Annotated in this window: 49 protein-coding genes and 1 tRNA gene; 35 read left to right on the top strand and 15 right to left on the bottom strand. The window is 65.4% G+C overall.

Features of this window, described 5'->3' with window-relative positions; genetic code table 11:
* Positions 1-99 precede the first annotated feature (99 nt).
* Both uvrD and RI841_RS00245 read left to right on the top strand, forming a co-directional pair.
* Positions 100-2,307 carry a DNA helicase II gene (gene uvrD, locus RI841_RS00240; protein ID WP_310703506.1) on the top strand — a complete coding sequence of 736 codons (2,208 nt, stop codon included), beginning with the start codon at positions 100-102 and terminating at the stop codon, positions 2,305-2,307.
* Positions 2,308-2,435: 128 nt separating this feature from the next.
* Positions 2,436-3,536, top strand: a complete 1,101-nt coding sequence (locus RI841_RS00245) for a TRAP transporter substrate-binding protein (protein WP_310703507.1) — start codon at positions 2,436-2,438, stop codon at positions 3,534-3,536.
* A gap of 88 nt (positions 3,537-3,624) precedes the next feature.
* Here RI841_RS00245 and RI841_RS00250 read toward each other — a convergent pair whose 3' ends face one another.
* A complete protein-coding gene (locus tag RI841_RS00250) occupies positions 3,625-4,032 on the bottom strand; it encodes an acyl-CoA thioesterase (RefSeq protein ID WP_310703508.1) in 408 nt (135 codons plus the stop codon).
* A gap of 139 nt (positions 4,033-4,171) precedes the next feature.
* On the opposite strand from RI841_RS00250, the gene RI841_RS00255 reads away from it, so the two are divergent.
* The 6 genes from RI841_RS00255 (at position 4,172) to cysZ (ending at position 10,390) form a co-directional block, all read left to right on the top strand.
* Positions 4,172-5,116, top strand: coding sequence for a phosphate ABC transporter substrate-binding protein (locus RI841_RS00255; protein WP_310703509.1), 945 nt, complete (start codon positions 4,172-4,174; stop codon positions 5,114-5,116).
* A 68-nt stretch (positions 5,117-5,184) separates the two neighbouring features.
* On the top strand, positions 5,185-6,408 hold the full coding sequence (locus RI841_RS00260) for an ABC transporter permease subunit (protein WP_310703510.1): 1,224 nt from the start codon (positions 5,185-5,187) through the stop codon (positions 6,406-6,408).
* Positions 6,405-7,952, top strand: a complete 1,548-nt coding sequence (gene pstA, locus RI841_RS00265) for a phosphate ABC transporter permease PstA (protein WP_310703511.1) — start codon at positions 6,405-6,407, stop codon at positions 7,950-7,952. Before RI841_RS00260 ends, pstA begins: the two co-directional genes overlap by 4 nt.
* Before the next feature lie 32 nt (positions 7,953-7,984).
* Positions 7,985-8,803: a phosphate ABC transporter ATP-binding protein PstB gene (gene pstB / locus RI841_RS00270; RefSeq protein WP_310703512.1), complete on the top strand. Its 819-nt coding sequence runs from the start codon at positions 7,985-7,987 to the stop codon at positions 8,801-8,803.
* A 24-nt stretch (positions 8,804-8,827) separates the two neighbouring features.
* Entirely contained in the window at positions 8,828-9,556 is a 729-nt protein-coding gene (phoU, locus tag RI841_RS00275; protein WP_310703513.1) for a phosphate signaling complex protein PhoU, read from the top strand.
* A gap of 84 nt (positions 9,557-9,640) precedes the next feature.
* Complete coding sequence (cysZ, locus tag RI841_RS00280) at positions 9,641-10,390, top strand: sulfate transporter CysZ (protein ID WP_310703514.1); 750 nt, start codon at positions 9,641-9,643, stop codon at positions 10,388-10,390.
* Here cysZ and phoR read toward each other — a convergent pair.
* From phoR to RI841_RS00300, 4 genes are all read right to left on the bottom strand, one after another.
* Positions 10,378-11,691, bottom strand: coding sequence for a phosphate regulon sensor histidine kinase PhoR (gene phoR / locus RI841_RS00285; protein WP_310703515.1), 1,314 nt, complete (start codon positions 11,689-11,691; stop codon positions 10,378-10,380). The genes cysZ and phoR overlap by 13 nt on opposite strands.
* 1 nt (position 11,692) lies before the next feature.
* Positions 11,693-12,382, bottom strand: coding sequence for a phosphate regulon transcriptional regulator PhoB (phoB, locus tag RI841_RS00290; RefSeq protein WP_310703516.1), 690 nt, complete (start codon positions 12,380-12,382; stop codon positions 11,693-11,695).
* Positions 12,383-12,469: 87 nt separating this feature from the next.
* Positions 12,470-13,366, bottom strand: coding sequence for a 4-hydroxybenzoate octaprenyltransferase (ubiA, locus tag RI841_RS00295; protein WP_310703517.1), 897 nt, complete (start codon positions 13,364-13,366; stop codon positions 12,470-12,472).
* A gap of 188 nt (positions 13,367-13,554) precedes the next feature.
* On the bottom strand, positions 13,555-14,031 hold the full coding sequence (locus tag RI841_RS00300; protein WP_405000887.1) for a chorismate--pyruvate lyase family protein: 477 nt from the start codon (positions 14,029-14,031) through the stop codon (positions 13,555-13,557).
* 138 nt (positions 14,032-14,169) lie between these two features.
* Here RI841_RS00300 and RI841_RS00305 point away from each other — a divergent pair, with 138 nt between their 5' ends.
* The 3 genes from RI841_RS00305 (at position 14,170) to RI841_RS00315 (ending at position 16,245) form a co-directional block, all read left to right on the top strand.
* Positions 14,170-15,330, top strand: a complete 1,161-nt coding sequence (locus RI841_RS00305) for an FAD-dependent oxidoreductase (RefSeq protein ID WP_310703519.1) — start codon at positions 14,170-14,172, stop codon at positions 15,328-15,330.
* 222 nt (positions 15,331-15,552) lie between these two features.
* Positions 15,553-15,828, top strand: a complete 276-nt coding sequence (locus RI841_RS00310; RefSeq protein ID WP_310703520.1) for an HU family DNA-binding protein — start codon at positions 15,553-15,555, stop codon at positions 15,826-15,828.
* Positions 15,829-15,888: 60 nt separating this feature from the next.
* A complete protein-coding gene (locus tag RI841_RS00315) occupies positions 15,889-16,245 on the top strand; it encodes a hypothetical protein (RefSeq protein ID WP_310703521.1) in 357 nt (118 codons plus the stop codon).
* Positions 16,246-16,362: 117 nt separating this feature from the next.
* On the opposite strand, the gene recG is transcribed toward RI841_RS00315, so the two are convergent.
* Both recG and RI841_RS00325 read right to left on the bottom strand, forming a co-directional pair.
* Complete coding sequence (gene recG / locus RI841_RS00320; protein WP_405000885.1) at positions 16,363-18,456, bottom strand: ATP-dependent DNA helicase RecG; 2,094 nt, start codon at positions 18,454-18,456, stop codon at positions 16,363-16,365.
* Complete coding sequence (locus RI841_RS00325; protein WP_310703522.1) at positions 18,453-19,373, bottom strand: LysR substrate-binding domain-containing protein; 921 nt, start codon at positions 19,371-19,373, stop codon at positions 18,453-18,455. The genes recG and RI841_RS00325 overlap by 4 nt, the downstream gene beginning before the upstream one ends.
* A 113-nt stretch (positions 19,374-19,486) precedes the next feature.
* Here RI841_RS00325 and RI841_RS00330 point away from each other — a divergent pair, with 113 nt between their 5' ends.
* A complete protein-coding gene (locus tag RI841_RS00330; protein WP_310703523.1) occupies positions 19,487-20,359 on the top strand; it encodes an SDR family oxidoreductase in 873 nt (290 codons plus the stop codon).
* A gap of 27 nt (positions 20,360-20,386) precedes the next feature.
* On the opposite strand, the gene thpR is transcribed toward RI841_RS00330, so the two are convergent.
* The 6 genes from thpR to RI841_RS00360 form a co-directional block, all read right to left on the bottom strand.
* Positions 20,387-20,896, bottom strand: coding sequence for an RNA 2',3'-cyclic phosphodiesterase (thpR, locus tag RI841_RS00335; protein ID WP_310703524.1), 510 nt, complete (start codon positions 20,894-20,896; stop codon positions 20,387-20,389).
* A gap of 9 nt (positions 20,897-20,905) precedes the next feature.
* Entirely contained in the window at positions 20,906-21,295 is a 390-nt protein-coding gene (locus RI841_RS00340) for a RidA family protein (RefSeq protein WP_310703525.1), read from the bottom strand.
* A gap of 81 nt (positions 21,296-21,376) precedes the next feature.
* Complete coding sequence (gene spoT / locus RI841_RS00345) at positions 21,377-23,512, bottom strand: bifunctional GTP diphosphokinase/guanosine-3',5'-bis pyrophosphate 3'-pyrophosphohydrolase (RefSeq protein ID WP_310703526.1); 2,136 nt, start codon at positions 23,510-23,512, stop codon at positions 21,377-21,379.
* A gap of 66 nt (positions 23,513-23,578) precedes the next feature.
* The gene (gene rpoZ / locus RI841_RS00350; RefSeq protein WP_310703527.1) at positions 23,579-23,842 is read right to left on the bottom strand and encodes a DNA-directed RNA polymerase subunit omega; all 264 of its coding nucleotides are present in this window, start codon (positions 23,840-23,842) and stop codon (positions 23,579-23,581) included.
* A gap of 176 nt (positions 23,843-24,018) precedes the next feature.
* Entirely contained in the window at positions 24,019-24,633 is a 615-nt protein-coding gene (gene gmk, locus RI841_RS00355) for a guanylate kinase (protein ID WP_310703528.1), read from the bottom strand.
* 92 nt (positions 24,634-24,725) lie between these two features.
* Positions 24,726-25,589 (bottom strand): YicC/YloC family endoribonuclease, encoded by an 864-nt coding sequence (locus RI841_RS00360; RefSeq protein WP_310703529.1) that lies wholly within the window; start codon positions 25,587-25,589, stop codon positions 24,726-24,728.
* Between the two features lie 128 nt (positions 25,590-25,717).
* Between RI841_RS00360 and rph the strand changes: the two genes are divergently transcribed.
* Positions 25,718-26,455 carry a ribonuclease PH gene (gene rph / locus RI841_RS00365; RefSeq protein ID WP_310703530.1) on the top strand — a complete coding sequence of 246 codons (738 nt, stop codon included), beginning with the start codon at positions 25,718-25,720 and terminating at the stop codon, positions 26,453-26,455.
* Positions 26,456-26,545: 90 nt separating this feature from the next.
* On the opposite strand, the gene RI841_RS00370 is transcribed toward rph, so the two are convergent.
* A complete protein-coding gene (locus RI841_RS00370; RefSeq protein ID WP_310703531.1) occupies positions 26,546-27,313 on the bottom strand; it encodes an exodeoxyribonuclease III in 768 nt (255 codons plus the stop codon).
* Between the two features lie 140 nt (positions 27,314-27,453).
* Here RI841_RS00370 and pyrE point away from each other — a divergent pair, with 140 nt between their 5' ends.
* The 3 genes from pyrE to rep all read left to right on the top strand — a co-directional run bounded on the left by pyrE (position 27,454) and on the right by rep (position 30,840).
* Positions 27,454-28,119, top strand: coding sequence for an orotate phosphoribosyltransferase (gene pyrE / locus RI841_RS00375; protein ID WP_310703553.1), 666 nt, complete (start codon positions 27,454-27,456; stop codon positions 28,117-28,119).
* 121 nt (positions 28,120-28,240) lie between these two features.
* The gene (trmL, locus tag RI841_RS00380; protein WP_310703532.1) at positions 28,241-28,774 is read left to right on the top strand and encodes a tRNA (uridine(34)/cytosine(34)/5-carboxymethylaminomethyluridine(34)-2'-O)-methyltransferase TrmL; all 534 of its coding nucleotides are present in this window, start codon (positions 28,241-28,243) and stop codon (positions 28,772-28,774) included.
* On the top strand, positions 28,774-30,840 hold the full coding sequence (rep, locus tag RI841_RS00385; protein ID WP_310703533.1) for a DNA helicase Rep: 2,067 nt from the start codon (positions 28,774-28,776) through the stop codon (positions 30,838-30,840). The genes trmL and rep overlap by 1 nt, the downstream gene beginning before the upstream one ends.
* Positions 30,841-30,935: 95 nt before the next feature.
* Here the strand turns inward: rep and RI841_RS00390 are convergent, their stop codons facing one another.
* The gene (locus RI841_RS00390; protein ID WP_310703534.1) at positions 30,936-31,775 is read right to left on the bottom strand and encodes a c-type cytochrome; all 840 of its coding nucleotides are present in this window, start codon (positions 31,773-31,775) and stop codon (positions 30,936-30,938) included.
* 242 nt (positions 31,776-32,017) lie between these two features.
* Between RI841_RS00390 and RI841_RS00395 the strand changes: the two genes are divergently transcribed.
* The 19 genes from RI841_RS00395 to RI841_RS00485 form a co-directional block, all read left to right on the top strand.
* Positions 32,018-32,094 (top strand) — tRNA-Arg (locus RI841_RS00395).
* A gap of 401 nt (positions 32,095-32,495) precedes the next feature.
* Positions 32,496-33,413: a LysR substrate-binding domain-containing protein gene (locus RI841_RS00400; protein ID WP_310703535.1), complete on the top strand. Its 918-nt coding sequence runs from the start codon at positions 32,496-32,498 to the stop codon at positions 33,411-33,413.
* 254 nt (positions 33,414-33,667) lie between these two features.
* Positions 33,668-34,660, top strand: coding sequence for an NAD(P)-dependent oxidoreductase (locus RI841_RS00405; RefSeq protein ID WP_310703536.1), 993 nt, complete (start codon positions 33,668-33,670; stop codon positions 34,658-34,660).
* Positions 34,661-34,791: 131 nt separating this feature from the next.
* Positions 34,792-36,213 (top strand): aldehyde dehydrogenase family protein, encoded by a 1,422-nt coding sequence (locus RI841_RS00410; protein WP_310703537.1) that lies wholly within the window; start codon positions 34,792-34,794, stop codon positions 36,211-36,213.
* Between the two features lie 370 nt (positions 36,214-36,583).
* Positions 36,584-36,883 carry a hypothetical protein gene (locus tag RI841_RS00415; protein WP_310703538.1) on the top strand — a complete coding sequence of 100 codons (300 nt, stop codon included), beginning with the start codon at positions 36,584-36,586 and terminating at the stop codon, positions 36,881-36,883.
* Between the two features lie 230 nt (positions 36,884-37,113).
* Entirely contained in the window at positions 37,114-37,941 is an 828-nt protein-coding gene (gene phnC, locus RI841_RS00420) for a phosphonate ABC transporter ATP-binding protein (protein ID WP_310703539.1), read from the top strand.
* Positions 37,942-37,981: 40 nt separating this feature from the next.
* Positions 37,982-39,007, top strand: coding sequence for a phosphonate ABC transporter substrate-binding protein (phnD, locus tag RI841_RS00425; RefSeq protein ID WP_310703540.1), 1,026 nt, complete (start codon positions 37,982-37,984; stop codon positions 39,005-39,007).
* Positions 39,008-39,061: 54 nt separating this feature from the next.
* Positions 39,062-39,853: a phosphonate ABC transporter, permease protein PhnE gene (gene phnE / locus RI841_RS00430; protein WP_310703541.1), complete on the top strand. Its 792-nt coding sequence runs from the start codon at positions 39,062-39,064 to the stop codon at positions 39,851-39,853.
* 24 nt (positions 39,854-39,877) lie between these two features.
* A complete protein-coding gene (gene phnF, locus RI841_RS00435) occupies positions 39,878-40,609 on the top strand; it encodes a phosphonate metabolism transcriptional regulator PhnF (RefSeq protein ID WP_310703542.1) in 732 nt (243 codons plus the stop codon).
* On the top strand, positions 40,606-41,052 hold the full coding sequence (phnG, locus tag RI841_RS00440; protein ID WP_310703543.1) for a phosphonate C-P lyase system protein PhnG: 447 nt from the start codon (positions 40,606-40,608) through the stop codon (positions 41,050-41,052). Before phnF ends, phnG begins: the two co-directional genes overlap by 4 nt.
* A 2-nt stretch (positions 41,053-41,054) precedes the next feature.
* Complete coding sequence (gene phnH, locus RI841_RS00445; RefSeq protein WP_310703544.1) at positions 41,055-41,675, top strand: phosphonate C-P lyase system protein PhnH; 621 nt, start codon at positions 41,055-41,057, stop codon at positions 41,673-41,675.
* The gene (locus RI841_RS00450) at positions 41,660-42,775 is read left to right on the top strand and encodes a carbon-phosphorus lyase complex subunit PhnI (RefSeq protein WP_310703545.1); all 1,116 of its coding nucleotides are present in this window, start codon (positions 41,660-41,662) and stop codon (positions 42,773-42,775) included. The genes phnH and RI841_RS00450 overlap by 16 nt, the downstream gene beginning before the upstream one ends.
* Positions 42,772-43,626: an alpha-D-ribose 1-methylphosphonate 5-phosphate C-P-lyase PhnJ gene (locus tag RI841_RS00455; RefSeq protein ID WP_310703546.1), complete on the top strand. Its 855-nt coding sequence runs from the start codon at positions 42,772-42,774 to the stop codon at positions 43,624-43,626. Before RI841_RS00450 ends, RI841_RS00455 begins: the two co-directional genes overlap by 4 nt.
* On the top strand, positions 43,623-44,411 hold the full coding sequence (phnK, locus tag RI841_RS00460) for a phosphonate C-P lyase system protein PhnK (RefSeq protein ID WP_310703547.1): 789 nt from the start codon (positions 43,623-43,625) through the stop codon (positions 44,409-44,411). Before RI841_RS00455 ends, phnK begins: the two co-directional genes overlap by 4 nt.
* A 13-nt stretch (positions 44,412-44,424) precedes the next feature.
* Complete coding sequence (gene phnL / locus RI841_RS00465; protein ID WP_310703548.1) at positions 44,425-45,171, top strand: phosphonate C-P lyase system protein PhnL; 747 nt, start codon at positions 44,425-44,427, stop codon at positions 45,169-45,171.
* A complete protein-coding gene (locus RI841_RS00470) occupies positions 45,171-46,319 on the top strand; it encodes an alpha-D-ribose 1-methylphosphonate 5-triphosphate diphosphatase (protein WP_310703549.1) in 1,149 nt (382 codons plus the stop codon). The genes phnL and RI841_RS00470 overlap by 1 nt, the downstream gene beginning before the upstream one ends.
* The gene (gene phnN, locus RI841_RS00475; RefSeq protein ID WP_310703550.1) at positions 46,319-46,861 is read left to right on the top strand and encodes a ribose 1,5-bisphosphokinase; all 543 of its coding nucleotides are present in this window, start codon (positions 46,319-46,321) and stop codon (positions 46,859-46,861) included. The genes RI841_RS00470 and phnN overlap by 1 nt, the downstream gene beginning before the upstream one ends.
* Positions 46,858-47,664, top strand: coding sequence for a phosphonate metabolism protein PhnP (gene phnP, locus RI841_RS00480; RefSeq protein WP_310703551.1), 807 nt, complete (start codon positions 46,858-46,860; stop codon positions 47,662-47,664). Before phnN ends, phnP begins: the two co-directional genes overlap by 4 nt.
* Positions 47,665-47,825: 161 nt before the next feature.
* Positions 47,826-48,295 (top strand): antibiotic acetyltransferase (locus tag RI841_RS00485; protein WP_405000886.1); only part of this gene is annotated, 470 nt, incomplete at its 3' end.

Consider the following 48,295-nt stretch of genomic DNA (forward strand, 5'->3'; position numbering starts at 1 on the left):
GCCCCTTGCCCCTTGCCCCTTGCCCCTTGCCCCTTGCCCCTTGCCCCTTGCCCCTATGCTAAGCTATCGGCCCATTTTCCGAGCAGCGATGCCTTCCCCATGGACGATGTCACGGCGATTCTCGACCACATGAACCCGGCCCAGCGCGAGGCCGTCAGCGCGCCCCAGGGCAACATGCTGGTGCTGGCCGGGGCCGGTTCCGGCAAGACCCGGGTGCTGGTACATCGCATCGCCTGGCTGATGCAGGCCGAGGGGCTGTCGCCCTATGCCGTGCTAGCCGTGACCTTCACCAACAAGGCGGCCCGCGAGATGCGCACCCGCCTGGAGGCGCTGCTGGGTATCTCCCTGCGCAATGTCTGGGTGGGGACCTTCCACTCTATCGCCCATCGCCTGCTGCGCACCCATTGGCAGGACGCCCGGCTGCCACAGCACTTCCAGATTATCGACAGCGATGACCAACTGAGGCTGGTCAAGCGGCTGCTCAAGGACCACCGCGTCGATGACGAGCGCTTTCCGCCGCGCCAGGTGCAGTCGTTCATCTCCGGCTGCAAGGAGGAGGGGCTGCGCCCCCACCAGGTCGATGCCCATGGTGATGCCTATCTGGCTCAGATGGTCGAGCTCTACGAGCGCTACCAGCTGACCTGCGAGCGTGGCGGACTGGTGGACTTCGGTGAGTTGCTGCTGCGTAGCCTGGAGCTTTTGCGGGACAACCCGGCACTGCTGGCCCACTACCAGGCGCGCTTCGGCCATGTGCTGGTCGATGAGTTCCAGGACACCAATACCCTGCAGTACGCCTGGCTCAAGCTGCTCACTGGGATGCAGACCCCGATGACGGTAGTGGGCGACGACGACCAGTCGATCTATGGCTGGCGCGGGGCGCGAATCGAGAACATCCGGCGCTTCGAGCAGGAATTCCCGGCGACCAGGACCGTGCGCCTGGAGCAGAACTACCGCTCTACCAGCGCCATCCTCGATGCCGCCAATGCCCTGATCCGCCACAACAGCGAGCGCATGGGCAAGGAGCTGTGGACCGAGGGCGCAAGGGGCGAGCCGATCTCCGTCTACTCGGGGTTCAATGACCTGGACGAGGCGCGCTTCATCGTCGACACCATCCGCGAGAAAGTCGAGGAGGGCACCAACCGGCGCGAGATCGCCATCCTCTACCGCTCCAACGCCCAGTCCCGGGTGCTGGAGGAGACCCTGATCCGCCAGGGCGTGCCCTACCGCATCTACGGCGGCCAGCGCTTCTACGAGCGCCTGGAGATCAAGAATGCCCTGGCCTACCTGCGGCTGCTGCTCAACCGTGACGACGACGCCTCCCTGGAGCGGGTGATCAACGTTCCGGCCCGGGGCATCGGCACACGCACCGTGGAGGTGCTGCGCACCCGCGCCCGGCAGACCGAGGTCTCGCTTTGGCAGGCACTGCACGACGCTCTGCTGGATGCCTCGCTCAAGGGGCGGGCCGCCACGGCGGTGCGGGCCTTCGCCGAGCTGATCGAGCGGCTTGACAACGACACCGCCGGCCTGGCGCTCCACGAGATCATCGATCACGTGATCGAGCGTACCGGCCTGATCGAGCACCATCGCAGCGAGAAAGGCGAGAAGGGGCAGGCCCGGGTCGAGAACCTTGAGGAACTGGTCACCGCCGCCAAGGCCTTCACCCAGGGCGAGACCTTCGACCCTCCCGAGGCCGGTGAGGGGGCGGTGGCCCTGGAGGCCTTCCTCTCCGAGGCCGCGCTGAACGCCGGTGATCACGAGGCCGACGAGTTCGAGGACTGCGTGCAGCTGATGACCCTGCACTCGGCCAAGGGCCTGGAATTCCCGGTGGTGTTCATCGCCGGGGTCGAGGAGGGCCTGTTCCCGCACAAGATGTCCATGGAGGAGCCGGGTCGCCTGGAGGAGGAGCGACGGCTCTGCTACGTGGGTCTGACTCGTGCCATGCGCAAGCTCTACCTGACCCATGCCGAGCTGCGTCGCCTGCACGGCAAGGAGACCTTTCAGCGTGCTTCGCGCTTCCTTCGCGAACTGCCGGAGGAGTACCTCGAGGAGGTGCGGCTGCGCGGCCAGATCTCGCGACCCATGACCGCCAGTCGACCCGAGGTCGGACTTTCACGGCAGACCTCGGTCAACGGGGGCGATGAGCTGCCGTCGCTTTCGCTGGGCCAGCGAGTCCGCCATCCGGTGTTCGGCGAGGGAGTGATTCTCAATGCTGAAGGAGAAGGCGAGCGCGCCCGGGTCCAGGTCAGCTTCGAGGGGGAAGGCGACAAGTGGCTGGTGCTGGGGTTCGCCAAGTTGACGCCTCTCTGATTTTCGTTGACGTTGACGTCAGCTGCTGACACTTGCCGGGCAATTCGGCTGTGACGCATACTCATGAGGGGACACATCTCAGCCCGCAAGCGTTGCGGGTACAATAAACAGCCTGGAGTCACGCTCGCATGCAACGTCGCTTCTTTCTCAAGAACACCCTCAAGACCCTGGGCGCCGGTGCCGCCGCCGGCGCTGCTGCTCCCTTCATCTCCACGGCCAGTGCCCAGGAAACCATCACCTGGGACATGGTGACTTCCTGGCCCAAGAACTTCCCGGCGCTGGGCACCGGGGCCAACGATTTCGCCGCGCGCATCGAGCGTCTCTCCGGTGGCCGCATGAAAATCCGCGTGCACGGCGCGGGTGAACTGGTGCCCGCCATGGAGGTGTTCGACGCAGTCGGTGAGGGCACCGCCCAGGTGGGCCACTCCGCCTCCTACTACTGGCGCGGCAAGACTCTGGCCTCCCAGTTCTTCACCGCCGTACCCTTCGGCATGAACACCACTGAAACCAACGCCTGGCTCTACTACGGCGGCGGCCAGGAACTGTGGGACGAGGTCTACGCCAAGCACAACCTCAAGCCTTTCCCAGTGGGCAACACCGGTACTCAGATGGGCGGCTGGTTCAAGAAGGAGATCAACTCGCTGGAGGACATGCAGGGCCTCAAGCTGCGCCTCCCGGGGCTGGCCGGCGAGGCCATGAACGGTATCGGTGTGACCACCGTGAGCACCCCGGGGTCCGAGATATTCACCTCCCTGCAGACCGGCGTGCTGGATGCCGCCGACTGGGTCGGCCCCTACAACGATCTGGCCTTCGGCCTGCACCAGGTGGCCAAGTACTACTACACTTCGTCCTGGAACGAGCCCAGTGCCATTCTCGAGGGTACGATCAACCTGGACGCCTGGAAGGCCTTGCCCGACGATCTCAAGGCGGTGGTCAGCGAGGCGGCCAAGGCCTCCAACCTGGCGATGATCAGCGAGTTCGCGGTGCGCAACGCCGAGGCGCTCGATACCCTGGTCAGCGAGCACGGTGTGGAGCTGCGCACCTTTCCGGAGGAGGTGCTGGAAGCGCTCTACGCCTCCTCCCAGGAGGTGCTCGAGAAGCAGGTGGAAGGCGATGAGGAGTCGCGGAAGGTCTACGACTCCTACACCGCCTTCCAGCAGAAGGTGCGGCGCTTCACCGATGTGGGCGAGTTCGCCTATTTGAAGACCCGGGAGAAGGTCGGCGCCTGAAGCCCGGCAGTCCACTCGCTACATACCCTGGGCGCCCCTGCGGCGCCCATTCTTGCTCCAGGCATGGTGATGTTGCGAGATGGCGACTTCAGTCGCCCTGGCGGACGGCGCGGATCCTTCCTTTGTCGTCCAGAGCCACCATCACGAAGCGCGCTTCGGTGACCTTGTGCAACTCGTCAGGGTCGCGTTCATGGGGGGCACGGATCCATACCTGCACGTCGATCTTGATCGAGCTGTGGCCGATCTCGCTGACCCGGGTGAAGATGTTGACCATCGAGCCCACCCGCACCGGGCAGAGAAAGTCCATGGCCTCGATGGCCACGGTGGCGATGCGGCCTCGAGCCTCGCGACCAGCGGCTACCTCGGCGGCCTGATCCATCTGAGCAACCAGCCAACCGCCGGGAATGTCGCCGTGCAGGTTGGTATCCTGGCGGCTGGCCAGCAGCTTGAGGGTCAATTGACCCTGGGGAGCGGGGATATCGTCGATGTCTGTCATGGAAGCCTGAGCGAATCGGGTTGTTGTTGTGGCGTGTTTATCAGCTTGCCATGGTATATGGCGAGGCTATCGATTCACCACCATTGCGACAAGATGCCCCGCTGCCGGCCCAGTTAACCCCTTCATGGAGGAGGTCGAGATGTCTGCCGTCCTGCGTCATTGCCTGGCCCCCTGGCTGTTGGTGGTCACGCTCGTGGCGCCTCAGGCTCAGGCCGAGCAAGTTGCCGGTACCCTAGGCACTGTCGGTTCCGACACCATGGCGGGGCTGATGCTGCGCTGGGGCGAGGCGCTGACACGCCAGCATCCCGGCATCCGCCTGCAGCTGCAGGCCAGCGGGTCGGCCAGCGCGCCGCCGGCCCTGGTGGCCGGTACTACCCGGCTGGGGCCCATGTCTCGTCCCATGAACGAGACCGAGCGCCGGGCCTTCATCGAGCGCCACGGCTATCCCCCTCGGGAACTGGCGGTGGCCCGGGACGCTCTGGTGGTCGTGGTCCATCGTCATAATCCCCTCGAGAGCCTGGGGCGTCGCGAGCTGGATGCCATCTTTTCCGACTCCCGACGCTGCGGGGTACGGGAGGGCGTCCATCGCTGGCAACAGTTGGGGCGCGATTGGCCCGAGGGGCGCATCCGCCTGCACGGCCGCAATGCGGCGTCCGGCACCCATGGGTTGTTCAGGCGGGTCGCCCTGTGTGACGGTTACTTTCGTCCTGAGATCAACGAGCATCCCGGATCCGCCGCGGTGGTCGCGGCAGTGACAGAGGACCCGCGGGCCATGGGCTATGCCGGGCTCAACCACCTCACGCCGGGCGTCAAGGCCCTGGCACGGCGTGATGCCGATGGGACGAGCCACTTCCCCGGTCCCGAAGCAGTTCGCAGCGGCGACTATGCGCTGTCCCGCGACCTTTACCTCTATCTCAACCTGCCCCCTGGCAAGCCCATACCGGCCGCCGAGCGCGCCTTCCTCGACCTGGTGCTCTCTCCGGCCGGCCAGGCGGTCGTCGAGGAGCTGGGATTCGTGGCGCTGCCCGATGCGAGACGGCTGCGCCAGCGACATGAGCTGGGGCTGGACGAGGTGGGGCGCTGATGCTGTCATCTCCCTGTCATCACACTGTCGTATAATTGCATTAGACCCAGTTTCGCGCAGGTCCGGTCATGCCCGACTCCTCCTCCCCGCCTTCCGTTCGACGCCGCCTGCGTCAGGGGCGCGATCGCCTGGCCACCATCCTGGTTACCGCGGGCGGTATCGGCGTGATCGCTGCCCTGTTGGCCATCGGGGTCTTCCTGGCGGTCGAAGTGGTGCCGCTGTTCTGGCCCGGCGGCGCGACGCAGATGGTCAGTCCGCAGGCCCTCTGGTTGCCCTTGGAGGGAGCAGATGACCCGGCCGGTTATCGCTGGGATCCCACGGCGACCCTGGGGACGGACGCGCAGGCCCGGATCAGCCTGGTGCCGCTGGCCTGGGGTACGCTAGAGGCAGCGGCCTGGGCCCTGCTGATCGCCGTGCCCCTGGCCCTGGGTGCGGCCGCCCACTCCGCCTTGTTCATGTCGCCGCGCCTGCGCAGTCGCTTGAAACCGACACTGGAGCTGATGGAGGCATTGCCCGGTGTAGTGATCGGCTTCGTCGCCGGCCTGGTGCTCGCCCCCTGGGTGGAGCGCCACTTGGCAGATGTGCTGGCCATGCTGGTGTTGTTGGTGCCCGGACTGCTGTTCGCCGGCGCACTCTGGTCGCGCCTGCCCCCGCGCCTGCAACAGGCGCTGCCGCTGGGTTGGGCGGGCCTGTGGCTGCTGCCCTGGCTGCTGCTGGTCCTGGCCGCCGCGTTTTGGCTCTCACCCTGGCTCGAGGACTGGGCGTTCGGTGGCGACCTGCGCCACTGGCTGGAGGTGCGCCTGGGGCTCGACCTCGCCGTGCGTAACGCCATGATCGTCGGCATGGCCATGGGATTTGCGGTGATGCCCAGCGTCTACTCGTTGGCCGAGGATGCCCTCTCGGGGGTGCCGCGGAGCCTATCGGAGGGCGCTCAGGCACTGGGGGCGACCCGCTGGCAGGCCCTGTGGCGGGTGGTGCTGCCGGCGGCATCCCCGGGGGTCTTCGCGGCGGTGATGATCGGCGCAGGACGGGCGGTGGGAGAGACCATGATCGTGTTGATGGCCAGCGGCAATGCGGCCCTGATGACCTGGAACCCTCTGGACGGGCTGCGTTCCCTGGCGGCTACCATTGCTATCGAGCTACCCGAGGCAGGTCCCGGCGGCCTGCACTATCGACTGCTGCTGCTGGCGGCCCTGCTGCTGTTCGTCTTCACTTTTCTGGTCAATACCCTGGCCGAGTTGGTGCGGACCCGTCTGAACCGTCGCTACGGGCGCCTGGGGGGTGGGGCATGAGGCTGGCTAACGGCCCACGGGCGCGATTGTGCCGCGGCGAGGGCTCCGGCGCCTGGCTGGCGGCAGGCAGCGTGGCGCTCTCGTTGCTGGCGCTGCTGGCGCTGCTGGCGCTGCTGGCGATTCGTGGCCTGGGGCACTTCTGGCCCGCGCCCATTGCCCTGGTGGCACTCGAGGACGGCCGACAGCTGGCCGGCGAGCGGGTCCGGGAGGCCCCGCTGCCGGCGGGGGTGGGGCATGAACGTCTCTACCGGATCGGCAATCGTGACCTGGATGGTGACCGCTGGGCATGGGTGGCGGTGTCAGACATCGCTGTGGTCAGCCACCCGCCCGACCTCGTGGTGCTGGAACGCCGCCGCTGGGGAGAGGCGATCGGCCGGCTGGTGGCGCTGGAGAGCGAGACGGGAGAGCGCCTGGAGGGTGAGGCCGCCCGGGCGGCCCTCGAGACCCGGATGACCGAGCTGGCAGCCCTGCGCCAGGCCCGCGACACCCTGCATGACGAGGTCATCCTGCCGCGCGTCCGGGCTCTCGAGGACGGGGTCGACGTGGAGCGCGAATTGGCTGCGGCCAATGCCCGGCTGCGCGAGTTGCAGGCGGCCATGGAGGCGGGTCACCTGACGCTGGAGACCGCCGACGGAGAGCGACTGCAGGTGCCGCTGGAACAGGTTCTGCGGGTGCAGCAACCGAATGCCATGTCGCCGCTCGACAAGCTCGTCGCCTGGGGCGAGGGCGTCTGGCACTTTCTCTCGGAGGGACCGAGGGCGGCCAATACCGCCGGCGGCGTCTGGCCGGCGATCTTCGGCACCGTGCTGATGGTGATGCTGATGTCGCTCCTGGTGACGCCCTTCGGGGTACTGGCGGCGATCTACCTCAACGAGGTGGCCCATCAGGGGCGGTTGACGCGGCTGGTACGGATTGCCGTGCGTAACCTCGCCGGGGTGCCGTCCATTGTCTATGGCGTCTTCGGCCTGGGTGTGTTCGTCTACGGCATCGGTGGCACCCTGGACGATTGGTTCTTCGACGCGGCCCTGCCCTCGCCGACCTTCGGCACCGGCGGGTTGCTGTGGTCCTCATTGACCTTGGCCCTGCTGACTCTGCCGGTGGTGATCGTGGCCACCGAGGAGGGGTTGGCGCGGATTCCCGACCAGCAGCGCGAGGGCGCCTTGGCCCTGGGGGCTACCCGGCTGGAGATGCTTACCCGGGTGGTGCTGCCGATGGCAGCGCCGGCCATGCTCACCGGGGTGATCCTGGCCGTGGCGCGTGCTGCTGGCGAGGTGGCACCGCTGATGCTGGTGGGCGTGGCCAAGCTGGCCCCCCAGGTACCGGTGGACGGCGACTTCCCCTTTCTGCATCTTGACAGGAAGTTCATGCACCTGGGTTATCATATCTTCGATGCGGCCTTCCACGGCGGTGATGTCCAGGCGGCGATGCCGTTGGTCTATGCTACGGCGCTGCTGCTGGTGCTGGTGATCCTGGTGCTTAACCTGACTGCAATATTTCTGCGTCATCATCTCAGCACGCGTCACGGGGTGCTCAGCCGTCGATGAGTCCAGTACCGTTGCGCCACCCGGGAGCCTCGATGTCATTCGTCCATGACCTGTGCCCGTCGCCCGACCCGGCGGCGTTCATCGACTTTCCCCCCGAGGCCAGCAGCCTGGCTATCCGGGGGCTGTGCCTCGCCTATGGGGACACGCCGGCGCTGCGGAATCTCACCCTGAGAATTCCCCGGAACCGCGTCACGGCCTTTATCGGCCCATCCGGCTGCGGCAAGTCGACCCTGCTGCGAGTGTTCAATCGCCTACACGACCTCAATGACGAGGTGGTACGCGAGGGTGAGGTGCTGCTCGAGGGGGAAGACATCCATGCACCCGGGGCGGCGGTGGCAGAGCTGCGTCGGCGGGTAGGGATGGTGTTCCAGGCGCCCAACCCCTTCCCCATGTCGATCCACGACAACGTGGCCTTCGGCCTGCGCCTGCAGGGGGGACTGAGCAAGCGCAAGCGCGATGACATCATCGAGTGGGCGCTGCGCTCGGCGGCGCTGTGGGACGAGGTGAAGGACCGGCTGCGTGTCTCGGCCTGGTCGCTCTCCGGGGGCCAGCAGCAACGCCTGGTGATTGCCCGCACCCTGGCAGTGGGACCCGAAGTGCTGCTGCTCGACGAACCGGCCTCGGCGCTTGATCCCATCTCCACGCTCAAGATCGAGGAGTTGATCGGTAACTTGAAGTCGCACCTGACGCTGGTGCTGGTCACCCACAACATGCAGCAGGCGGCCCGGGTCTCCGACTACACCGCCTTCCTGCAGGACGGCGAGCTGGTGGAATATGGCTCCACCGACACCCTGTTCACCAACCCGCGCCTGCGACGTACCGAGAACTACATCACCGGGCGCATGGCCTGACGGCCAGCCCCAAGGAGAGGTCACATGGACATTACCAGCAATAGTCACAGCCAGCATATATCGCGCCAGTTCAACCAGGAGCTTGAAGAGCTCAAGACCCATCTGATGGCCATGGGTGGCCTGGTCGAGAAGCAGGTCCAGGACGCCGTGGTGGCTCTGCTCGACGGCGACTCCGCCCTGGCCGAGCGGGTGGTCGCCAATGACCGCGCCGTCAATGACATGCAGATCAAGATCGATGAGGAGTGCACCCAGGTACTGGCGCGGCGTCAGCCTACCGCCTCTGACCTGCGTCTGGTCCTGGCGGTGATTCGCGCCGCCTCCGATCTGGAGCGGATCGGCGACGAGGCGAGCAAGATTGCCCGTAACGCCATCGAGCTGATCGAAGCCGATAACGGCAACCGCGGCTTCGTCGAGGTGCGGATGATCAGCGAGCATGTGCGGCGCATGGTGCGCGACGCCTTGACCTCTTTTGCCCGTCTCGATACGGAACTGGCGCTCAAGCTGGTCCATGAGGACGAGGAGGTCGACAGCGAGTACAAGAGTGCCATGCGCTCGTTGATGACCTTCATGATGGAGGATGCCCGTTCGATCTCATCGGTTCTCAGTGTCATGTGGATCCTGCGCGCCCTCGAACGCATCGGTGACCACGCCAATAATCTGGCCGAGTACGTCGTCTACCTGGTCAAGGGGCTCGATATCCGCCACACCGACCCCGAGGACCTCGACAAGGACATGCTCGAAGGTAACGATTGACCAAGAACCCCGTTTGATCTCCCAATGACGCAAGCCGCCGCCCCGTCGGGCGGCGGCCTGCTTTGTGATATGAGGACGTGACGGATGCTCGATGCCTTCACGGCGCTGACTCGCGGGACCCGCCTGGTCTACTCCCGCGGTCTCCGGCGCTACGTGTTCCTGCCGATACTCGTCAACCTGCTGGTCTACACGGTCATGCTCTGGTACGTGCTGGGCCACTTCGGCGGCTGGCTGGAGGGCTGGATGGCCATGGTCCCCGGCTGGCTGGACTGGCTCTCCTGGCTGATCTGGCCACTCTTCGTGATCAGTCTGGGGCTGATCGTCTTCTTCACCTTCACTCTGGTGACCCACCTCATCGCCGCGCCCTTCTACGGCTTCCTGGCGGCGCGGGTGGAGGTCGAGGTGACCGGGCGGCCGCCGTTGGACGATCGCAGGTTGGCAAAGACGGCGGTGGACGCCCTGGGGCGCGAGCTGGTCAAGCTGGGCTACATTTTGCCGCGCATGACTCTGCTCTTCGTGCTTAGCTGGATCCCGGTGCTCAACCTGGTGGCGCCACTGCTATGGGCGGCCTTCTCGGCCTGGATCATGGCGATCACCTACCTCGACTACCCCATGGACAACAACAAGGTCAGCTTCGCCGACATGCGTCGCCGGCTGAAGGCGCGCTGGTGGCCGACACTCACCTACGGCGGCTGGGTGACCTTGATCACCTGGCTGCCGTTGGCCAACCTCTTCCTGCTGCCCGGCGCCGTGGCCGCCGCCGTCTTGATGTGGGAGCGTCACTACCGCAGTAGCGAGGCCGATAAAGCGCATACGCGGCCTCAGGCGCGCTGAGCGCTCTCGGTCGTGTTGCCCAGGCGTTCGGCCGGAAACAGGCAGCGGAAGGTGGCGCCACGGCCGGGGCGGGAGTCAATCTCCAGCCGGGCGTCGTGGCGCAGCAGCACGTGCTTGACGATGGCCAGGCCCAGGCCGGTGCCGCCGGTGGCGGTACTGCGGCCCTTGTCGACCCGGTAGAAGCGCTCGGTGAGGCGTGGCAGGTGCACCGGGTCGATGCCTTCGCCGTCGTCCTCTACTTCCAGGCTGGCGCCCTCGCCGTGGGGGCGCCAGCGCAGCACGATATGCCGCCCTTCGCCGGCATAGCGTACGGCATTGAAGGCCAGGTTGGAGAGCGCACTGCGGATCTCCTTCTCGCTGCCCACCAGCGGGCGAGGTTCCTCGACCTCGACCCTGATGGAGTGACGACCTTCCGAGAGCGCCGCGGCGTCACGCTGTACGGCCTCGAGCAGCTCGCCCATCGCCAGCGGGGCGTCATCGCGCCCGCCCTGGTCGATTTCCAGCCGGGACAGCAGCAGCAGGTCGTTGACCAGGTTCTGCATGCGGTCGGTCTGGGCCTTCATCTGCGACAGGCCGCGGCCCAGTCGCGGCGGCAGCTGGCCGGCCATGTCGCCATAGGTCTCCAGGTAGCCGGCCAGCACGGTCAGCGGGGTGCGCAGCTCATGGGAGACATTGGCCACGAAGTCCCGGCGCATCTGCTCCAGACGGTGCAGCCGGGTGATATCGCGGGCCATCACCAGGCGCTCGTCGTCGCCGTAGAGGGTGATCTGGAACTGCAGGATCAGCGACTCGTTGATGGGCGAGGTGAGGGTCAGCGGCTCGCGATAGTCGCGTTCATGAAAGTAGTCGACGAAGCGCGGGTCACGCAGCAGGTTGGTGATGTGCTGGCCGCGGTCAAGCCGGGGCTTGAGCCCCAGCATCCTCTCTGCGGCGCTGTTCCACCACTCGAGGTCGCCGTGGCGGTCGAGCATCACCACGCTGTCGCGCATCGCCTCGGAGGACTCCTGGATACGCTGCAGCGTGGCCCGCAGCCGCTGCTGGGTGAGGCGCTGGCTTTTCTGGTAGCGGTACAGGCGATCGAACAGCTCGCCCCATAGGCCGCTGGCAGTGGGGGGCTCCTCCTGCGGACGTAGGGTGAGCCACTGGTGGAGGGCATGGAGCTGGCGCAGGTGGAAGACCAGGCAGAGCAGCAGGCCGATGGCGATGCCCGTCGGCATCGCGGAAAAGGGCCAGCCGACCAGCGCCCCGGCAGCGATCAGGGTCGCCAGGCGCCAGAACTCGCGTCGCCAGAGCCGTCCCACGTCAGCCCTTGGCGGAGAACCGGTAGCCGGTACCACGCACGGTCTGGATCAGCTGGTGATGGGGTTCGCCCAGCGCCTTGCGCAGGCGGCGGATATGCACGTCCACGGTACGCTCCTCGACATAGACATTGCCGCCCCACACTTGGTCGAGCAGCTGTCCGCGGGTGTAGGCACGTTCCTGGTGGGTCATGAAGAACTGTAGCAGGCGGTACTCGGTGGGCCCCATCTCCAGCGAGTGTCCATCGACGCTGACCCGGTGGCTGACCGGGTCGAGCAGCAGTCCGCCGACCTCCACCGGGTCCTCGACGCCCCGCGGTGTCGCGCGGCGCAGTACTGCCTTGAGGCGTGCCACCAGCTCCCGTGGCGAGAAGGGCTTGGTGATGTAGTCGTCGGCCCCGGCCTCGAGTCCCTGGATCTTGTTGTCCTCTTCACCCTTGGCGGTGAGCATGATGATCGGCAGCTCGGCAGTGGCCTCCTCGCGCTTTAGCCTTCGGGCCAGCTCGATGCCGCTGGTTCCGGGCATCATCCAGTCGAGCAGCACCAGGTCGGGCTGGTGGTCGACCACCATGGCGTGGGCATCCTGGGCATTGTCTGCCTCGAGGACGCGATAGTCGGCCATCTCCAGCGCCACCGCGATCATCTCGCGGATCGGCGCCTCATCATCGACAATCAGTACGGTCTTGGCAGTCATCCCGGAGCCTCGTGGTCAATGACAGATCGATGACGATGACAACACGTCATGATGACAATAGCGTGACAAGTCCGGCCTGTCGCCCGCTCAACCTCCGTTCATTGCCGGCCACAGGGATAGCGCGATGCCGGCGAAGACCAGCAGGCCCGACCAGTGGTTGTTGAGGAAGGCCTGGAAGCAGCGGTCCCGGCCGCGTTCGCGGATCAGGAACTGCTGGTGCACGAATGTCGCCGCCATGGCGGCCAATCCCAGCCAGAAGAACCCCCCCAGCGCGAGTAGCCCGCCGGCCCAGGCCAGCAGCCCCAGGGTCAGGCCCTGCAGCAGGCCGATCATCAGCCGGTCGGCGCGGCCGAACAGCACGGCGGTGGACTTGATGCCGATCTTCAGGTCATCGTCGCGGTCGACCATGGCGTATTCGGTATCGTAGGCCACCGTCCAGGCCACGTTGGCGGCGAAGAGCAGCCAGGCGACCGGCGGCACAGTGCCCAGTACGGCACCGAAGGCCATGGGGATCGCCCAGGAGAAGGCAGCGCCTAGGAAGGCCTGGGGTAGGTGGGTGTAGCGCTTCATGAAGGGATAGATGAAGGCCAGCACCACCCCCACCACCGAAAGCATCACCGTGAAGAGGTTGGTGAACCAGACCAGCACGAAGGCGGCCGTCACCAGCATCAGGAACAGCGCCTGGGCCTCCCCTTCGCTGATTCGGCCGGTGGCCAGAGGGCGATTCCGGGTGCGTTTGACGTGACCGTCGAAGTGGCGGTCCGCGTAGTCGTTGACCACGCAGCCGGCGGCGCGCATCAGGTAGACCCCGGCGACGAAGATCAGCAGTACCTTGCGGCCGGGGAGGCCCTCGGCGGCGATCCATAGCGCCCAGAGGGTGGGCCACATCAGCAGCCAGGTGCCGATGGGGCGATCGAGGCGGGTCAGGTGCAGGAAGTCGGGCACCCGGGCCAGGCCCTTGGGGTGCATCAGGGAACGGTCCATCTCTACCTCGTGAATATTTTCTTTATTGGCAGACGGTGTTAAGGGGCGGGGCTATTCCGGCGACAAGCCTGCGAGGAGGCGCTGTGAATACCTCCCTGTACGCTACCGACGCCATCCCTGGCGTAGGACCTCCTCTTCGGCTTGTCTCCGGCGCCCCTCACCGTCGGCATCGGAGACTGGCCCAGAGCCTAGCGTGAAGGCAGCCCGAGGTCATCCGCCATGCAGTCGAGGAAAAACTCCTGGACCAGCACGACGAAGCGGTGATGGCGGAACAGCGAGCGGCGCGCCCAGGGGCCCGAGGCGGGGTGGAAGGGGGGAGGGTCGGCGGTGACCTCGAGGGGGCTGCGTTCCAGGTCCGGCTGACGGAACAGCCAGCTGCCCAGCGAGCGCTCGCCCAGGCGGTCGAGCCGCTGGCCATGCAACCCATCCAGGGGCACCACCGAGCGTGCTACCACCCAGGGGCGCTCGTCCAGGCACAGTGCTACCTCGCGCAGCCAGGCATGACGGGCAGGGGGCAGGTCCAGGGCCAACGCTTCATCGCGACGCGGTCGACCGAGGCGCTGGTTCAGCAGGCGGACCCGGAAGGTCCGGTGGCTGCCGGCGCTGACCAGACGGGCGGTGAGCGAGTCGCGTGAGGCGATCCACTGCCACCAGGCGGGACTCATGGCAGGGCGGGCCACCGCCAGGGGGCGCCAGCGGGGATCGCTTCCCGGGCCGTTGCTCACCGTCTCTCTCCGCATCGATTTCGGGGGCGGCTAGTGTACCATGCTGCCCCATCACTCTTACCCTGATCGATGAGGCCTATGAGCGCTCCCCTGACCATCATCGGTTCCGGCATGGCGGGCCTGGGCCTGCTGCGGCAGCTGCGCGCGCAGGATCCGGCTCGCCCGATGACGCTGATCACCGCCGACAGTGGTGATGACTACTCCAAGCCGCTGCTCTCCACCGGTTTCGCCAAGCGCCTGCCGCCGCAGCGTCTGGCGGCCCGCTCGGCCCTTGAGGTGGCCGATGACCTCGGCGTCCTGGTGCGCACTCACACCCGGGTGGAGGCCATCGACCCGGTGGCCCGCACCCTGACCCTCGGCGCCGAGACCCTGCCCTGGAGCGAGCTGGTGCTGGCCACCGGCGCTGCACCGGCGCGGCCCTTCACGGTGCCCGACGCCGTGGCCGACCGGGTCTTCAGCGTCAATGATCTGGATGATTACCGCGCCTTCCATGCGGCCCTGGAGGCGCTGGGCCGGCCGGCGCGCGTGGTGGTCATCGGCATTGGCCTGGTGGGCAGCGAGTTCGCCAACGACCTCGTTGCCGGCGGCCACACCGTCGAGCTGGTGGCCCCGGAACCGGCTCCTCTGCCGCGACTGGTCCCGGAGCCGCTGGGCCGTGCCCTGGGCGAAGCCTTTCAGGAGGCCGGCATGGTACTGCATACGGGGCGCCAGTTGGTGGCCCTGGGGGCCGACGGCGCCTCCGTCGGCCTGGAACTGGACGATGGCGCCTCGCTGTCGGCCGACCTGGTGCTGGTGGCCACGGGGCTGAGGCCGCGTACCGCCCTGGCCGCGTCGGCCGGGATCACGGTCAGTGAGGCGGGCATCCACACCGACCGCCACCTCGCCACTGCGATGCCCGGTATCCATGCCCTGGGCGATGCGGCCTGCGTGGATGGCGTCAATGCCATGTACGTGCAGCCGCTGCTGGCCAGCGCCAGGGCCCTGGCCCACACCCTGACCGGCACCCCCACCGCGGTGACCTATGGCCCCTGGCCGGTGCTGGTCAAGACCCCCCTGCTGCCGGTGGTGGCCCTTCCGCCGGCCCGAACCCCGTCCCGCTGGCGCCTCGAGGGCGAGGGCGGTGACCTGACGGCCCTCGCCGAGGATGAGGACGGTCGTTTGATCGGATTTGCGTTGACAGGACGCTGCGTCCGTCGAAAAGTCGAACTGGCGCGAGCCGCGCCGCCGTTGCTAGGCTAGTCTCGTCAACGACGGGGCCTGCCGAGGATTGCGAGCCGGCAAGGCAGCGGCGTTGAGGACCGGTATCATCCGCATGTCGTTTCCCGAGATATCTCTGTCTGGGGCGCAAGGCCCCGGGAGCGAGCGAGCCGGCATGCGCGTGATGGACCGACAGGTCATGTGCCATAACAACATCGCCGGTGGTGATCGCCGGCATCATGATGCCAATACCAGGAGGGCTGTATGCGCAAGCCAGAACTCGCCGCGGCGATTGCCGAGCGTGCCGATCTTTCCAAGGACAAGGCGAGCCAGGTGCTCAACGTCATCCTCGACGAGATCACCGGAAGCGTCTCTCAGGGGCAGGATGTCACCCTGATCGGCTTCGGTACCTTCAGTGTGCGCGAGCGAGCCGAGCGCACTGGCAAGAACCCCCAGACCGGCCAGCCGTTGACCATTCCGGCCAGCAAGACCGTTGCCTTCAAGCCGGGCAAGGGTCTCAAGGACGCTGTCGCGAAGTAAGGCATTGCGGCCCGTCTCGTGCGGGTCGCCTCACACTCTCTTCCCGGTAGCGGAGCTGATATGAAGCTGCGACTGATGCTTTGGCTACTCGGGCTGATGCTCAAACGCGCCCTGCGCCGCAAGGCGCGATTTCGTGAACTGCTCGGCGAACTGCGTGGCCTCGACTGGGGGATCGCCACCGAAGACCTCTCCATCGCCCGCTATTATCGCATGTCGCCTCGTGGCATCCGTACTGGACGTGGCCTGCCGGTGGATCTCGACCTTGAGCTGCGCTTCGAGGACGAGACCACGGCCATCAAGGTCCTCAAGAAACCCACTCAGCAGGCCTTTCTCGACGGCATGATGGCCGGCAGCGTGCGCCTGGTCGGCGATTCCGGCGACCTGCAGAAGCTGCAGCGGCTCCTCAAGCACCTCTGACCGGGCTTCGCCCGGAGCTGTAAGCCATAAGCTTGAAGCTGTAAGACACCCCTAATCGCAAGGCTGGATGGCGATATTCTGGCTTACGGCTTACGGCTTACGGCTTACGGCTTACGGCTAAACTTGCCCGTAGCGCCCCGCTTCTTCTCCCAGCCAGCGCCGGATCAGCGGGCGGCTGGCCTGGGGGTGGTCGTCGAGCAGCGCCTCGGCCAGGGGAGTGATGCGGTCCAGCAGGTCGGCATCCCGTTCCAGGTTGGCGACCTTCATCTGCGCAAGACCCGTCTGGCGGGTGCCCAGCACCTCGCCGGGGCCTCGGATCTCGAGGTCTTTCTCGGCGATGCGAAAGCCGTCGGTGGTCTCGCGCATCACCGCCAGGCGCTCCCGGGAGTGGGCCGACAGCGGCGGGTGATAGAGCAACACGCAGAAGCTCTCGACGGCGCCGCGTCCCACCCGGCCGCGCAGCTGGTGGAGCTGGGAGAGCCCCAGGCGCTCCGGGTTCTCGATGATCATCAGGCTGGCGTTGGGCACGTCGACCCCCACCTCGATCACCGTGGTGGCCACCAACAGGTCCAGCTCACCGGCCTTGAAGGCCGCCATCACCGTGGCCTTCTCGCTGGCCTTCATGCGCCCGTGGACCAGGCTGATGGCGAGCTCCGGCAGTGTCTCGACGAGCTCATCGCGGGTCGCCTCGGCGGCCTGGCACTGCAGCGCCTCGGACTCCTCGATCAGGGTACAGACCCAGTAGGCCTGGCGGCCCTCGGCACAGGCGTGGCGGATGCGCGCCATCACCTCGGGGCGCCGCTCGTCGGGCATCACCACCGTCTTCACCGGAGTCCGGCCTGGTGGCAGCTCGTCGATCACCGAGACGTCCAGGTCGGCATAGGCGCTCATCGCCAGGGTGCGTGGTATCGGGGTGGCGGTCATCACCAGCTGGTGGGGCGTGAGGCCGCCGGCCTCGCCCTTCTCGCGCAGCGCCAGGCGCTGGTGGACGCCGAAGCGGTGCTGCTCGTCGATGATCGCCAGGCCCAGGCGCTGGAAATGCACGTCGCCCTGGAAGAGCGCGTGAGTCCCCACCACCATGCGGGCCCGACCGTCGCTGATTGCCGCCTTGGTGTCCAGGCGCGCCTTGCCCTTGAGCTTGCCGGACAGCCAGGCCACCTCGATGCCCAGTGGCTCGAACCAGGCGCTGAAGGTGCGGTAGTGCTGTTCGGCGAGAATCTCGGTGGGGGCCATCATCGCGGCCTGGCAGTTGGCGGCGATGGCCGAGAGGGCCGCCATGGCGGCGACCACCGTCTTGCCCGAGCCCACGTCGCCCTGCACCAGCCGGAGCATGGGAACCTGGCATGCCAGGTCGGCGGCGATTTCGTCGAGTACCCGGCGCTGGGCGCCGGTCAGCGCGAAGGGTAGCTGGGTCAGGAAGCGTGCCTGCAGGCTGCGCCCGCCGGGCAGCGCCGGGGCCCCGTCCTCCTGGATGCGCTGGCGTACCTCCTGCAGGCTGAGCCGATGGGCAAGCAGTTCCTCCAGGGCCAGGCGGCGCCGTGCCGGGTGGTGGCCAGCCGCCAGCTGCTCGGCGTCGGCTTCCGGCGGAGGCCGATGCAGGGTGTCCAGGCAGTGGTGAAGCTCGGGCAGCCCGAAGCGCTGCCGCAGGGGGTCGGGGATGCCGTCGGGGAGGGCATCCGGAGTGGCATCCAGGCGGGCCAGGGCCTGGTCGATGAGCGCCCGCAGACGGGTCTGGTGGAGGCCCTCGGTCGCCGGGTAGATGGGCGTCAGGTGGTCCTCTACCGGCGCTTCACCGCCGGCCATCAGGCGGTACTCCGGGTGATAGAGCTCCAGGCCGGTGGCCCCGGCGCGCGCCTCGCCAAAGGCGCGCACTCGACCGCCGGGCTGGAACTGTTGCTGCTGTGCTGGTGAAAAGTGGAAGAAGCGCAGGCTGATGATCCCGGAGCCGTCGCGCAGGCGTACCAGAAGGCTGCGTCGCCGGCCTTGCACCACCTCGCTGGCCACCACCTCGCCCTCCACTACGGCCTCGTGGCCCGCGCTCAGAGTGGCAATGGGGGTAATGCGGGTGCGGTCCTGGTAGCGCAGCGGCAGATGAAACAGCAGGTCGCTGACGCGTTCGATGCCCAGCCGGGCCAGCTTGAGCGTCAGCGCTTCGCCGACGCCCTTGAGGTCCGTGACGGGCGCTTCAAGAGCATTGATGTCAGCACTCATGTCGGCTCGAGCTCTGCCTGGCGGCAGCGTGCGATGGCGTCGGTGACGGCATCGATGGCCCGGGGCCGAGGGAAGCTGGCGCGCCAGGCGATGGCCACGGTCCGCGAGGGGGCCGGGGCGGTGAAGGGACGGCTGACCAGCATGCCGCTCTCGTAGTGGCCGGTACCGATGGCCGAGTGGGGCAGTACGGTGATGCCAAGCTTGGAGGCCACCATGTGGCGGATGGTCTCCAGCGAACCGCCTTCGGCGGTGAGGGTGTTGGAGGGGCTGTTGAGCTGGTGACTGATCGCCGGGCAAGCCTCGAGGATCTGGTCACGGAAGCAGTGGCCCTCGCCGAGCAGCAGCAGACGCTCCTCCAGCAGGTCTTCCTTGTCGATGCTCTCCCGGGAAGCCCAGCGGTGGTCGGCCGGCAGCAGCACCTCGAAAGCTTCATCGTAGAGTGGCTTGGTGACCACGTCGGTCTCGGTGAAGGGCAGCGCGATGATGATGGCGTCCAGTTCGCCGCTGCGTAGCTTGCGGCGCAGGTTACCGGTGAAGCCCTCCTCGATGTAGAGCGGCATCTGCGGGGCATGCCGTGAGAGCGCCGGGATCAGGTGGGGAAAGAGGTAGGGACCGATGGTGTAGATGGCACCGATCCGCAGGGGGCTTGCCAGTTGGTCGCGACCGGCCGTGGCCAGTTCCTTGATGACACTGCTCTGTTCCAGCACGCGCTGGGCCTGCTCGACGATCTTCTCGCCCAGCGGAGTGACCTGAACGGTGGATTTCGAGCGCTCGAACAGCGCCACGCCCAACTCCTCCTCGAGCTTCTTGACGGCCACCGAGAGCGTCGGCTGCGAGACAAAGCAGCGCTCCGCCGCACGTCCGAAATGGTGCTCCTGGGCCAGTGTCACGATGTAGCGGAGTTCTGTTAGAGTCATGTGGTGCCGGCAGGCATCCTCTTCCGAAACGGGTGGAGGTCCCGATGATCTCGCCCGATGCACAGGGACACAATAATGCCAATAGGGACTTTTTATCAGGGGGCGAAGGAAAGGTGAAGACGACGACACTGATTCTGGGCTGCGGCGACATCGGCATGGCCCTGGGGCACGAGTTGCGCGAGACGGGGCACCGAGTGATCGGGGCGCGGCGCAACCCGCGCGTGCTGGAAGGCAGCGGGCTGGAGGCCGTTGCGGTCGACCTGAACGATCCGGCCACCCTGGCCGGGCTGCCGAACGCTGATATCCTGGTCTACGCGGTCAGCGCCGACCGCTTCGACGAGGCCGCCTATCGCGCCGCCTACCTCGATGGCCTGACCGCGGTGCTGGGTGAGTTCGCCGGGCGCGATACGGCGCCCGGGCGGGTATTCTTCGTCTCTTCGACCAGTGTCTACGCCCAGCGTGATGGCGAGATGGTTGACGAGACCAGCCCCGTCGAGCCCTCGGGCTTCTCGGGGCTGCTGATGTGCGAGGCCGAGCAGGCGCTGATCGACCATGACCTGCCGGGCACCGTGGTGCGCTTCTCGGGCATCTACGGCCCCGGTCGTGACCGCCTGATTCGTCAGGTGGGTGAGGGGCGCATCGCACCCTCGAGTCCCGTCATGTACTCCAACCGCATCCACCGCGACGACTGCGCCGGGGTACTGGCTCACCTGATCGGCCGGCACCTGGCCGGTGAGCCGCTCGAGGCGCTCTACCTCGGCAGCGACTGCGAATCGGCCCCCCTCCACGAAGTGATGGCCTGGCTGGCGACGCAGCTCAGGGTCGAGGCCACCGAGACCATCCAGTCCCCGCTGCGCCGCCGTGCCAGCAAGCGCTGCGACAATAGCCGGCTGCTCGAGAGCGGCTATTGCTTCCGCTATCCGAGCTATCGCGAGGGCTATGCCCAGGTGCTGAAGGCGGGGGGCTTCCTGCCCGAAAAGGCCTGATGGAGATCCGATAGAAAGACGGCCTGATCAGGCCGCCGGCGAACGGGCCAGGGTCTCGTAGCGGGCCCCGTCGTTCTCGGTGAAGGAGCGCACCAGCGAGAGTCGTCGCCAGGGCCAGCTCAGGTCGATTGTGGGCAGGCTGCGGGTCTCCAGCTGTCGGGCGCGGCGCAGCAGGGTGACGTGGGGCACAAAATGCTCTGCCCTGCCGCTGAAACCGAACGCCGACAGCTCGGCCCATAGCGATTCATGGAGCCGCTCCAGTGCCGGCGACCGGCCGCCTACCCAGACGATGCCCGGGCGACGAAAGGTCCCCCAGGCGTCGAGTCGCCACTCCCCCGTCGGGATCGGCCGCTCGCCGACCCACGCCGAGAGCGCCGCCCCCTGCTCCTCGGCCACCTCGCCGAGGAAGGCCAGCGTCAGATGCAGGCTGTCATCCGGCATGCGTCGCCCGCCGCAGCGGTCCTGGGCGAGTTCGGCCAGTTCGCTCAGACGCTCACGCAGCTTGTGCGGTGGTTCCAGGGCCAGGAAGAGTCTCACGGCTGCGCTTCAGTCGCCGATGACCATGATCCCTTCCGCTTCGAACTGGGCTCCCTTGGGAAGCGCCTTGACGCCTACCGCAGCACGGGCCGGGTAGGGCTTATCGAAGAACTCTTCCATTACCTTGTTGACCACGGCGAAGTTATCCAGATCGACCAGGTAGAGGTTGAGCTTGACCACGTCCTGCAGGGTGCCGGCGGCCTCCTCGCAGACGGCTCTGAGGTTGGTGAAGACCTGGCGTGCCTGGGTCTCGACGTCGTCGGAGACGAGCGCCATGCTGGCCGGGTCCAGCGGGATCTGTCCGGAGAGGTAGACGGTGTTGCCGGCCTTGATGGCCTGGGAGTAGGGGCCGATGGCGGCGGGAGCCCGATCGGTGTTGATCACAGCCTTGTTGCTCATGGTGATTCTCCTTGCGGTCCAGCGTCTCGAAATGGGAAAGCCGCCCGCCCGCCGCTTCATGCGGCCGGCGGGCGAAAGGGCTCAGTTGCCGAGGCGGGTGATGCGGCCTACATGGGCGAGGTTGCGCAGGCGCTTGATGATGCGCGCCAGGTGCACGCGGTTGCGTACCGCGAGGGTGAGATTGACGATCGACAGCCGCGCGTCGCGCTCCTCGATGCCGATGCGCTCGATGTTGGCGCCGGCGTCGGTGACCAGGGCGGCTAGCTCCGCCACCAGGCCGCGGCGGCTCTCCATTTCCAGGCGCAGGGCGGCGGGGAAATCCTCGGCGATGTCGTTGGACCACTCCAGGGCAAATAGCTTGTCCGGGTCGTTCTTGAGCTCGGCGAGATTACGGCACTCGGCGCGGTGGACCACGATGCCCTTGCCTGCCGACAGATGGCCGATCACCGGGTCGCCGGGCAGCGGGCGGCAGCAGCGGGCGAACTTGATCACCATGCCCTCGGCGCCTCTGATCATGATCGGACCCTGGGCACGCGCCGGTTGCTCCGCAGGCTCGCCCGTATCGCCCTGCTGCAGGTCGACCAGGCGGCGAGCTACCACATGGGCGACTCGATTGCCCAGCCCGATGGATTCCAGCAGGCTCTCCTCGCCCTTCAGCGAATGCTCCTTGAGCAGGCTGTCGAGAAGGCCCTCGGGCAACTCCTCCAGGCTGGTCTCGAACGGCGCCAGGGCCTTGTTGAGCAGGCGCCGGCCCAGCTGCACCGCTTCGGCCTGTTGCTGGTGCTTCAGTGCGTGGCGGATTGCCGAGCGGGCCTTGGCAGTGACCACGAAGTTGAGCCAGGCCAGGTTGGGGCGTGCCCCCGGGGCAGTGATGATCTCCAGGGTCTGGCCGCTCTCCAGGCGTGTGGAGAGCGGGGCCAGATGGCGGTCGATACGACAGGCGATGCAGCTGTTGCCGATATCGGTGTGCACGCTGTAGGCAAAGTCGATCACCGTGGCGCCCTGGGGCAACTCCATGATGTCGCCCTTGGGCGTGAAGACGTAGATGTCGTCGGGGAAGAGGTCGTTCTTGACATGCTCGATGAACTCCAGCGAATCCCCGGCATGGCGCTGCATCTCCAGCAGGCCCTTGACCCAGGCTCGGGCGCGGGCATGGCTGCCCTGGGCGATGGGATGCTCGGTCTGGCCAGCCTTGTAGAGCCAGTGGGCCGCGATGCCATTGTTGGCCAGAGCTTCCATCTCGCGGGTGCGGATCTGCACCTCGATGGGCATGCCGCCACGGCCGAAGAGGGTGGTGTGCAGGCTCTGATAGCCATTGGCCTTGGGGATGGCGATGTAGTCCTTGAAGCGTCCCGGCACTGGCTTGTAGAGGTTGTGCACCACGCCGAGGATCCGGTAGCAGCTGTCGACGTCCTTGGTGATGATGCGAAAGCCAAACACGTCCATGATCTCGGCGAAGGACTTCCGCTGGTCGCGCATCTTGCGGTAGATCGACAGCAGGTGCTTCTGGCGGCCGATCACCGTGCCTGGCAGCCCCTCGTCATCGAGGCTCTGCTGCAGGCTGGTCTGGAGCTGGCGTATCGTCGAGCGGCGATGGCCCCTGGCACTGGAGACGGCACGCTTGATGCGCTCGGCGCGCATCGGATAGAGGGCCTGGAAGGAGAGATCCTCGAGCTCGACCCGGATGGTGTTGATGCCCAGTCGGCTGGCGATGCGGGCGTAGATCTCCAGGGTCTCCCGTGCGATGCGGCGCTTCTTCTCGGGGCGCAGGGCACCCAGGGTGCGCATGTTGTGCAGGCGGTCGGCGAGCTTGACAATGATCACCCGAATATCCCGGGACATTGCCAGCACCATCTTCTGGAAGTTCTCGGCCTGGGCGACCGCCTTGTCCTCGAAGGTGATCTGGGTCAGCTTGGAGACGCCGTCGACCAGCTCGGCGACGGGCTTGCCGAACTGCTCGCCCAGGGCCTTCTTCGAGACACCGGTATCCTCGATGACGTCGTGCAACATGGCGGCCATCAGGCTCTGATGGTCCATGTGCATGTTGGCCAGGATGTTGGCTACCGCCAGCGGATGGGTGACGTAGGGCTCGCCGGAACGCCGGCGCTGGCCGTCGTGAGCCTGCTCGGCATAGTAGAAGGCGCGCCTGACCTGACGGATCTCGTCATGGGGAAGGTAGCCGCCGAGTCGGTCGGCCAGGTCATCGATGGTGAACATGCGGCGCGCCCTGACTGCTGCGTGATGGCCCTGAGGGAAAGCGCTCCTGCGCCGGGAAGGGCAGGATCACTCTTCGACGTGGGTGCCTGGCTCGAACTCGGGCCGCATGCGTACCGGCGCCGCCTCGATGGGTTCGTCGAGCACGCTGACGTCGACCAGGCCGTCGGCGATCTCACGCAGCGCCATGACGGTGGGCTTGTCATTCTCCCAGGGCAAGAGGGCGTCGCGGGAGCCGCGGGCCAGCTGGCGGGCTCGGTGAGTGGAAATCATCACCAGCTTGAAGCGGTTTTCGACGTTTTCCAGACAATCTTCGACGGTGACACGTGCCATGGATGCCTTCCTGAATAATGCTGACGGGTAAAACCCCGGTCGGCGTGGAACGCCCCGGGAATTCTACCGATGGATAGATCGAATAGCCTACTCGACGCCCGGTTCCCCTGACAAGCGTCGCGTCGGGGTCGAGACAAGCCCCGAGGCCGGCGTCACGAGAAACGCCGCTGCTGACGTTACGATAAGAGTGCAGCGAGCAGCGGGGCGTGGTGCTCGCTCACCCGCTCGCGGGTCAGACGGCGAGCGATGACCAGCGACTGCAGCTCGCGCAGGGCGGTGGTGAAGTCGTCGTTGACCACCAGGTAGTCGTACTCGTCGTGGTGGGACATCTCCTCCACCGCATCGCGCATGCGCCGGGCGATCACCGCGTGCTCGTCGGTGCCGCGGCTGGCCAGCCGCCGCTCCAGCTCCTCCCGGGAGGGGGGCAGGATGAATACCGAGACCGCTTCGGGCAACTGCTGGCGAACCTGGCGGGCACCCTGCCAGTCGATCTCCAGGATCACGTCCTGGCCGGCGGCAAGCATCGACTCCACGGTTCGCCTCGAGGTGCCGTAGTAGTTGTCGAAGACTCGGGCATACTCGAAGAAGTCGCCATGCTCGATCATCGCCTCGAAGGCCGGCACGTCCACGAAGTGGTAGTTGACGCCGTCCACCTCGCCTTCGCGGCGCTCGCGAGTGGTGTGGGAGACCGAGACCTGGATGCCGTCGAGGCTTTCGATCAACTCGCGCACCAGGCTAGTCTTGCCGGCGCCGGAGGGAGCGGAAACGATGAACAGCGTACCTTGGGCCATGAGCAGGGGTCCCTGACGTTGACAGCGAAGAGTGAGCGACTGCGTAAAAGACGGAGTATCGCACAGAATGGCGCCAGGCCTGTAGCCGCGGCCTACTCGATGTTCTGGATCTGCTCTCGCATCTGCTCGATCAGCACCTTGAGCTCCACAGCGCAGCGGGTGGTGGCGGCAACCACCGATTTGGACGACAGGGTATTGGCCTCGCGGTTGAGCTCCTGCATCAGGAAATCCAGGCGACGCCCCACCGGGCCCTGCTGGTCGAGCTGGCGTTCCACCTCAGCGACATGGGTGGCCAGGCGGTCGAGCTCCTCGTCGACGTCAGCCTTCTGGGCGAGCAGCACCAGCTCGGCCTCGAGTCGCTGAGGGTCCAGCTCGGCGCGAATCGTCTCCAGCCGCTCCAGCAGCTGAGCCCGCTGGCGTTCGAGAATCCGTGGCAACAGCCGACGCACCTCGGCCACCTGGGCATTCACTGCGGCGAGTCGTTCGCGGATCAGCGCGGCGAGCTTCTCGCCTTCACGGGCGCGACCGGCGACCAGGTCGTCGAGGGCGGCCTGGAACAGTGCCAGCGCTTCCTGCTTGACGGTCTCCAGGTCGGGACGGCGACTCTCCAGCACCCCGGGGTGGCCGAGCAGGCTCAGGGCATCGGGCATGGGGGCCCCGGGGACGCTTTCGCTGACCTCCTCCAGGGCCGTGGCCAGCGCCGCCAGGCGTCGGCGGTCGACGGCCGGTACGGCCTCGTCGCCGGCGGGCTCGAAGCGCAGGGTGCATTCGACCTTGCCACGGGCCAGGCGCGCACGCAGCGCCTCGCGAAACAGTGGCTCCAGGTCGCGTAGCGACTCCGGCAAGCGAAAGTGGGGTTCCAGGTAGCGCTGGTTCACCGAGCGCAGCTCGAGCTGCAGGGCGCCGGCCACGGTGTCGCGATCCTGGCGTGAAAAGGCGGTCATGCTGTGGGCCATGGTGCCTCCCGATGCGCCGTGATCTCTCTGGGTCGGGCAGTGTAACCGATTGCCCGGCGATAGCGTGTAGAATGGCTGCCATTCCATAGCGTGACTCCCCGTCATCACCCCGATTCAAGAGAGGTACCATGTCTTCGGAGATCCGGCGTCCCAGCGGACGCGCCCCCGACCAGTCCCGCGAGATTCGTCTAACCCGCGACTATACCCGCCATGCCGAGGGCTCGGTGCTGGTGGAGTTCGGCGACACCAAGGTGCTGTGCAACGCCAGCGTCGAGGTCGGCGTGCCGCGCTGGCTGCGCGGCAAGAAGCAGGGGTGGGTGACGGCTGAATACGGCATGCTGCCCCGGGCCACCCACACCCGCGGTAGCCGCGAGGCGACCCGCGGCAAGCAGGGCGGGCGTACTCTGGAGATCCAGCGGTTGATCGGTCGCTCGCTGCGGGCGGCCGTGAACCTCAAGAAGCTTGGCGAGTTCACCATTACCGTGGATTGCGACGTCATCCAGGCTGACGGCGGCACCCGTACCGCGTCCATCACCGGCGGCTGTGTGGCGCTGATCGATGCCATCCGCCACCTGCAGCGTGAGAAGCTGATCAAGGGCGACCCCTTCCACCAGCTGGTGAGCTCGGTTTCGGTGGGGCTGTTCAAGGGGCTGCCGGTGGTTGACCTGGACTACCCCGAGGACTCGAGCGCCGATACCGACATGAACGTGGTGATGGCCGAGAGTGGCGGGCTGATCGAAGTGCAGGGGACCGCCGAGGCCGGTACCTTCAGCCGCACACAGCTCGATGCCATGCTCGACCTGGCCGAGAAGGCCGGCAATGAGCTGTTCGACCACCAGCGCGAGTCGTTGGGCATGCCTCGCTGATCCTATCCATTCCCCTTAACGCACAGTGCCGGCCACATAGGCCGGCACTGTGCGTTCCGGCGAACCGGAACGGCGACGAAGGGAGCGGGCTCAGAGCGTCAGGTCATACTCGACGATCAGCGGGGCGAACTCCGAGAAGGTGGCATCGTAGTCGATCCAGGCGTCCACCACGTGGCGGCGGAACTCGGGACCGACGACCTGGTAGTCGATGCGCCAGCCTTCCTGGCGGGAGCGGGGCACCTCCTGGTCGAGCTTCGGCCACCAGGTGTACTCGCCCGCATCGCGATTGATTTCGCGGAAGGTGTCGATGAAGCCGGTGGGGCCGAACACCTGGTCCATCCAGGCACGCTCCTCCGGCTTGAAGCCGGGCGTGGTCTGGTTGTCGGCCCAGTTCTCCAGGTCGATGGTCTTGTGGGCGATGTGCCAGGTGCCGCAGATGATGTACTCCCGCCGCTTGCGGGCCATCTTCGACAGGTACTCCTGGTACTGGGCCATGAAGGCCTGCTTCGCGGCCACGTCGCTGCCGTCGGGCATCAGGAAGCTGGCGATGCTGAAGCGGTCGTAATCGGCCTGCAGGAAGCGTGCCTCATGGTCGCACTGGGGAAAGCCCAGTCCGTACATGATCGCCTTGGGGATCTTGCGGCAGTAGAGGCCGACCCCCGAGAAGCCGTCCTGTTCGGCATCGAGGAAGTAGCCCTCGTAGCCTTCCGGATAGAGGATGCTGTCGTCCAGCTCGAAGCTCTTGGCCTTGAGGTTCTGCACGCAGACGACATCGGCGTCCTGGCCGGCCAGCCAGTCGAGGAAACCTCGATCGACGGCCTCGCGGATGCCGTTGACATTGATGGTGGCGATTTTCATACATGGTCCCTTTTGCGTCGCGCGTGTATGATACCCGACGTTTCGACGTTTGGGTAAATGGCCCCGGGTCGATCGACATGATAATGGGCCCTTGACCGTGAGAGGAGGCGCCTGTGGCGGACCAGCCCGGCACGCAGCGCATGCAAGACTACCAGCGAGCGTTCATCGAGTTCGCCATTGATCAGGGCGTGTTGCGCTTCGGCGAATTCACGCTCAAGTCCGGCCGCGTCAGCCCCTATTTCTTCAACGCCGGCCTGTTCCGCACCGGCCGCGCCCTGGCCGAGCTGGGGCGCTTCTATGCTCGGGCCATCGCCGACAGCGACCTCGAGATCGACGTGCTCTTCGGCCCGGCCTACAAGGGCATCCCGCTGGCCGCCACCACCGCCGTGGCGCTGGCCGACCACCACAACCGCGACCTGCCCTACGCCTTCAACCGCAAGGAGGCCAAGGCCCACGGCGAGGGCGGCAACATCGTCGGCGCCGAGCTCGCCGGGCGCATCCTGATCATCGACGACGTGATCACCGCCGGCACCGCGATCCGCGAGGTGATGGGCCTGATCGACGACGCGGGCGCCAGGGCGGCGGGCGTGGTCATTGCCCTGGATCGCCAGGAGCGCGGCCGTGACGAGAACGACCCGCGCAGCGCCATCCAGGAGGTCGAGGCCACCTACGGCATGCCGGTGGTCAGCATCGTCACCCTGGACCTGGTGCTCGAGTACCTCGAACGGCACGCCGGCGAGGCGCTCAAGGGCCACGCCGAGGCGATCCGCGCCTACCGCGACCGCTACGGCGTGCGCGTCGACTGAGTCCGCTTCGGCGTGCGCGCCGATTGGGGCCTAGCGGCGCGATGCCCGCGCCAGGCGATTCTTTCTCGGGCCCCGTACGGGGCCCGAGCGCGTTGTAAGCCCTTAATATCAGGAGCCGTTGATGCTTGACGTGGTGCTCTACCAGCCCGAGATCCCGCCCAATACCGGCAACCTGATCCGGCTCTGCGCCAACACCGGCTTCCGGCTCCACCTGATCGAGCCGCTGGGCTTCACGCTGGACGACAAGCGCCTGCGCCGCGCCGGCCTCGACTACCACGAGTGGGCCCGGGTGCGGGTGCATGCCGACTGGGCCGCCTTCCTCGCCGCCGTGGCGCCCGAGCGGGTCTTCGCCGTCTCGACCCGCGGGCGGACCGGCTATCATGAGCCGGCCTATCGCGAGGGGGATGCCCTGGTGTTCGGCCCCGAGACCCGTGGCCTGCCCCAGGCGTTGCTCGATGCCCTGCCCCCATCCCGACGCCTGCGCATTCCCATGCGCCCTGACAGCCGCAGCCTGAACCTCTCCAATGCCTGTGCGGTAGTGGTCTACGAGGCCTGGCGTCAGCTGGCGTTTGTGGGGGCCGGCCATCCGGGGGCCGGCCTCCCGAGTGCTGGCTCGCCCGAGGGCATCGACCCCGAGTCCGCGAGGAACCGCTGATGTCACCGACCATCGCCAGCCGCCTTGCCGGCCTCAACCCCCGCCAGCAGGAGGCCGTGCGCTATATCGACGGCCCCTGCCTGGTGCTGGCCGGGGCGGGCTCGGGCAAGACCAGCGTGATCACCACCAAGATTGCCTATCTGGTGCAGGAGTGCGGCATGAGCGCCCGGCGGATTGCCGCGGTGACCTTCACCAACAAAGCTGCCCGTGAGATGAAGGAGCGCGTGGGGAGCATGCTCAAGGGCAAGGAGGGACATGGGCTGACCGTCTCCACCTTCCACACCCTGGGGCTCAACATCATCCGCCGCGAGCTGAAGGTGCTGGGCTACCGGCCGGGTTTCTCGCTATTTGACCCGGAGGATGCCAAGGCGCTGCTGCGCGACCTGATGAACAAGGATGCCCAGGTCGACGCCGACCAGATCAACGCGGTGCAGCACCAGATCTCCCAGTGGAAGAACGACCTGGTGCTGCCCGGCCAGGCGCTCTCCCATGCCGCGGACGACGACGAGCAGTACGCCGCCCGGGTCTTTGAAGCCTATGTGCGCCATCTCAAGGCCTACAACGCCGTGGACTTCGACGACCTGATCCTGCTGCCGGTGGTGCTGCTGCGCGACAATCCCGAGGCGCTGGCCCGCTGGCGTCGCAAGATCCACTACATGCTGGTGGACGAGTACCAGGACACCAACATCAGCCAGTACCTGTTGGTTCGGCTGCTGATGGGCGAGCGGTCGACCTTCACCGTGGTGGGCGACGATGACCAGTCGATCTATGCCTGGCGCGGGGCACGCCCCGAGAACCTGGTCACCCTGGGCGAGGATTTCCCTCGCCTGAAGGTGATCAAGCTGGAGCAGAATTACCGCTCCACCGGCACCATACTGCGCGCCGCCAACACCCTGATCGCCAACAATCCCCACGTCTACGACAAGACCCTGTGGTCGGAGATGGGCGAGGGCGCGGCGATCCGCGTGGTGGTCAACCGCCACGAGGAGGCCGAGGCCGAGCGGGTAGCCAGTGAGATCCTCACCCGGCGTATCAAGGAGCGGGCCGAGTGGCGCGACTTCGCGGTGCTCTACCGCGGCAACTTCCAGGCCCGGCTGCTGGAACTCAAGCTGCAGCACTACCAGATTCCCTACAAGCTCTCGGGCGGGACCTCCTTCTTCTCGCGCAACGAGATCAAGGACGCCATGGCCTATCTGCGGCTGCTGATCAATCCGGCCGACGACAACGCCTTCCTGCGTATCGTCAACGTGCCGCGTCGCGAGATCGGCCCCAGCACCCTGGAGAAGCTGGCCAACTATGCCAACGACCCGGCCACCGGGCGTGGCATCTCGCTGTTCGCCGCCTGCCACGAGCTGGGCCTGGAGCAGCAGCTGTCGGTCAGAGCCGTCGAGAGGTTGGGGAGGTTTACCCACTTTATCGATGGCGTCCGTCGGCGCATGGACCAGGGTGATGCCATCGAGGCCATCCGCGGCATGCTGCACGAGATGGACTACGAGGCCTGGCTCTACCAGAACGCCAGCGCCCCGACCATCGCCGAGCGCCGCATGGCCAACGTCTGGGTGCTGGTGGATCAGCTCGAGAAGTCCATGAATCGCGATCCCGAGGACACGGCCAGCGAGGAGACCGAGACCGATGACGTGGAGGCGGCGATCTCCCGACTCGTGCTGCGCGACATTCTCGAGCAGCAGGCCGAGGAGGACGACTCCGACCGAGTGCAGCTGCTGACCATGCACGCCTCCAAGGGCCTGGAGTTCCCCCACGTCTACCTGATGGGCCTGGAAGAGGAGCTGCTGCCCCACCGCAATGCCATCGAGGTGGACACGGTGGAGGAGGAGCGTCGCCTGGCCTACGTGGGCATCACGCGAGCACGACGCACCCTGACCCTGACGCTGGCGCGTCAGCGCAAGACCTATGGCGAGCTGATGGACTGCACACCCAGCCGTTTTCTCGACGAGCTGCCGGAGGGCGATCTCGAGTGGGAGGGCCGCGCCGACCGGGAGGACCCGGAGAAGAAGCAGGCCCGCGGGCAGGACGCCATCGCCGGGCTGCGCTCTTTACTGGGTTGAGAGGGTGCTGCGCGATGGCGCGAGCAATATATCGAGCGACCCAACGCAAGCGGGGCGCCTCAGGGCGCCCCGCTTGCGTTCACGTAGGCCGGAGCTTACTGCACCGGCTCGACCAGATAGTCGGTGGCGGCCTTCACCTCGTCATCGGAGAGACTCGGGTTGCCGCCCTTGGCGGGCATGGCGTTGAAGCCGTTGATGGAATGGTCATAGAGGATCTCGATGCCCTGCTCCAGGCGGGCGGACCACTGGTCGGTATTGCCGCGCACCGGGGCACCGGCGGCGCCGGTCTCGTGGCAGGCCATGCAGATCTGGTTGTAGATCGCCTCACCGTTGATGCCGGCATGGGCCGGTTCGTCGCCGGATGCATCGGCCTCGGCCGCCGCGGCCTCGCCATCAGTGGACGCGGTCGCCTGATCGTCGGGCGCCCCGCCTGCCTCGCTGGACGCCGCTTCCTCGGCCGGCGCGTCGTCACCACCCAGTTCCGGCACGTCCATGACCGGCTCGACCAGGTAGCCGACCGCAGCCTGGACTTCCTCGTCGGAGAGGCTCGGGTTGCCGCCCTTGGCGGGCATGGCGTTGAAGCCGTTGATGGCATGGCTCAGCAGGGTCTCGAAGCCCTTGCCGGTGCGCTCGCTCCAGGCGGCTTCGTCGCCGCGCACCGGTGCGCCGGCGGCGCCGGTCTCATGGCAAGCCATGCAGACATTGTTGTAGATGCCCTCGCCATCCACGCTGCCGCCACCATCGGAGGTGTCACCGCCGCCGCTGCTGGCTGCCATGACGGTGCCGCAGTCCTCGCCCTGCAGGCAGAGTTCCCCGACCGGCTTCAGGCGTTCCGCGATGGCCTCGCGCTCGGCGTCGTCCTGTGCCATAGCCACGCCTGCGGTCAGGCCCAGGGTGGCTGCTAGACACCCCATGATCAGCTTGCTGGATTTCACTCTCACCACCTCTCGACGGTCCTTGGAACGGAATCACGCTCGGCATCACGTCAGCCGGTGGACGCCATGGCGCGCATAAGTTGCCGCCAGTATACCGGCATCACTGACGCCAGGAAAATGCCTCGGCTCATACCATGGCCGGGGACGAGCGGAGCGGGATGGTCGCTGGCGGGATGGTCGCTGGACAGCGGAAGGCCTGGCGGGTACGATGTTGACCGCCTAGCAGCCATCGCCAGGCATGTGCGCCTGTAGCTCAGTTGGATAGAGTATCGGCCTCCGAAGCCGAGGGTCGCAGGTTCGAATCCTGCCGGGCGCGCCACGAATTCAAGGGCTTACGACAATGTCGTAGGCCCTTATTTATGTCTGTGACCACGTTGTGCCTTGCTCACAAGGCTCACTGTTCGCTCCTCAGTGAATCCGAACGAGTCAATGTTGCCGGCAGTGTGGCTTGTAGCCACAGCCCAGCACCGGCGTGCGAGTTGCTGAGTCGCCAGTGAGCGCAAGGCGGATCATCATGAGAACGGCGGACTCAAAGGCGCATCTTCCTGGTCATGCGGTACGGAGGGTAAGGGGTGTCCCGCGGCCCCCTGATGCAGGGGTCATGTTACGAGCCCATTGCGGCAACCCATGCAACAATCAGCAGTCATGGATTAAGCAGCCCAGCCGCGCATCGACGCGCAGCGTGATGCGCCAGTTATCACCCCGTGTTAGCTTATAACCATGCTGCCCCCTCTGCCACTCAACAAGTTGCCTCCACTGAGCTCTCTGAGAGGGTTCGAGGCGGCCGCGCGACTGCAAAACCTGCGTGCGGCTGCTGAAGAGCTGCACCTGACTCACCCCGCTATTGCCAACCAGATTCAGCGACTCGAGGAGAGCTTAGGCGTCAAGCTTTTTGAACGCCAGGGGCGTCACGTCGTCCTGACGATGGCGGGCCATCGCTTTTATCCCCATGTACGAGAAGCTATCTCGACCCTGATCAATGGCGCCGAAGCGGCTCGCCAGTTGCATCATGCTGACCCGCTTCGCATGCAGGTCTATGTCACCACGTCGATACGCTGGCTGGCACCTCGCCTTGTCCAGTTCTATGACAGTCATCCCGACGTGGAATTACAGGTGATGACCTACAGCGTGGGTTGGGAGTTCGATGAAGCTAACGCCGATGTTGCGATTATCTATCGTGATACCCCCCTTCCTCCACATCTTCACTGGATACCGTTGTTTCCCTCTCGGATCTTCCCGGTCTGCAGCCCGGACATGTTGCCAGGGCTTGAGCCACCTTTGCCCTTGGAAGACCTGAAGAGCGACCCACTCATCGAGGTCTATACGGAAAGCTGGAGCTGGGAGAACTGGTTCAATACGCCATCTCCCGAGTTGCCGAAATACGAGTCTGATTATCCTCGAGGAAAGATTGTCGTGGATACCTTGGCCGCTGCGCTTGAAATGGCCGAAAGAGGTGAGGGCGTGGCACTCGTCAATGGTCCCTTTGCCGATGATGCTCTTGCTGACGGTCGATTGATCAATCCTGCGAATAAAGTCAAGGAGTCTCAGGGTGAGTGGGGTATCGTATGCCAGAAGGGCACTGCCTCTAATGGAAGAGTCAGCTCTCTCATCAGTTGGCTTACCTCCCAGATATCGTGATGTTTTTCAAGGGATGACAAGCGCCTCTTGCAAAAGGCCAGTTTTATGCAGAGATCCTCATGGCGGGAGAGTCCATTTTGGCCTTAAAAAAGATGTTACCAGTAATACAAAAAACCGTGAATTGTCCTTGCGCCCTGCGTTCCATAACCTCCCCTGATATCGAGCTTGACCGCGGCAAGGTTCAGAGAGTGTCCATGTCGACCTTTTCTCTGTTCTGCCTGTGACGAAGCGCAATTCGCCGAAAGTGAATCTTGATGGGAAGGCAGCACATGAAAATCGGTTTCTTAGGCCTGGGAAACGTGGGCGGCAAGCTTGCAGCCAGTCTGCTCCGCAATGGTCATGACGTGACAGTCCGTGACCTGGAACCTCAGCTCGTACAGACCTTCATCGATCAAGGCGCTTCCCTGGCAGACTCGCCTAGGGCGCTTGCCGAAGCCTGCGACCTGGTCATCACCTGTCTACCGTCTCCAGCAGCTTGCAGTGCTGTCATGGAAGCTGAGGATGGCATTATTGCCGGGCTGTCGGAGGGCAAGATATGGCTCGAGATGAGCACCACCGATGACAAGGAGCTCATCCGCATTGCCGATCGAGTGCACGAGACAGGCGCCATGGCCATGGAGACGCCGGTATCCGGTGGATGTCATCGTGCCGCCACCGGCAATATCTCGATCTTTGCCGGGGGTGACCGAGCCACCTTCGACCGGGTGCTACCGGTGCTGACCACGCTTGGTCGCCGTGTCCTGCATACTGGGCCACTGGGTTCGGCCTCAGTGCTCAAGGTCCTGACCAACTACCTGGCAACCGCCAATCTATGTTCCCTGGCCGAGTCCCTGACCGTTGCCCGTAAGGCCGGTATGGACATGAATACGACCTATGAAGCGATTCGCATTTCCTCGGGAAATTCCTTCGTTCATGAGACCGAGTCACAGGTCATCCTTAACGGCAGTCGCAATATCAGCTTCACCATGGATCTTGTCCTCAAGGATGTAGGCCTGTTCGATTCACTGGCCAAGAGCCTGGATGTCCCGCTCGAAGTCTCGCCCTTGTTGCTGGATATCTTCCGTGATGGCCAGGATTCCTTTGGCGCCCGGGAGTGGTCCTCCAACATCATCCGCCGTCTCGAGGAGCGCTGTGATGTCAGTGTGCTTGGCGAGGGCTTTCCTGCCGAGCTGATCGACGACGAGCTGGAGGAGATGGGCCACGAGGTCCACGTGAGAGCTCCGCAGGCCATGGAAGAGTCGCGCTGAGCGTTCGTGACAGGGATGATTTCTTGCTGTCGCTTGACACAAGCTGTCGTTATTTCGACCCACGGCGCGAGCGGATAGGATACGTAACGTATTGCCTTTCACCTTTCACCAAGCGTCATCGGAGGTCGCGCATGCAACATAGAGACTATTTCTACATCAACGGCCAATGGCAGGCCCCCATCAGCAGAGAACGTCTGGAAGTTCTGGATCCGGCCACTGAGGCGCTCTGTGCTTCCGTACCTCGCGCAGGCTCGCAGGATGTCGAGAGGGCCATCTCGGCAGCGCGGGAAGCGTTCCCTGCCTGGTCAGCCACTCCGGCACAACGTCGTCACGAGCTGCTGATGGCTGCCGCGGACGAGATGCAGCGCCGCTACGATGAGCTTTGCGACGTCCATATCATGACCCTGGGCAGCCCGACCCAAGTAACCGGAGCCATTCATGTGGATGGTCCCATCGAAGGCATGCGCTACTACGCTGAACGTGCCTTCAGGATGGAACAGGTCGAGCACAAGGAAGGTGTCGCCATCGTTCGCGAGCCTATCGGCGTCTGCTCCCTGATCAATCCCTGGAACTATCCCCTGCATCAATTGATCGGTAAGTTGGCCCCTGCTCTGGCGGCAGGTTGCACCGTGGTGGCCAAGCCCGCTGAACAGACACCCCTGCAGGACTTCATCATGGCCGAAATCCTCGACAGCGTCGGGGTGCCGCCGGGCGTCTTCAACCTGGTAACTGGCATGGGCAGCGAAATCGGCCCGGTCATGGCGAGCCACCGGGATGTGGATATGGTCTCCTTCACCGGGTCCACCTCAGCTGGCATAAAGGTGGCGGAAAAGGCAGCACCAAGCGTCAAGCGAGTCTGCCAGGAGCTCGGCGGGAAGTCCCCGTTGTTGATCACCGAAGAGGCTGACCTCAACGTGGCGGTCCGCCTGGGCGTGGAAAACGTGATGGCCAATACCGGACAGACCTGCGATGCACTGACACGCATGCTGGTACCGAGGTCGAAGCTTCAGGAAGCCGCCACCCTGGCCGGCGAGATCGCAAGGGAACAAGTGGTCGGTGATCCCGGGGATAAGCGAACGACGATGGGACCCCTGGTGTCCCGGCGCCAGAAGGATACTGTACTGGGGTTCATTCGAAGAGGTCTTGAAGAGGGCGCCACCTTGGTCGAAGGGGGAGCGCAGGAGCCCGAAGGGCTCTCACGGGGCTACTACGTCCGCCCAACCATCTTCAGCGACGTGCACAATGACATGGCAATCGCTCGTGAAGAAATCTTTGGTCCGGTGCTGTGCATCATTGCGTATGACACGTTGGAGGAAGCGATCGAGATTGCCAATGACTCGGATTATGGACTTTCCTCGGCGGTGTTCGCTCGCAGCGTCGACGATGCACTACCCATCGCACGACGCCTGAAGGCTGGCCAGTGTTATCTTCAGGGCGCGGAATTCTCGTTCGATGCCCCCTTCGGCGGCTACAAGCTGTCGGGTAACGGTCGCGAGTGGGGAGACGAGGGCCTTCTCGAGTACGCCGAGACCAAGGCAATACTCGGCGCCTGATCCCCTGACGCGTTTCTGACACGCTTCCCCTTCGCGGGGAGCGAACTATCGCCAACATCCTCGTGGCGAAAAGGGGAGGGCGGTGTCGTGACTACACCGCCCTTGAAGCGTTGCCGACACCTCCTTTCCTTCAGTTTTCGTCACTCCTTCATGGCTTGCCATTCTCACGTGGGTCGGGAGCAGGCGTCGTGCGTCTGGCCGGGCCAGGGGGAGTGAGCATCGACGCCTCTGCCGCCCCGAAGCACCTGAAAGCCGAGGTGGCCAAGCGTCACGCCATCAATAGCGAGCCATGCGCATGGCGCATGGCCCTCCGATCAAGAGGAGAGTTGACGTGGAACTGATTCAGTAGGCACTGGACAACATCGACCTATTGACCACCCGCACCCTGGAACACATCGCGCTGGTGAGTATTACCGCCGGCATCGCTACCCTCACCGGCGTGCCGATTGGCATCGCCATCACCAAGAGTGTGCTCTACGCCGCCTCGATCATTGTCACCATTCCGTCGATCGCGCTGTTCGGCATCATGATCCCGGTGCTCTCGTTGATCGGTCATGGCATCGGCTATGTGCCGGCGGTCTTCGGGCTGTTCGTCGCCACCCTGCTGCCCATCACCCGCAACACCTACCAGCAGTTGCTGAAAGACCTGGAGGGAACCTATGTCAACTAAACCTCGACTCCAGTGCAAGTTATGCCCTGTTGAATGACGAACGGGAGTCACCTGAATGACGAATTGGTGACTTGCATTTGTAACCTGTTGATATATGCAAGGGCAGCGACTCTGTGACCTGTCTCGTGACCTGAGTGACTCGCTCCCGTGTCACGAGATCATCATTGTCTAGACAACTGACGTTAACCTGATGCCGCGACACTGATGCCATCCCAACGAGGAGAGGTGTCATGTCGATTCCCAGCATCCTGGTTGACCAGCTAAGCAAAAGCTTCGGTCACCACCCCGTGCTTCGCGATGTCGGTTTCTCGGTCAAGCCCGGTGAGATGGTGGCGCTGATCGGGCCGTCAGGCTCCGGCAAGTCCACCCTGCTGCGTCACCTCGCTGGCCTCACCCGTTCCAATCGCGATGGCAAGAGCCGCGTTCAGGTTCTTGGCCGCGATATCCAGAGCGGTGGCCGCCTGAGCCGCCGTTCTCGCGCCGATCGCTGCCGCACTGGCTACATCTTCCAGCAGTTCAACCTCGTCGGCCGACTGAGCGTGCTGACCAACGTGCTGATCGGTCAGCTGGGCAACATGCCCCGTGGACGCGCCCTTTTGGGTCGCTTCACCGAGGAAGAGAGGCAGTGTGCGCGCCGTGCTTTGGCTCGGGTGGGTATCGAGGTCCTGGCCGACCAGCGCGCCAACACCTTATCCGGCGGACAGATGCAGCGCGTGGCCATTGCGAGAGTGCTGATGCAGGACGCCGACATCATCCTGGCCGATGAGCCTATCGCCTCGCTGGATCCACGCAGTGTCCGTGAAGTTATGGAAATCCTGGCACGTATCAATGCCGAAGACGGCCGCACCGTGTTGATCACGCTGCATCAGGTGGAGGTCGCACGGCGCTTCTGTCCGCGTGCCATTGCCCTCAAGGAGGGGGGCCTGTACTTCGATGGCCCCACCAGCCATCTCACCGATGCCCGCCTCGAGTCGTTGTACGAGAACGCTGGACTCGACGAGCTCCATTCCCATTCTACCTCCGTTGACCTGGCCACCCCCGTGGGTGCGCTGGGCTGACCCCTGTTTCCTGATCACTACCTCTGAAGGAGTCCTTGCCATGACCCGTTTTACCCTGCGTCGTATCGCCCTGCCGCTGGTGGCCGGTGCCAGCCTGCTTGCCAGCCAGCTGACTCTTGCTGCCGACACCTTGAACTTCGGCATCATATCCACCGAGTCGAGCCAGAATCAGGCCACCCAATGGGAGCCCTTCCTGGCCGAGATGTCCGACACCTTGGGGATGGAAGTGCAGCCATTCTTTGCCACTGACTACGCCGCGGTCATTCAGGCCATGCGCTTCGACAAGGTCGATCTGGCCTGGTACGGCAACAAGTCGGCCATGGAGGCCGTTGATCGTGCCGGTGGCGAGGTCTTTGCCCAGACTGTGGCCGCCGACGGTGCGCCGGGCTATTGGAGCCTGCTGATCACTCATCGTGACAGCAACCTCGAGAATGTGGAGGACATGCTGAACCGCGCTGATGAATTGATCTTTGGTAACGGTGACCCCAATTCCACCTCCGGTTATCTGGTGCCTGGTTACTACATCTTTGCAAAGAACGGGGTGGATGCCACCACTGCCTTCAAGCGCACCATGAACTCCAGCCATGAAACCAATGCGCTCTCCGTGGCCAACGGTCAGGTCGACGTGGCCACGTTCAATACCGAGAGCATGGAGCGACTAGAAATCAATCATCCCGAGAAGGCAGAACAGATCAAGGTGATCTGGAAGTCGCCGCTGATTCCCTCCGACCCGCTGGTATGGCGCAAGAACCTTCCCGAGGATCTGAAGGCAGAGCTGCGTGAGTTCTTCTATTCCTACGGCGAGACTGAGGCCCAGCGCGAGATCCTCGAGCCGTTGCAGTGGGCACGCTTCGACGAATCCAATAACGATCAGCTTCTGCCCATTCGTCAACTGGAGCTGTTCAAGGAGCGTGCTCAGGTCGCCAAGGACGAGAGCCTGTCCGAAGAAGAGCGCGACCGCCAGCTGGCCGAGTTCGATGCCCGGCTCGAAGAACTGAACCAGCGACTCGAGGCAGCCGAGGCCCGATCCGATGAGGCGCCGGCGACCGCAATGGTCAGCCAGTAACGACATCCAGCGCTGAATGACGAGGGGCTTGCGGGCCCCTCAACGGGAGTTCCCATGAATGTGCATCACTCCACATTGGACGCCCGAGCGGCACGGCGAGGCTGGGTCCCGCTGGCGGGATGGGCCCTGACCCTGGCGGTGCTCGGGTGGGCCTGGCAGGGCGCGGAAATGCAGCCCGGGCTGCTGATTGCCAATACCGACAACATGGCCGAACTGGCCGGGGATTTCTTCCCGCCGGCCCTGGGCAATCTGGAGCACTACATCGACCAGATGCTGGTCACCATCCAGATCGCCATCTGGGGCACCTTGCTGGCGGTGCTATGCGCCATTCCCTGCAGTCTACTGTCCTCCGAGAACCTCGCTCCATGGTGGGTACATCAACCCATGCGTCGGCTGATGGATGCCTGCCGTGCGATCAACGAGCTGGTGTTCGCCATGGTCTTCGTGGTGGCCGTGGGACTGGGACCCTTCGCCGGCACACTGGCGCTGTTCGTCCACACCACCGGGGTGCTGGCCAAGCTGTTCTCCGAGGCAGTGGAGGCGAGCGATTCGGGCCCCATGGAGGGGGTGCACGTGACCGGTGCTGGGCGCATTGAAGAGATTATCTTCGGGCTGATTCCTCAGGTCCTGCCGCTGTGGATCTCGGTCAGCCTGTATCGCTTCGAGTCCAACATCCGTTCAGCCACGGTGCTGGGCATGGTGGGTGGCGGCGGCATCGGTGTGGCGCTGTGGGAGACCATGCGCGGTTTCCAGTACACCGAGACAGCCACCATCATGCTGGTGATCATCGTGGCGGTGACGCTGCTCGATATGGCCTCCCAGAAGGTTCGCAAGCGCTTCATCTGAAGCGCTTCTTTTTCAGGAGGCGACATGTCTAGACAAGCCCTTCGTGAACCTCGCTATCTCACCCTGGCCGGGACACTGTCCGAAGAGGTGAGGACCCACTTCTCCCCGGGACAATGGTTGCCGAGCGAGTCCCAGCTGGCCCGGCGCTTCGGTGTCAACCGCCACACCGTGCGCCGCGCCCTCGACGAGCTGGTGTCGGACGGCATGGTGACTCGCCACCAGGGCCTGGGCACGCTGGTGGTCGATCGGCGGCTGGACTATGCAGTGAGCGCTGGCAGCAAGGTGACGCACAACCTCGCGGAGCTGGGCATCACCACCACGACCGAATGCCTCCAGCAGTCGCTTGTCGTGGCGCCAGAGGCAATTGCCGCGCGATTCTCTCAACCCGCCGGCATGACCCTGATGTGCGTCGATACCCTGCGCTGGGTGGACGAGGCGCCGCTACTACGTCTGCGCCACTGGTTCGACCCAGCGCGAGTACCCGGCTGGCTGGATCGATACCGGGGCGGCTCCACACGCGCACTGCTCGATCAGCACTACGGGCTACGGCTTGCACGTCGCCGGGTCCGGATCGAGGCCGGGGTCGCCGACCGTGAGGACCAGCGCCTGCTGCAGTGCCCGCATCAGGCCCCACTGCTGCAGCTGGCCAGCGACAACGTTGATGCCGACGGCGCATTGGTCGAGGTCTCGATCAGTCGTGCCCGGGCCGACCGTCTTTCCTACCACATCGACTTTACTGACGAGGTGTCTTCATGACGTCTGCACGACGCCAGCGCATTCTGGCGCTGACTCCCCGCGAGCGTCTGGCCGAGCACTGGGCTCGGTTGGACATCGCTCCCGACTACCGCTGTGTCCGCGGCCCCGAGACCGGCATGGCCATGGTGCGCGGCCGCATGGGCGGCAGCGGCAAGGCCTTCAATCTCGGCGAGATGACCCTGACCCGGGCGAGCGTGTCCCTGGACGACGGCACGCCGGGCGGCGGTCCACTGGGCCACGGCTGGGTCAAGGGCCGCGATGCGCATCATGCTGAGCTCATCGCCCTGGCTGATGCCTGCGCACAGCGTGACGACTGGGGACAGCGCATCGAGGCCGAGCTGCTGGCGCCGCTTGAGGCTGCTCTCTGCGCCGAGCGTGACGCGCATGGAAGACGCGCGGCGGCGACCCGTGTCGATTTCTTCACCATGGTCCGAGGGGAATGAGCATGCAGTGGTCCGCTTTTGACGATCCCGTCCACGACAGCCAGCGCGCCTATCGCCAACTGCTGTCGACCATGGCGGAGCCCGGCACCGTTGAAGACATGCTGGAGACCCCGCACAGGCCTGAGGAAGCCGCCATCGGCGCAGCCTGCTGGGCGACACTGCTGACGCTGTGCGATCTCGACACACGGGTGTGGCTGACCCCCGAATTGGCCGCCGGTGGCTTGGGCGAGGGATTGAGGTTCCATACCGGCAGCCGCCTGACCGACAAGGCCGTTGAGGCGGACTTCGCGCTCGTGACCCCGGCCACCCTGGCCGATCCCACTCGAGTATTCAACGAAGGCAGCGATATCTACCCCGACCGCAGCACTACGCTGCTGGTGGTGCTTGAGCAGCTGGATACCGAGGGTCCCTGGCGGCTTCAGGGGCCAGGTATCCCCGGATTCCGGCGCCTCGGCATAGGGGAGGACGATGCCCTCATGCACCGCCTGGCGGCCAATCAGTCCCGCTTCCCGCGTGGGCTGGACGCCATCCTGACCTGCGGGGCCCGACTGGCAGCAGTGCCGCGCAGCACCCGCATCACATCTTCCCGGGTAGAGGAGGCTGACCCATGTACGTCGCAGTGAAGGGCGGAGAGCAAGCCATTGCCAATGCGCACCGATGGTTGGCCGACCGCCGGCGAGGCAGTCGCGAATCCCCCGAACTGGAGGTAGCTCAGGTGGAAGGGCAGCTGCGCCTGGCCGTGGCGCGGGTGATGGCCGAAGCCTCGTTGTATGACCCGGAGCTCGCTGCTCTGGCCATCAAGCAGGCCAGCGGTGACATGGTCGAGGCGGTATTTCTGCTGCGCGCCTATCGCACCACACTGCCGCGGCTGGCTGAAACGGTGCCTCTGGACACCGCGGCGATGCACATCGAGCGACGCATCAGCGCCACCTACAAGGACATCCCTGGCGGCCAGGTACTGGGCCCGACCTACGACTACACCCACCGCCTGCTGGACTTCCTCCAACTCGCCAAGGGAGATACCCCGACGCCGGTCGAGACCGAGGAGGCCCTGGCGGCCTGTCCGCAGATCCTGGAACTGCTCGATGACGAGGGGTTGCTCGAGCGCGAGGCAGACGACGGCAGCGAGCCCTATGACATTACCCGTGACCCCCCCGACTTCCCGGTAGATCGTGCCACCAGGCTGCAGATGCTGGCACGCGGCGATGAGGGTTACCTGCTGGCCCTTGGCTATTCCACCCAGCGCGGCTATGGGCGCAACCACCCCTTCGCCGGGGAGATTCGCCTGGGTCGTGTGGCGGTCGAGATCGAGGTGGAGGAGTGCGAGATGCCCATGTGCATTGGCGAGATCGAGATCAGCGAGTGCCAGATGATCAATCAGTTCGGCGGCTCGCGTGAAGTGGCACCGCAGTTTACCCGCGGCTACGGGCTGGCCTTTGGCCACAACGAGCGCAAGACCATGGCCATGGCGCTGGTCGATCGCGCCCTGCGCGCCGAGGAACTGGGTGAGACCCCAACGGGCCCTGCCCAGCAGGCGGAATTCGTGTTGGCCCACGCCGATAGTGTCGAATCGGCGGGCTTCGTCTCACATCTCAAGCTGCCGCACTACGTGGACTTCCAGTCGGAGCTGGAGTTGCTGCGGCGCCTGCGCCGCGAGCATGCCGCCCGCCGGCTACAGCCTGACGAGGAACCCACTACCGCGCCGGAGGAGCAGCAGGCATGAACGACTATTCTGATGCCGCGACCGGTTACAACTTCGCCTACCTCGACGAACAGACCAAGCGCATGATCCGCCGCGGCCTGCTCAAGGCAGTGGCCATTCCCGGCTATCAGGTGCCCTTCGGCGGGCGCGAGATGCCGATGCCTTACGGCTGGGGTACCGGTGGCATGCAGCTGACGGCCAGCATGCTGGGTCAGGACGATGTGCTCAAGGTGATCGACCAGGGCGCCGACGATACCACCAATGCGGTGAGCATCCGCGCCTTCTTCGAGCGGGTGGCAGGGGTGACGACCACCTCGGCGACGGCCGAGGCCGATGTGATCCAGACTCGCCACCGCATTCCGGAACGGCCTCTCCGACAGGGCCAGATCCTGATCTTCCAGGTGCCGATTCCCGAGCCGTTGCGCTTCATCGAGCCCAGCGAAGAGGAGACGCGGCTGATGCATGCCCTGGAGGAGTATGGGGTCATGCACGTCAAGCTCTACGAGGACATCGCGCGTCATGGGCATATCGCCACGACCTATGCCTATCCCGTGAAGGTGGACGGGCGTTATGTCACCGACCCCTCGCCGATTCCCAAGTTTGATAACCCCAAGCTGCACATGGCCGAGGCCCTGATGCTGTTCGGTGCCGGACGCGAGAAGCGGCTCTACGCCATTCCGCCCTATACGTGGGTGGAGAGCCTGGATTTCGAGGACCATCCGTTCGAAGTGCAGCAGTGGGAGGAACCCTGCGCCATCTGCGGGGCTCGCGACACCTTCCTCGACGAGGTGATTACCGACGACCGGGGCGGGCGGATGTTCGTCTGCTCGGATACCGACTACTGCCAGTCACGTCGTGAGGAGGTGGCATGAAGCGTCCCGATCTGCAACGGCCCGCTCTGCTGGAAGCGCGCGGTGTCTCGCGCCTGTACGGCCCCGGCAAGGGCTGCGAGGCGATCGATTTCACCCTGCATCGCGGCGAGGTGCTGGGCATCGTCGGTGAGTCCGGTTCCGGCAAGTCGACCCTGCTGCGCGTGCTCTCGGGCCTGGAGCGCCCGGATACCGGGCAGGTGGCCTACCAGAGCCACGAGGGGGAGCTCGATCTGTATGCCCTTGGCGAAGCGCGTCGACGGGCACTGCTGCGCATGGAGTGGGGGCTGGTGCACCAGAATCCGCGTGATGGGCTGCGCCTTGGGGTTTCGGCCGGTGCCAATATTGGTGAGCGCCTGATGGCCCTGGGCGAGCGTCATTATGGCCAGCTGCGGGCGGCCGGCCAGGACTGGATGGGTCGGGTGGAGCTCGACCCGACGCGCATCGATGACGCGCCGAGGACCTTCTCGGGCGGTATGCAGCAGCGCCTGCAGATCGCTCGCACCCTGGTGACCCGGCCGAATCTGGTGTTCATGGACGAGCCGACCGGAGGTCTGGACGTCTCGGTGCAGGCCCGGTTGCTCGACATGCTGCGCACCCTGGTACGCGAGCTGGGCCTCTCGGTCATTCTAGTGACCCATGACCTGGCGGTCGCCCGACTGCTGGCCCACCGCTTGATGGTGATGCGCCGCGGCCAGGTGGTCGAGAGCGGCCTGACCGATCAGATTCTGGACGATCCGCAGCATGCCTATACGCAGCTGTTGGTGTCGTCGGTACTCACGCCTTGAGGAGCTGTCACCCATGACAACCCTGACGCAACCCTTCCTGACCGTCGACGCCCTGCACAAGTCTTTCGTGCTGCACGGCCAGGGCGGCATGACTCTCGAGGTAATGCGTGGCCTTTCGCTCTCCCTGTTACCGGGCGAATGCCTGGTGCTTGCCGGACCCAGTGGTATCGGCAAGAGCACGCTGCTCAAGATGCTCCACGGCAGCTATCGCGTCACCGGTGGGCGCCTGCGCCTGCATTTCGAGGACGGCGAGCTCGAGCTCGCCGATCTGCCGGCCCACGCCTGGCACTCTCTGCGCCGCGACGTGATCGGCTACGTCAGTCAGTTCCTGCGGGTGGTACCTCGCGTGCCAGCGGTAGAAGTGGTGATGGAGCCGCTGCTGGCGTGTGGTGTCGAGCCTGACGAGGCCCGTGAGCGCGCCGAGACAATGCTGGCTCGGCTCAACCTGCCACCGCGGCTGTGGTCACTGCCGCCGGGCACCTTCTCCGGCGGTGAGCAGCAGCGCGTGAACATCGCCCGGGGCTTCATCGCCGAGCACCCTCTGCTGCTGCTCGACGAGCCGACCGCCTCGTTGGATGCCGCCAACCGCGAGGTCGTGGTGGGCTTGATCGAGGAGGCCAAGGCGCGCGGCGCGGCATTGCTTGGCATCTTCCATGATGAGGATGTGCGAGAGCGAGTAGCGGATCGCCTGTTGCCGCTGGAGGCCCACATGGGAGCCGTGCTGGAAGCGGCCGAGACCCCGTTCGAGGAGGTTCGCTGATGAATGCCGCCGAACAGATTCTCACCAACGCGCGTCTGATTCTGGACGATGAGGTGTGCCTGGGCTCGCTGAAGATTCGCGACGGCCGCATCGCCGGCATCGACAATGCGCCGAGTCGGCATCCTGGTGCCCTGGATTGCCGGGGCGACTACCTGATGCCGGGCATGGTCGAGCTGCACACCGACAATATGGAGAAGTATTTCCAGCCGCGCCCCAAGGTGGCTTGGCCGGGACGCCCCGCGGCGCTGGCGCATGATGCCCAGATGGCTGCCAGCGGCATCACCACCGTGTTCGATGCGCTCTCGATCGGCGATGTCGACGAACAGAGCATGCGCCACGGCGCGCTGCTCGACATGGTCGACTCGCTGCAGGCGATCATGACCGACGACATGGCGCGTATCGATCACCGCCTGCACCTGCGCTGTGAAGTGTGCCACCCCGAGACGCTCTCTCGCTTCGAGGCACTGGCCGGCTCGCCGCTGCTGGGCCTGGTGTCGTTGATGGACCATGCGCCGGGCCAGCGTCAATTCGCCAGTCTGGATGCCTACCGCACCTACTACCAGGGGAAATATCGGCTCAGCGACGAGGCACTAGAGGCGTTCATCGAGAAGCAGCTGGCCAACAGCGCTCTCTACAGCAGTGCACATCGACGCGCCATCGCCGAGGCGTGTCAGGCGCGGGGTCTGGCCCTGGCCAGCCACGATGACGCCACCATCCAGCATGTGGCCGAGAGCGTCGAGTATGGCACCCGGGTGGCTGAATTCCCCACGACCCGCGAGGCGGCCGAGGCCTCTCACCGCCACGGCCTGGCGGTGATGATGGGCGCGCCAAACGTCGTGCGTGGCGGCTCGCACTCCGGCAATATCGCGGCGGCAGAGCTGGTGCGGCTGGGTGTGCTCGATGTGCTCTCCTCGGACTACTATCCTGCTGCACTGCTGGATGCGGTGTTCCGCATTGCCGGCATGGCGGAGGGGTACTCCCTGCCTCAGGCGGTGGCCACGGCCACACGAACACCGGCCGAGGCAGTGGGGCTCACTGATCGCGGTCGGCTCGCCCCGGGGCTGCGCGCCGATCTGCTGCGGGTGCGGGTGGTCGACGACCATCCGCTGGTGCAGCGGGTATGGTGCGCTGGCAGGCAGGTGCACTGATGGGCCGCCTGGTGTATCTGGTGGGCGCCAGTGGGGTGGGCAAGGACACCCTGCTGGAGGCAGTCCGCCGGCGCCATCCCGAGTGGATGGTCGCCCATCGCTACGTGACCCGTCACAGCGGACCCACCGAGAACAGCGTGGCACTGACCAGCGAGGAGTTTGCCGCCCGTGAGTGCTCGGGTCTGTTCGCCCTCTCCTGGCAGGCACACGGGTTTCAGTATGGCTTGGGCATCGAGCTGGAGGCCTGGCTGGCTTGCGACAAGGTGGTGCTGGTCAATGGCAGCCGGCGGGCACTTGGCCAGGCCCAGGCGCGCTTCGGTGAGGCGCTTCTCCCTGTGGTGATCACGGCAGCGGAAGAAGTGCTGCGCGGTCGGTTACGTCGGCGTGGACGAGAGAGCGAGGCGGAGATCGAGGCCCGGCTGCAGCGTCATCGGGAACTGCGCGATGCCTTGCCGGACGTGGTGCGCATCGATAACGGCGGGCCTCTGGATGCCAGCCTGGCGGCGATGGACCGACTGCTCGAGACGGAGGTTCCTGCGTGAAGTTTCGCTTCGTGGGGACAGGCGACAGTGCCCAGGTGCCCTGTTTTGGCTGTGACTGCGACGCCTGTGCGCGTGCGCGGGTGCTGTCCAGTCATCGCCGGGGGCCGTGCAGCGCCGAGGTTCGTGTCGATGGCCACCGCTATCTGATCGATGCGGGACGCATGGATCTGGCAGAGAGCTGTGAGCGCGAGCGGCCGTCGGCGATCCTGCTGACCCACTATCACGCCGATCATGTGCAGGGCCTCCTGCATCTGCGCTGGGGCAGGGGGGAGCCGCTGCCGGTCTATGGCCCCAAGGACCCACAAGGTTTTGCCGACCTCTTCCGCCACCCCGGGGTGCTGGATTTCAAGGCGGGCCTCAAGCCGTTTCGGCCGCTGCTGCTACCGTCGTTGACGGTGACGCCCGTACCACTCCATCACAGCAAGCCGACCCTGGGCTATTGCCTCGATGACGGAGGCGGGCGACTCGCCTACCTGACCGATACCTGCGGCTTGCCGGGGGCGACAGAGCGCTTCCTGCGCGAGTGGCAGCCGGATGTGGTGGTACTCGACACCGGCCACCCCAGCAGCGTCGTCAACCCGACCAATCATAATTCCCTGCCGATAGCGCTGCAGATTATCGAGCGCGTCGGCGTTTCGGCGGCGTATCTGACCCATATCGGTCACGATCTGGATCGGGAGCTTGCCGAGTCGCCGAACTCTCTGCCCGCCAATGTGCGGGTACCTAAGGATGGTGAAGAGGTCTGCGTTGGTCCAATGACACAACCCTCCATGACACACTACAAGATGGGAGACGCAGGATGAGTCAACCGAGGATGAATACCCTGGCCATCGAGCCCACTGTGCATGAGACTGCTTGTTTGAATGCCACTCGGTTGGGAAACTGGACGGAGATAGGTGAGCGTTGTGTGCTCAACCACGTCGATATAGGAGACTACAGCTATATCTAGCGTGACGGTGACCTGATGTTTACCAGGGTTGGGCGTTTCACGTCAATCGCCTCCAGCGTGAGGGTCAATCCCAGTAACCATCCCTGGTGGCGTCCCACGCTACATCACTTTACCTACCGGCCCGGCAAGTTCGGGTTCACATCGGACCAGCAATTCGTGGATGACGAGGTATTCGCGTGGCGCGAGGCCGACCGCGTGGTAGTGGGCCATGACGTATGGATCGGTCATGGCGTCATCGTCTTGCCGGGCGTGTGTATCGGCAACGGCGCGATCATCGGCGCGGGGAGTGTGGTCACGCGAGACGTGCCGGCCTACATGATCGTGGTGGGTAACCCGGCTCGAGTCCTGAGACCGCGCTTCGAGGACCCCGAGATCGCAGAGCGTCTGGAAGCACTCGCCTGGTGGGACTGGTCTCATGAGCGGCTTCAGCGTCATCTGCATGACTTTCAGGGCAACGCTCGCGCGTTTCTGGAGGCGGTGGAGGA

The organism is Halomonas sp., from assembly GCF_031581305.1.
In the GTDB taxonomy this organism is placed as follows: domain Bacteria; phylum Pseudomonadota; class Gammaproteobacteria; order Pseudomonadales; family Halomonadaceae; genus Halomonas.

Excerpts from the sequence above, each read along its gene's own strand:
- phnG (WP_310703543.1), top strand. The coding sequence starts at position 40,606 with ATGACGTCTGCACGACGCCAGCGCATTCTGGCGCTGACTCCCCGCGAG.
- rep (WP_310703533.1), top strand. The coding sequence starts at position 28,774 with ATGTCACCGACCATCGCCAGCCGCCTTGCCGGCCTCAACCCCCGCCAG.
- phoU (WP_310703513.1), top strand. The coding sequence starts at position 8,828 with ATGGACATTACCAGCAATAGTCACAGCCAGCATATATCGCGCCAGTTC.
- trmL (WP_310703532.1), top strand. The coding sequence starts at position 28,241 with ATGCTTGACGTGGTGCTCTACCAGCCCGAGATCCCGCCCAATACCGGC.
- ubiA (WP_310703517.1), bottom strand. The coding sequence starts at position 13,366 with ATGGACCGTTCCCTGATGCACCCCAAGGGCCTGGCCCGGGTGCCCGAC.
- phnK (WP_310703547.1), top strand. The coding sequence starts at position 43,623 with ATGAAGCGTCCCGATCTGCAACGGCCCGCTCTGCTGGAAGCGCGCGGT.
- spoT (WP_310703526.1), bottom strand. The coding sequence starts at position 23,512 with ATGTTCACCATCGATGACCTGGCCGACCGACTCGGCGGCTACCTTCCC.
- RI841_RS00455 (WP_310703546.1), top strand. The coding sequence starts at position 42,772 with ATGAACGACTATTCTGATGCCGCGACCGGTTACAACTTCGCCTACCTC.
- RI841_RS00410 (WP_310703537.1), top strand. The coding sequence starts at position 34,792 with ATGCAACATAGAGACTATTTCTACATCAACGGCCAATGGCAGGCCCCC.
- RI841_RS00255 (WP_310703509.1), top strand. The coding sequence starts at position 4,172 with ATGTCTGCCGTCCTGCGTCATTGCCTGGCCCCCTGGCTGTTGGTGGTC.
- pstB (WP_310703512.1), top strand. The coding sequence starts at position 7,985 with ATGTCATTCGTCCATGACCTGTGCCCGTCGCCCGACCCGGCGGCGTTC.
- RI841_RS00325 (WP_310703522.1), bottom strand. The coding sequence starts at position 19,373 with ATGACTCTAACAGAACTCCGCTACATCGTGACACTGGCCCAGGAGCAC.
- RI841_RS00260 (WP_310703510.1), top strand. The coding sequence starts at position 5,185 with ATGCCCGACTCCTCCTCCCCGCCTTCCGTTCGACGCCGCCTGCGTCAG.
- RI841_RS00310 (WP_310703520.1), top strand. The coding sequence starts at position 15,553 with ATGCGCAAGCCAGAACTCGCCGCGGCGATTGCCGAGCGTGCCGATCTT.
- RI841_RS00360 (WP_310703529.1), bottom strand. The coding sequence starts at position 25,589 with ATGGCCCACAGCATGACCGCCTTTTCACGCCAGGATCGCGACACCGTG.
- RI841_RS00450 (WP_310703545.1), top strand. The coding sequence starts at position 41,660 with ATGTACGTCGCAGTGAAGGGCGGAGAGCAAGCCATTGCCAATGCGCAC.
- recG (WP_405000885.1), bottom strand. The coding sequence starts at position 18,456 with ATGAGTGCTGACATCAATGCTCTTGAAGCGCCCGTCACGGACCTCAAG.
- phnC (WP_310703539.1), top strand. The coding sequence starts at position 37,114 with ATGTCGATTCCCAGCATCCTGGTTGACCAGCTAAGCAAAAGCTTCGGT.
- RI841_RS00300 (WP_405000887.1), bottom strand. The coding sequence starts at position 14,031 with ATGAGTCCCGCCTGGTGGCAGTGGATCGCCTCACGCGACTCGCTCACC.
- gmk (WP_310703528.1), bottom strand. The coding sequence starts at position 24,633 with ATGGCCCAAGGTACGCTGTTCATCGTTTCCGCTCCCTCCGGCGCCGGC.
- cysZ (WP_310703514.1), top strand. The coding sequence starts at position 9,641 with ATGCTCGATGCCTTCACGGCGCTGACTCGCGGGACCCGCCTGGTCTAC.
- phnD (WP_310703540.1), top strand. The coding sequence starts at position 37,982 with ATGACCCGTTTTACCCTGCGTCGTATCGCCCTGCCGCTGGTGGCCGGT.
- phnH (WP_310703544.1), top strand. The coding sequence starts at position 41,055 with ATGCAGTGGTCCGCTTTTGACGATCCCGTCCACGACAGCCAGCGCGCC.
- uvrD (WP_310703506.1), top strand. The coding sequence starts at position 100 with ATGGACGATGTCACGGCGATTCTCGACCACATGAACCCGGCCCAGCGC.
- RI841_RS00305 (WP_310703519.1), top strand. The coding sequence starts at position 14,170 with ATGAGCGCTCCCCTGACCATCATCGGTTCCGGCATGGCGGGCCTGGGC.
- rpoZ (WP_310703527.1), bottom strand. The coding sequence starts at position 23,842 with ATGGCACGTGTCACCGTCGAAGATTGTCTGGAAAACGTCGAAAACCGC.
- RI841_RS00370 (WP_310703531.1), bottom strand. The coding sequence starts at position 27,313 with ATGAAAATCGCCACCATCAATGTCAACGGCATCCGCGAGGCCGTCGAT.
- RI841_RS00250 (WP_310703508.1), bottom strand. The coding sequence starts at position 4,032 with ATGACAGACATCGACGATATCCCCGCTCCCCAGGGTCAATTGACCCTC.
- RI841_RS00405 (WP_310703536.1), top strand. The coding sequence starts at position 33,668 with ATGGGAAGGCAGCACATGAAAATCGGTTTCTTAGGCCTGGGAAACGTG.
- phnN (WP_310703550.1), top strand. The coding sequence starts at position 46,319 with ATGGGCCGCCTGGTGTATCTGGTGGGCGCCAGTGGGGTGGGCAAGGAC.
- pyrE (WP_310703553.1), top strand. The coding sequence starts at position 27,454 with ATGCAAGACTACCAGCGAGCGTTCATCGAGTTCGCCATTGATCAGGGC.
- RI841_RS00400 (WP_310703535.1), top strand. The coding sequence starts at position 32,496 with ATGCTGCCCCCTCTGCCACTCAACAAGTTGCCTCCACTGAGCTCTCTG.
- phnF (WP_310703542.1), top strand. The coding sequence starts at position 39,878 with ATGTCTAGACAAGCCCTTCGTGAACCTCGCTATCTCACCCTGGCCGGG.
- pstA (WP_310703511.1), top strand. The coding sequence starts at position 6,405 with ATGAGGCTGGCTAACGGCCCACGGGCGCGATTGTGCCGCGGCGAGGGC.
- RI841_RS00340 (WP_310703525.1), bottom strand. The coding sequence starts at position 21,295 with ATGAGCAACAAGGCTGTGATCAACACCGATCGGGCTCCCGCCGCCATC.
- phnL (WP_310703548.1), top strand. The coding sequence starts at position 44,425 with ATGACAACCCTGACGCAACCCTTCCTGACCGTCGACGCCCTGCACAAG.
- RI841_RS00470 (WP_310703549.1), top strand. The coding sequence starts at position 45,171 with ATGAATGCCGCCGAACAGATTCTCACCAACGCGCGTCTGATTCTGGAC.
- rph (WP_310703530.1), top strand. The coding sequence starts at position 25,718 with ATGTCTTCGGAGATCCGGCGTCCCAGCGGACGCGCCCCCGACCAGTCC.
- phnE (WP_310703541.1), top strand. The coding sequence starts at position 39,062 with ATGAATGTGCATCACTCCACATTGGACGCCCGAGCGGCACGGCGAGGC.
- phoB (WP_310703516.1), bottom strand. The coding sequence starts at position 12,382 with ATGACTGCCAAGACCGTACTGATTGTCGATGATGAGGCGCCGATCCGC.
- RI841_RS00245 (WP_310703507.1), top strand. The coding sequence starts at position 2,436 with ATGCAACGTCGCTTCTTTCTCAAGAACACCCTCAAGACCCTGGGCGCC.
- RI841_RS00315 (WP_310703521.1), top strand. The coding sequence starts at position 15,889 with ATGAAGCTGCGACTGATGCTTTGGCTACTCGGGCTGATGCTCAAACGC.